This window comes from Polyangium jinanense (assembly GCF_028435365.1).
In genome coordinates, this window is record NZ_JAGTJJ010000004.1 from 1 (window position 1) to 57,671 (window position 57,671).

Genomic DNA, 57,671 nt, shown 5'->3' on the forward strand with positions numbered 1-57,671 from the left:
CGGCTCTCCCCAACCCAAGCGCTCCCCTACCCGTACCCGGGCCCTTGGGCAACCACCGCGCCGTGAACCAATCTCATGGCCCATGTCCCAAAGGGAAACACCACACCCCGGTCACCGCCGCGCCACGCATCCAGCGCCTCTCGATACCTCACTTGAAACTCCGCATATCGTGCAAGGATCGCCTTGAGCAATGTCCGATTCCTCGCTCGCACCTGGGGTATCGGCCCACGTTTCGGTTCGTAGGATTCCGCCCTTTTTTGAAACGACTGCCCGAGCACCACCTGCCGTCCGAGGAACCTTCCACCTGCCGCAATAACGGCCTCCCGCGCCCGCGCGACCGCACGCTTGATTGCCGCGCCCAACCGGCGCGAGATCGCCTCCCGCGACAACTGCCTCCCCATCATCGGAACCACCCGCAGCATTACCTTTTCGGGAAACACGCTACTGTTCGCGAAATATTTTCCAGGTCGCTGAATTTCCAATGTTTTGCCTTCACCTTCTGGCAACAACATCACGCCCGGCCATTCTTCAGGGGATTCGACCAGCCCCGCCTCCGTTGGATTCGAGGCGATGTATGCAATCTTGTCGATCACATCCTCGTCCGAGCCGAGCTCGAGGCTATGGTATTGCTCGGCAGACCAGAGGTTTTCCCACTGCCCCTGCGCGGCGTTGAGCGCCTTCGCGACTGTTCTGTGCAGCTCCCGGGCGAAGTCGGACAGGGCTCCTCGAACATCGGTGAGCACGATGTGACGATGGTTCGACATCACGCATGCCGCATGGATCAAGACGCCGGTCTTGGCCGCCGCCCAGGCGAGGCTATAAAGGAAGATTTGGTTGCTCTCTGCGGAGGGGCGAAGTCGGAACGTGCGCTGATAGCAACGCCTCGTCAGCATGCACGTCACAAGTGGGCGGATCGATCGAGGGATAGCCACGCGCATGGTCAGGAGCAGCCACCGTGCCGAGGGTGATGTAGCGAGTTTCAGGTACTTGCGCATGCCGCAGAGGTGGCGGAGTCCTGCACGCACCTGGCGGGCGCCACCTTGACCCTCTCCCAGGACTGGTCGGTTCTGGTCAACCTGGTTGCGGTTCTCGCAGGTCGGTTCTGGTCAACCTGGTTGCGGTTCTTGTGGCGATCTGGCAGACGGCACGCGGTGTGCGATGAGTATGGTGCAGGGTAAAGATGTGCTGCGGAGGTTTGTTCGGCATGAAGCCTAGACTGCGCAACGAGTGCGGTGACGCGCCGCGCTTGCCGGCTCGCGAAGAAGGCGGTATTCAATTGCATCCACTTGTATCCCGAGCGCAGGTTTTCGGCTGTGCGGCGACCATCGTGGCAGGGCTTACATGCAGCTGCGGAGCCGACGTGACGCAAGCGGGAAGGCCCCTCGCCGATGCCGCCCTCGCCGACGACAAGCGTTGTCGCGAGGGCGCCGGCCATGTGGCGCGCGTACCAGCCGAGTGCGGCCTGCGCTTTGTCGACGTATGCTCCGGGCCAAGCGACGAAGGGCATGTTTCGCTGTGTGGGGATGGGCACTGGCCTGACATCAACGATCGCTTCGTTTTGTTTGGAGCCAGGCGCCCAATCGTCGTGGAGGGCAGTCTCGTCGTGGTCGATTCTGTAACTCCCCAGGCAGGTGGAGTGGAGTTTCGCACGTCGGGAAAGTTGCTCGGAGCGCCTGAGAAAATAGATTATACGCCGATCGGTGCCATCGGCCCGTGGACCAGTGATATGCGGATCGATGGTGGGAAGTTTACCTGGGGAAGTGAGACGGAATATAGTTTTGACTCATGGCAAACGTTTTCCCTGCTTTCGCTACCTGGCATGCGGGCGCTCGAAGTTCAGCACAGACTTGCGACCTGTGAGTTGCTCATGAGGCGAACTGTGTTCGAAGATAGGGGCCTACGCTGTGTAACAGAGACCAATAAAGGTCAACCTGAAGGAGCAATCAAGTTTCCTTCCCGGTGCACCGAACCCGGTCTCGCCGAGACTGATCGCTCTACTGCTGTGAAAGCGCCGTGAAGAGCGAAGTGAAGCCGACGCCCAACGAAGCGGGCCTGTTGGAAAAGGTGGAAGCGCGCATTTCGTGGCTCGAAAAACCCCCGCCAACCCCAACCAGGTTGACCGCGCCGGGGGGGTTTCACGCCCGCCGCGTGAGTTTGTCCCCGCCAACCCCAACCAGGTTAACCGCGCCGGGGGGTTTCACGCCCGCCGCGTGAGTTTGCCTAGGGGCGCATGATGTTCCGACGGATCGCACCACCACGGCGAAAAGGAAGGGCCTGGAGCTACCACCCTCCGGGCCCTCGGTCGTTCGCGGGGCACGCGTCTCGAATGGCATCTTTGCCAGCAATGCCGTTGCTCAACGCTACGACCGCCCTCGCCGTCTGCGGAACCGCTAAGCTCTCTCGAACCCAACATCCCCCAGCGCGGCTCTCCCCAACCCAAGCGCTCCCCTACCCGTACCCGGGCCCTTGGGCAACCACCGCGCCGTGAACCAATCTCATGGCCCATGTCCCAAAGGGAAACACCACACCCCGGTCACCGCCGCGCCACGCATCCAGCGCCTCTCGATACCTCACTTGAAACTCCGCATATCGTGCAAGGATCGCCTTGAGCAATGTCCGATTCCTCGCTCGCACCTGGGGTATCGGCCCACGTTTCGGTTCGTAGGATTCCGCCCTTTTTTGAAACGACTGCCCGAGCACCACCTGCCGTCCGAGGAACCTTCCACCTGCCGCAATAACGGCCTCCCGCGCCCGCGCGACCGCACGCTTGATTGCCGCGCCCAACCGGCGCGAGATCGCCTCCCGCGACAACTGCCTCCCCATCATCGGAACCACCCGCAGCGTTACCTTTTCGGGAAACACGCTGCTGTTCGCGAAATATTTTCCAGGTCGCTGAATCTCCAATGTCTTGCCTTCACCTTCTGGCAACAACATCACGCCCGGCCATTCTTCAGGGGATTCGACCAGCCCCGCCTCCGTTGGATTCGCGGCGATGTATGCAATCTTGTCGATCGCATCCTCGTCCGAGCCGAGCTCGAGGCTATGGTATTGCTCGGAAGACCAGAGGTTTTCCCACTGCCCCTGCGCGGCGTTGAGCGCCTTCGCGACTGTTCTGTGCAGCTCCCGGGCGAAGTCGGGCAGGGCTCCTCGAACATCGGTGAGCACGATGTGATGATGGTTCGACATCACGCATGCCGCATGGATCAAGACGCCGGTCTTGGCCGCCGCCCAGGCGAGGCTATAAAGGAAGATTTGGTTGATCTCTGCGGAGGGGCGAAGTCGGAACGTGCGCTGATAGCAACGCCTCGTCAGCATGGACGTCACAAGTGGGCGGATCGATCGAGGGATAGCCACGCGCATGGTCAGGAGCAGCCACCGTGCCGAGGGTGATGTAGCGAGTTTCAGGTACTTGCGCATGCCGCAGAGGTGGCGGAGTCCCGCACGCACCTGGCGGGCGCCACCTTGACCCTCTCCCAGGACTGGTCGGTTCTGGTCAACCTGGTTGCGGTTTGCGGTTCTGGGCCGCCGATACCTTCCCGTGCTTGGGCGGCCGCCCGCCTGGTCGCGTTCTCTCACGAGCTGGTTCGAGTTTACGCCGACCGCCCACTTGAGCGTCGATTCTGAAAGCTCACGACCAAACGCGGCGCACGCGCCGTAGCCCGCGTCAGCGAGCACATCGCCGAACTCGACGTCGCTGCGCTTGACGCGCTCGACCTCGTCGAGTGCGATCTGCCATTTCGGTCGGAACACCACGTCTTCGGGTACCTTCGCGCGTCGCCGTCGTGCTGGATCGTGCGCCCACTCTTTCGGGAGGTAAAGCCAGAGCGCCACAGGAACGAGCACCTCGTCAGGCACGAGCGTAATGGATACAAGAGCCTGATAATTGGCGTTCTTGCCAAGTTGCCCGCAATACTGATGCGTGACACCAACCGAGTGCGTCCCCTTCTTCGGGATTGCCGTATCGTCGATGATGAGGTGGGCGTTCTTGCCGCCTACGAGCGCCCCCGCCTTCTCGAGGAGCACGCGCTTGTGCCCAGTCGTGTCCCAGCGAAAGGGCGAGAGGTCGAGACGAAGTAGTGAAGCTGCAGCGTCTCACCCGGGCAAACCCGCGCGGCCATCGGCTCGATGCTCTTGCGGTCGCCAGGCCCGAGGAGCCCACGCATGTAGAGCGGCGCCCACTTCCGCTGTGACGGGTAGCCGAACTCGTGCAGGAACGGCGCGAGCCAGCGCTCGAACTCGCGCTCTCCGTGCTCCTTGGCCAGTTCGTCACTCTTGAACGTGGGTTGGACGGCGGTCACGTGGACAAACCAGCGCACATGGAACCGCTGGGCAAATTCTTGGTTACGGCGGTCCGTGAAGGCCTGGAGATCAAGCTCGTCGAGCGTCAGAGCTCGAGTGCGGTCGGTGAGGATGGCAGAGTAGTGCTATGAGGGTAGGAGCAAAGCAACTGATGAGCAACATAGAATCATTTCATTGGAGAAATGTGCGCAACATGTGCCTCAATCCATCGGCGCGCGACTATGACGTGAGCGCGCTCTCTGACGCAGTGACGCAGGTCATCGATGAAGTCGGCGTTGACATGCTTCCGGACAGCATTGCGAATGCAGTTGAGAAGGGATACTTCTCCTTTGACGAAGGGGCCCTGCTTCTCGGCGTGGCATCTTACTCGACCGACGACGAGGGCGCCCGCATACAGCATGTACTGGAGCATTGGCTGGAGGTAGGTGTCGATGAGATTCGCGTGGACCTCGCTCTTTCGCACGATACATTCCCATTCCGCTCGCGTGCTCAGAGGGTGGCAGTTCTGACCGGGATCGCGAAACGCTTCCCCCAGTTTGCAGATAAATGCAGGCACTTGATCGAAACATCACGCGAGTAAGTGAGGCATGACGCCGATCCTGCATGACGACCCGCTCGGCCGCAAGTTATAGGAGGAACCATGTATGTCCACAAAACCGCTGCGGGATGGTCTCATTACGCTACTTGCGGAGCAAAATGTGACGTTCAAGATGATCGCTGCAGCCGCCGAGTTGATTGCTGCGGATGCAACGTTCAACCTGTGGTTTGCTCGCGTTGCAAAGGTTCAGAAGGGCATGTCTCAGGAGTCCGTGCTTACCTTGCTGGATGAGTACGAACGTATCTGCCAAGCCTGTGTCAAAGCGTGTGAGAGAACAACCACTCTGGGAGCGGCGGAGCGGGAGGCGCCCTTGGTACATACGTTCAGGCAAGGGCTGGAGGAACTGCGGGGTCTGATGGGGCACATCGACATCAGTGCAATTCCGTAGAACAAACAGGGCGACCCTGGGTCAGAACGACCGGACCCCTATCCCGCCTCCGCTTCCGCTCCCGCCTCCGCTTCCACCCCCACCTCCACCGGATCCTCCTCCAACTCCGGCACCAAAAACACCCCCGCCAGCGGCGGCACCGTCAACACGATCGACTGCTCGAACCCGTGCGAAGGCACCTCCTCGCAGTCCACGCTCCCCAGATTCCCCACCCCGCTCCCGCCATACACCCGCGCATCCGTGTTCAGCACCTCGATGTACCGGCACCGCCGCGGCACGCCCACGCGATACCCATATCGCGGCAGCGGCGTGAAATTGCCGACGAACACCACGAAGATCCCCTTCTGGATCCGCTTCGGGCACGGCTCCTCCGATCCGTCCGGCTGCCGCGGAAATCGCACGAACGAGGCCACGCTCTGGATCGCGTCGTTCGCGTCGATCCACGTGAACCCCGCCGGGCTCTCGTCGAGCTCCCAGAGCGCCTCGTACTTCCGGTAAATCCCGTTCAGATCCCTCAAAAGCCGCGACAACCCCGCGTGGTCCTCCTCGCCGAGCAGCTCCCAATCGAGCGCCCGATCGTGGTTCCACTCCCTCCATTGCCCGAGCTCGCCGCCCATGAACACGAGCTTCTTCCCCGGGTGCGCCCACATCATCGCGTAGAGCGCGCGCAGGTTCGCGTGTTGCTTCCAGCGATCGCCCGGCATCTTCGAGAGCAGCGCGCGCTTCAAGTGCACGACCTCGTCGTGCGAGAGCGGCAAGAGGAATCGCTCCGAGAACGCATACATCAGGCCGAACGTGATCTTCGTGTGGTGGAACGCGCGGAAGATCGGGTCGAGCGCGAAGTAATCGAGCGTGTCGTGCATCCACCCCATGTTCCACTTGAAATCGAAGCCCAGGCCGCCCACGTACGTCGGCCTCGTGACCCCCGGCCACGTCGTCGATTCCTCCGCGCAGAGCACCGCCCCCGGAAAATCGTGGTGCACCGCGTCCGAGAGCTCGCGCAAAAACCGCACCGCGTCGAGGTTCTCCCGGCCGCCGAACTCGTTCGGCTCCCATTCGTCCGGGTGTTTCGCGCCGTAATCGAGGTACAACATCGAGGCGACCGCGTCGACGCGGAGCCCGTCCACGTGGAACTCGTCGAGCCAGTAGAGCGCGCTCGCGATCAGGAAATTGCGCACCTCCTTTTTGCCGTAATCGAAGACGAACGTCCTCCACTCGCGGTGCTCGCCCCGGCGCGGGTCCGCGTGCTCGTAGAGCGGCTCGCCGTCGAAGCGGCCGAGCGCGAAGGCGTCCTTCGGGAAATGCGCGGGCGGCCAGTCGAGCAAGACACCGAGCCCGCGCGCATGGCAGCGGTCGACGAAATAACGAAGATCATCCGGATGGCCGAAACGCGAGGTCGCCGCGAAATACCCCGTCACCTGGTAGCCCCACGAGCCGTCGAACGGGTGCTCCATCACGGGCAAGAGCTCGACGTGCGTGAAGCCGAGCGAAACCACGTAATCGACGAGCTCGTCCGCAAGCTCGCGATACGAGAGCCACGCCCCCGGCCCGTCCCCCTTCCCGGGCGCGCGCTTGCGCCGCCACGAGCCGAGGTGGACCTCGTAAATGCTCATCGGCCGCACGTGCGGATCCGCAAGGCGACGCGCCGCGAGCCAGTCTTTATCGGTGAACACGAACGACCGCTCTGCGACCTTCGACGCGTGGCTCGGCCGGAGCTCCGCCGAGAACGCCACGGGATCACTCTTCATCAAAACGAGACCGCTCGCCGTCTTGATCTCGTACTTGTACGTCGCCCCCGCGCGCACGTCGGGCACGAAGATCTCCCAGACGCCGTGCTTCGTACGGCGCATGGCGTGGCGCTTTCCATCCCAGCGATTGAAATCGCCGACGACGCTCACCCGGCGCGCCGCGGGCGCCCACACGGCGAACGCGGTCCCGAGGACGCCCTGCACCTCGCCCACGTGCGCCCCGAGCCGCCGTGGCAGCTCGCGCAGAGCCCCCTCCCCCGCCGGATCGAATTCGCCTTCGACAAGCGACGGCGGAAAGGCATACGCGTCCCGCCCGATCGTCGTCCCGCGCGACGAGCGCACCTCGAGCCGGTACGGAAACGGCCCCTCGACGCCCTCGAACGCGACCTGGAAGATGCCGCCCGGATGCACCCGCGCCATCACGCGCGGCTTCAGGTTCGGATCGTCGGGACGCACGACGATCGAGAGCGCCTCCGGCCGGAACGCACGCACGATGAGCCGCCCGTCCTCCCGATGCGGACCGAGCGACCGGTGCGGATCCGTGGACTCCCCTGCCGTGATTCGATCAAAATCGGTAGCGTCCATCGATGTACCGCTCACCGCCGCCCGGACCGCTCCGAGACGAGCCGCCGGATGGCCTTGAGGTTCAGGGGCTTCACCTCGTGCGCGTCGAAGCCCGCCACCTGCGACAATCGTCGATCCTCGTCCTGCCCGTATCCCGTCATCGCCACGATGAGCGTCTCCGACAGCCCTTGTTCGCGCATCACCCGGCAAGCGTCGTACCCGTTTTGCCCCGGCAAGCCAATATCGAGCAGCACCACGGCCGGCCGCTCGCGCAGCGCGATCTCCACCGCCGCCACGCCGTCGTGGGCCGTCAGCACCTCGTGGCCGTCGAACTCGAGCAGCATCGCCATGCTCTCGGCCGCGTCGCGGTTGTCGTCCACCACGAGCACCCGCACGCCCGGCGTCTCGCTCTCGGCCACGGCCGCCCCCACCTCCGGCTGCACCTTCGGCTCGTCCGGCAGGACGGGCAAACGCACCACGAACTCGCTCCCCATCCCGCGCCCCTGGCTGTACGCCCGCACGGTGCCACCGTGCATGTGGACCAGGGTGCGAACCAGGGACAAACCAATGCCGAGCCCGCCCTCCGATCGGTCGAGGTTCCGATCCACCTGGTAAAACAGGTCGAACACGTGCCGGAGCGCCGCCGGATCGATGCCGCGGCCCGTGTCGCGGACCCGGATGATCACGAATTTCGAATCGCCCGGATCCCGCTCCACGACGAGGCGGATCGTGCCCCCCGCGTCCGTGTACTTCGCCGCGTTGTTGAGCAGGTTGCCCACCACCTGGCCGAGCCGCGTCAGGTCACCCTCCACGCGGGTCGTCACGAGGGGCAGGATCACCTTCATGTCGTGCCGCCGCGCTTCGAGGATCGGCCCACTCGTGTCGAGCGCCTGCCGCACCACGTCCGCCACGTCGATCGGCTGCTTCTGCAGCTGCACCTTGCCGAGCGTGATGCGCGAGACGTCGAGCAGATCGTCGACGAGCCGGACCATGTGCAAGACCTGCCGCTCGATCATCTCGCGCGCGGTCTGCAGCGTGGGCTCCTGCGGCCCGAGCCGCTTGAAGATCTCCACCGCGTTCGAGATGGGCGCGAGCGGGTTTCGGAGCTCGTGGGCCAGCGTGGCGAGGAACTCGTCCTTGCGCCGGTCCGCCTCGCGCAAAGCTTCCTCGGCCCGCTTGCGATCGGTGATGTCCACGCCCGAGGGGACGAGGTGCGTCACGCACCCCTCGGCGTCGCGCATCGGCGCGATCATGAAATCGATGTCGAGCCGCCCGTCCCCCGCGACGCGCACGACGGCGTCGTACCGGAGCGTTTCGCCGGCCGCGGCGCGCTTGACCGCGTCCTTGAGCCGCGCGACCTCGGCCTCGTCGTGCGTCCACCACGGGCACGCCCAGAACTTGCGTCCGATGAGCTCCTCCCGCGGAGAGCCGCCCACGTTCACCGCGGCCTGGTTCACCTCCATCAGCGTGCCGTCGAGGTCGAGCACCGCGACGAACCCGAGCATGTTGTCGATGATCCGCCGCAAGCGCTGCTCGCTCTCGCGCACCGCCGCCTCGGCCTTGTTGCGCGCCGTCACGTCCGTGAACGTCACGACCACGCCGTCGGCCCGGCCCGCCTGATTGCGGTACGGCAGGACGCGCCGGAGGAACGTCGAGCCGCTCGCCGCCTCGATCTCGTCCTCGATCGGCCTCTCCGCGCTCCGCACCTCGTCGGCCTCCGGCAAGATCGGCATCAGCTTCATGCGGTGCGTGAAGTGCGCGAGCGGCCGCCCCACGTCGGCCTGCGTCACGTTGTAGATCTCCCCGATCGCGGGGGTGATGCGCTGGACGCACCCGTCGTCGTCGAGGAAGAGCGTGGCGATCCGCGTGCTCGTGAGGAGGTTCTCGAGGTCGGTGTGGGCGCGCGTCAGGGCCTCGTTCGCGTGCTGCACCTCCTCCTTCGAGGTCTCGAGCTCCTCGTTCGCCGACTGGAGCTCCTCGTTCATCGAGAGCAGCTCCTCGTTGCTCGACTTGAGCTCCTCGTTGGCGACCTCGAGCTCCTGGACGGTCTTTTCGAGGTCCGCGCGTGTCGTGGTGAGCTCCTGTTCGAGCTGCTCGAGGAGCACGGCCGCGTCCTCGACCGCCTTCGTCCGCGCCTCCTCGCGCGTGATGGGCAGGCCGACGTCCTGGAAGACCACGAGGAACAGGCCCGATTCCTCGCCCATCTGGGGCATCGGCTGCACCGTGATCATCACGCGCTGCGTGCCGCTCGTGGTCCGCACCGAGAGCCCCTCGTGGACCACCTTGCGCCGCTCCTTGATCGCCGCCGCGAGCGAAGCCCGAAGGCCGACGGAGAGACCCTCGCGCACGAGGCGCACGAGGTTATTGTGGAACGCGCCGGCCGAGATCGTCAGGTACTTTTCGAGGTTGCCCGACGCCGAGACGATCTGCCCCTCTTCGTCGACGACGACCGATTTCGGCGCGAACTCGTCGAGGACGATCCGCTGCATGAGCAGGTAGATGTCGGTCTCGCCGGCGGACGGCACGTTCGGCGGGCGCACCGTGGCCGGCGGCCCGTCGCGCCCCGGCATGAGCCCCGGGACGTGCACGGCGGTCGGCAATCGCTGCGAGATCCGGTGCCGCGCGTCGATCGAACGGAAGAGCTCGCGGTGCGCCGAGAGGCTCTCCGAGGGCCCGAGGAAGAGATACCCGCCGGGCCGGAGCGCGTAATGGAAGAGCGGGATGAGCTTCTTCTGCAGGTGCGGGCCGAGGTAGATGAGCAGGTTGCGGCAGGAGACGAGGTCGAGCTTCGAGAATGGCGGGTCGTTGATGAGGTTGTGGACCGAAAAAAGGACGAACTCCCGGATCTCCTTGGTGATGTGGTAGTGCTGCCCTTTGCGGACGAAAAAACGCCGCAGCCGCTCGGGCGATACCTCGTCCGCGATACCGAGCGGATAAGCGCCGAGCCGCGCGGTCGCGAGGGCCTGCTCGTCGATGTCCGTGGCGAAGATCTGGATCACGGGCGCCGCGCCCACGGTATCGAGCGCCTCGCGCACGAGCATGGCGATCGAGTACGCCTCTTCGCCCGTCGCGCAGCCGGGGACCCAGATACGCAAGGTTTGATCGGGCGAACGATCGGGAACGAGCCGGGCGAGGACCTCCTTGGCGAGGACCTCGAACGCCTCCGGATCCCGAAAAAAGGCGGTCACCCCGATCAAGAGGTCCTTGAAGAGCTCGTCGACCTCGAACCGATCGGCCCGGAGCCGCTGCAAATAGCCGTGGGCCGAGTCGATCCGGAGCACCTGCAGCCTGCGCAGGGTGCGTCGGATGAGGGTGCTCGCCTTGTAGTGCTTGAAATTGTGCCCGGTGCCCTGGACGAGGATCTCGCAGATCGCGGGCAAGGCGTCTGCGATGTCCCGCCGGAGCGTGTCCTCGTCGCCCGAGGTCTCCTTGCGGTGCTCGGCGTAGGCTGCGAGCTCGGCGGCGAGCTCGTCGGGCGGGCGCACGCAATCGACGACGCCGGTCATGAGCGCGCTTTGCGGCATGCTGTCGTGGCGCGCGGAGGCCGGGTCCTGCACCATCGTAAAACCCCCGCCCTCCCCCACGGCCCGAAGCCCGAGCGCCCCGTCGCTGCCATCACCCGAGAGGATCACCGCGACCGCGGATTCGCCGTACTCGCGGGCAAGACCGTGCAGGAGATGATCGATCGGCGCGTGCCGCTCCGCGGGGTTCTGGGCGGGCACGATGTGCAGGACATCGTCGCGGACCGTGAGCAGGCAACGACTCGGCGCGGCGTAGACGTGACCCAGCTCGAGCGACATGCCGTCCTCCGCCTCGAGGACGGGCAGCGTCGTGGCCTTGGCCAAAAGCTCGGCGAGCACGCCGCTCGTGGAGGGTTTGAGGTGAAGGAGGACGATGATCGAGACCCCCGCGCCTTCCGGAATGCCACGCAGGAACTCCTGCACGGCCGAAAGCCCGCCCGCGGAGGCGCCAACGCCGACGACCAGGGGGCAGCCGGGCGAGGACGAATCACGTGGGCCAGGGGAGGAGCGCGTCATGGTGGCTGGTGTTGTTATCCCCTGGATTCGCGGCGCGGAAGCGAAAAACGAAATCCAGTGCACCACGCGCGGGTGATCGGCGCTGGGTAGCCCACGTACGGTCCGGGCCGGACGGACGAAGGGCGGTGGCTCCCTACACGGAAAGCCGGGACGGTCCGAGTTCGCCCGAGGCGGCGGTCGGCCACGATAGCCTGCTTTTTTTTTCGGGCGGTCGGGGGTAAGGAGCGGCGATGGGCGAGGGACGAGGAGGCGCAGCGGGCCGCGGGGCCGAGGAGGACGGCGCGAAGATCCACCTCCCGACGCCGAAGGTGCTGATCGTGGACGACACGCCCGCGAACCTCCTCGCCTTCGAGGCCGCGCTGGAGCCGCTCGGCTACGAGCTCGTGAAAGCGGCGTCCGGCCGCGAGGCCCTGCGATGTCTGCTCGCGATGGAGTTCTCGCTGGTCCTCATGGACGTGCAGATGCCGGTCATGAACGGCATCGAGACCGTCAAGCTCATCAAGCAGAGCCGGCGGCATCGGTATATCCCGATTCTCTTCATCACCGCCGTGCATCGCAGCATGTCCTTCATCCTCGAGGGATACGAAACCGGCGCCGTCGATTACGTCTTGAAGCCTTGCCAGCCGAGCATCCTCCGTTCGAAGGTGATGGTGCTCGTCGAGCTCTTCCGGCAAAAGGAGATCGTCAAGCGGCAGGCCGCGCTCCTGCGCGAGCGCGAGCGCGAGGCGATGGAGCGGATGCACGCCCTGCGCTACCAGGGCGTCATCGAGGCCATGCCCATCTGCGTGTGGACCGCGAACGGCAAGGGTCACTTCGATTATGCCAATGCCGCCTGGTCGCGCTACGCGGGGCTCGGCAGCCGAAAGGACGTGGGGCGAGGGCTGCTCGAAGCGCTGCACCCGGACGATCGGGCGCACGCGATTTCCCTCTGGCGCAAGGCGCTCGGGCGGAGGCTCGGCGTCGACGTGCAGGCGCGCCTCAGGCGGTCGGACGGGACGTACCGCTGGCACATCGCGCGCGCGGTGCCGCAGCGGGACGAGGGCCGGGTGACGGGGTGGATCGTCACGGCGACCGATATCGACGAGCAAAAGCGCGCCGAGGAGGCCGAGCACCGGGCGCGCAAGGAGGCGGAGGCGGCAAACTGCGAGATCATGAAAGACGAGTTCCTCGCCACGGTCTCGCACGAGCTCAACACGCCGCTCACGGCGATCGTCGGCTGGTCGAGCCTGCTCCGCGCGGGCGCGCTCGACGGGCCGAGCGCTGAGCGCGGGCTCGCCACGATTGCGCGGAGCGCCGAGGCGGAGCGGCGGGTCGTCGAGGACATCCTCGACGCCTCGCGCATCGCAACGGGCCGTATGCAGGTCCACCTCGCGCCGATCGACCCGACGGCGATCATCGACGAAGCAGTCGACGCCCTGCGCCCGCTCGCGCGCGCGAAGCGGATCACGTTCGAATGCGAGGTGGAATCCCACGGCGCGGTGATGATGGCGGATCCCGATCGCCTGTGGCAGGTGACGTGGAAGCTCGTCTTCAATGCGATCAAATTCACGCCGTCGGGCGGACGCGTCGATGTGCGGTTCGAGCACCTCGGCAAGCGGTTCTTGCTGACGGTGTCGGACACGGGCGAGGGAATCGCGCCCGGCCTGCTTCCGCAGGTGTTCGGGTATTTCAGCCAGGAGGACGGCTCGACGAGGCGCAAGCACGGCGGGCTCGGGCTGGGCCTCGCGATCGTGCGCAAGCTCGTGGAGCTGCACGGCGGGTCGGTGAGCGTGACGAGCGCCGGCAAGGGAGCGGGCGCGACGTTCACGGTCTCGATCCCGTCGCGGGAGGCGCCGGAGGGCGCGGGGCTTCCGGACGTGACGAATTACGAGCGGCGGATCCTGGAGGGGATCCGGGTGCTTTTGGTCCTGCCGGACGCGGAATCGAAGGGGCTCTTCGCGGACGTGCTGCAAAGGCGAGGCGCGGTGGTGCTCTCGGTGTCGTCGGCGGAGGAGGCGTTGGCGTTCGTGGCGGAGTCGGCGCTGGACGTGGTGGTGAGCGATATGGGGCTCTCCGGGGGCGACAGCGTGACATTCGTGGAGCGATTGCGAGCGCGGGACGGAAGGGCGCTGCCGTCGATTGCGGTGCTGGAGGCGGGGGAAGCGGATCAGACGTGGCAGGCGCTGGCCGCGGGGTTTCGCGGGTACGTGGCGAAGCCGATTCACCCGGCCCATCTCGTGGCGGCCATTGCGAGGATCGTGCGGGGGCGGGGCGAGGCGGCGGGAGCGAGAGCGGGCGCGGGAGCGGGAGCGGGAGCCGAAGCGGAATAGGGGTCCGGGTGGCGCCTACCGGCGTCCGCGCCGCGACCGTGTTGCCACAAGCAAGCCCAGCATCACCCCGAAGATCGCGCCTCCGCCCTCGCCGCTTCCCGGACGCGACACACTGCAACCGACGGAATCGCTCGATTCAGGCTGTGAACAACCGTCAGGGATCTTGCCGGCGGGCGACCAACCATAGGGCCATTCCGAGGGTACGAACGAGATGTCGAGGTCTTCCGCCAGCGTCGCTCCGGAAGCGAATACGAGGCCCTCCTTCAGCTGGACGTGAACCGGCTGCGTCACGCTGGGCTGCGAGGCGAGGGGCTTGTAGGTGATCGAGGCCCCGGTGCCGTCGTGCTCTGCGGTGATGACGCCCGCGGGGTCGAACCCATCGATCGTGACGGAGAAGAACGTCGAACCATCGCCCATATCCGCCGGGTTCATCACGGGCTCCGAGAGGTACAGGTTCAGGGCATGCAACTCGGATCCCTCGTTCGCGACCACGATATCGACGACGCTGGGGTTTGCCCCTGTCGAGAACGTCACCCGGTTCGGCGGACGAACACAATGGGGGGCCTCGTCGAAGGCAACAACCGTGTAAGTGCGGTCTGCGGCGAGGGGCGCCTCCGGGGTGAGCGTGAAATCAGACCCGAGGTGCGTGGGCGTCACGGCGAAATTGGCAGGGACCACCGCGCCGGTGTCATCGGTGAAATGGGGCTTCTTCGCCAGACAGTTCGAGAACCCGGTGATCACGACGTCCGCGGGCGTCGCCGTTTGCCCATTCCGAGGGCTCGTGATGAAGGTTTGGCATGTGAGCGGCGCGTCCGAAGCGGGAACGTCCCTGGTGGTCGAGACGACGGCAACGCTGCTCATCAGCGAGATCAGCGCGACGGTCACGGATCTCCGGCGGTGGACTCTCGAGCTCATGTTCACCTCGACAAAGCAAAAGCAAGATCACGCGGAAGCGTGACACATGGCAGTGTGCGCCATCCCTCGTCGAAGTGCTGAAGAAAGCACGAATCTCGCGATCCTGGCGTGGATGCAATCGCCCATCGTCCGAGGCTCCGCCGGGAGCCTCGGACGATGGGACGCAATCAGTTCGTCGTCTTGCAGATCGTGGTGGTGAAGCGCCCGTTGATCGTGTTTTCCTCCGCTTCGGCGAGCAGACCGATCGTGACCTTCTCGGCCGAGACGGACTCGACGTTCAAGATCCCCTCGGAGGCAATCACGTTTTGTCCGGGCCCGGTGACGAAGGTGATCGTCTGGCTACCGTTGAGGTCGGTGATGTCGAGCTTGAGAGGATACTCGCCGGCCGTCTTCGGCGCGCTGAACAGGATATGCGTGTCGGCGGCAGCGAGGCTATCGCACGCGGGGACCTCGATCGGAAACAAGGCGACCGAGAACCGGTCGCCGTCGTCCGTCACGACGGCCGACTTCATCGTCCAGCTCGCCCCGGCGACCGTTCCCTGCGGCGCCTGGTCTTCGATATCGTCAACGCTGACTCCTCCGCACGCGGCGAGGAGGGTGGTTCCCAAAGCAAGGATTCCAAGGCGGATCTTCATGTTCACGTTATGTGTCCTTTCTCAGCAGTCGAACTGCGACGGGCGCCTTAGCACCAGGCATGCCACATCGATTCCGCCGCTATTTCGAGCTCATGAGCGACAGGCCGTGAAACGCGGTGCCCCTTCATGTAACCGTTTGTTGACGGCGCATGTGGACCACATCTTGGCCCCGTCGATTTCTTGCTTTCGGTGAATACCGACGGACCGAGCTTTTGACCGTACATGCCAAACGACGCGTACGACTTCCTGTGACCCAACGTTCACGCGCTGCCCGGGATCGAGGGGAACTCCAATCGACCATCATTCCCCTCTCCTCGCTTCTTCTCGAAGCTTCAGGGCAGCGGCCCCTCGGGCCGGAGGAACCCCGTCCGAAGGGTCCCCCATTCGTCCTCCGTCATCTCCCATTCCGAATAGAGCGCGATGCCCTGGTAGCTCGCCGGTAAAACGGGATACGTCTGCAAAGCCGCGTGGGCCCCGGCGAGCGCATTCGGCACGTTCTCGACGCTCGCGTCGTGGTAGCCAACGCCCGGATCGTCATAGGCCGGCAGTCCGAGCAGAACGGGCGTGGCCCCCGCCCAATCGAGCACCTCGCGCGTCCACTGCGTCATGAGGCTCTTGTAGAGCTTCACGTTCTTGAGCGCCGTGTCGTACAGCATCACCGCGAGCTGATCCACGCGTTGCGCGACCTCGCGGAAATACGCTTCGTCCCAGTGGATTTCCTTGAATGGATGCAAAAGGGTCGGCGGCGGATACGCCGCGACCGACAGCAGCTTTCCCTTCGGCAATCCCGCGCGGAGCTCCTCGAGCAGCGTCAAAAACGGCGTATGGCCGCTCGGGCAGGGCTCAATGTTGACGTGGATCCCTGCGATGCGCGGGTGGGCGTCGAGGAGCGCGCGAATGGAGCGCGTAAATCCATCGCGCCACGCGGGTTCGTCCGGCCGGGCGGATTCGCCGAGCACACCACCCACCCAGGGCATGACGCGAAATCGCTCGAATGCGTCGAGGAATCGCTCGGTCTGGATCGGGTCGTGGGGCGCGATGGCCCCCCCGGGCTCGGCGGGGCAGAGGTGCGGGAAGACGTCGCGGATGCGGTGGCGGCGGAGCCGATCCGCGGCCTCGGCGAGCTTTCGTGGATCCCGGAAGAGCGGCTTCTTCGCCTCCTTGCCATACCGCGTGAACCAGCCGTCGGCGCCGAGCCAGCCGTGCTGCATCCAGATGCCGTTCGTGCCGAGATCGTGGCGGCCGTCGCCGACCGTCGCGCCGGGCGACCACACGACGTACGCGAGGGTCGATGCTCCCACGACGGCGGCGCCGGCGAGCAGTTGCCGGCGGGAGACCTGGCGCTGGGGTCTGGAAGGGGGCATGGGATGAATCCGCCGTACCACACGAGGCCCCGGAAGTTGCCGCGAAGATGGCCCGAAGGTATCCATCGGGCCATGAAACACATCGGCTGGTTGCTCGCGGCGCTGACCCTCCTCTGCGGCTGTGGCTCGGAGATCGGTCCGAATCAAGCGGACGGGAGCGATTGTAACGTCCTCAAGGACGAGACCGCATGCGGCCCGGCGTCGTACTGCGATCCCGGGGACCGCGTGAACGGCAGATACCCGCGAAGACACACCTACGGGCTGACCGGCGACAAGTCCCACGTGGTCGGCACCTGCAAGCCGAAGGGCGGCCCCGGCGCGGCGTGTATGAGCAGCGATGCATGCATCAGCAAAAAGTGCATGCACGCCGCGGTGGAGCCGGTGCCGGAGAGCAAGGGCGTCTGTGACTAGGTCCCGCGCTACGAAGCCCTGTCGAGCTCTTCCCCTAGCTCGATCAAGAGCCCCCGCAGCCAGCTCACCCCCGAATCTCCCTGCCGCCGCTCGTGCCACGCCGCGCGCACGAAAAATCCCGGTAGCTCCACCGGGGGCGGGAACGCGCGCACGGCGAGGCCGGCCGCGTGTGCGCGCGCGAGCCGCGTGGGCGACGTCAGCACCATGTCCGTCTCGGCGACCACGCGCGGCGCGGCCAGATAGTGCTGCACGCGCAGCGCGACCCGCCGCGAGAGCCCCATTCGCTCGAGCGCGCTGTCCACGAAGCTGCCGGGCCGCCCCCGCGGCGCCACGAGCACGTGAAGGAGCCCCGCGAACGTCTCCGGCGAGAGGGTCTCCCGCTCCGTGAGCGCCGGATGCCCTGCCCTCGCCAGGCATACGAAACTCTCGCCAAAGAGCTTTCGCGTGTACACGCCAGGGCGCTCGTAGAACATCACGCCCACCGCCAGATCCACGGCCCCCTCTTCGAGTTGACGCTCGATGTCGTCCCCGCTCGCCGTCACCTCCAGATCGACGCCCGGCGCCACCTGCGCGAGCCTTTGCGCGAGCACCGGCAAGAGCACGAGCTCCACGTAGTCGGTCATCGCCACCGTGAACGTGCGCCGCGCCCGCGCCGGGTCGAACCTCACCTGCCCCTGCACGACCTCCCGCAGCCGCGACAGCACCTCGCGCACCTCCCGGTGCAGCGCTTCGGCTCGCGGCGTCGGCGCGAGCCCCGCCTTCGTGCGCACGAACAGCGGATCCTCGAACGTCTCCCGCAGCCGCGCCAGGCTGTAGCTCACGGCGGACTGGGCGCGCCCCAGCCTGCGCGCCGCAAGCGTCACGCTCCGCTCGGTCATCAAGAGGTCGAAAATGACGAGCAGGTTCAAATCGAGGTGGGCGAGCTCCAGTCCCTCCATGCCCTCTCATCCAATCCGTCGATGGGCCTCGTCAAGAGGCTCGATTGGATCTCGGAGCCGCGCGCGCTTATTTCTTTCCCACGTCGAGCGGGCGACGCGGCGAGGGGAACGCGCGAGCTCGCCACAGTTTCCTCTTCGAGGACAGGAGCGAGGACATGATTTTCGTCAGCGGCGCGAACGGGAACATCGGTCGTCAGGTGGTGCAGAAGCTCGTGGAGAAGGGCGCGCGGGTGCGCGTCGGGGCCACGAAGTCGGAGGCGGCGACGCCTCGGGCCGACGGGGTCGAGGTCGTGGCCTTCGATTACACCCGTCCCGAGACGTTCAAGCCGGCCCTCGAAGGGGTGACGCGGCTCTTTCTGGTGTCGCCGATGAACCCGGATCTCATCCGCGGCGAGGGAGCCGTCGTGCGGGCGGCGAAGGAGGCGGGGGTCCGCCACGTCGTGCGGAGCTCGGTGTTCGGGGCGGGCGGCGGCTGCACAATCAACGAGTGGCACGGAGGCGCCGACGAGGTGGTGCGCGGCGCGGGCATCCCGTTCACGCTGCTGCGCCCGAACAGCTTCATGCAAAACATGATCAATTTCTTCGCGGCGACCATCAAGGGGCAGAATGCCTTTTACTACCCGGCGCAGGGCGCGCGCATCAGCCACATCGATACCCGTGACATCGGCCTCGCCGCGGCGACGGTGCTGACGAGCGAGGGGCACGAGGGCAAGGCGTACGATCTCACCGGCACGGAGGCGCTATCCTTTCACGACACGGCGGCGACGCTGACGCGGGTGCTCGGGCGGACGATCTCGTATGTCGATCCGGGCCCGGAGGCCTTCCGGTCGTCGCTCCTCGGGTACGGGATGCCCGCGTGGGTCGTGGACGCGCTCGTCGATTACGTGCGCTTCTGCATCGAGGGAGGCGCCGCGCCGGTGACGGACGATTTCAAGAAGCTCACCGGGAAGGCGCCCATCTCGTACGAGCAGTTCGTGCGCGACCACGCCGAGCAGTTTTGACTGGAATGCCTCAAATGGCAGTTCGCGCAAAAGAACACCACCCTCGAGGCGAACCCGTTTTTCGCCCTTCTCCGCTGCTACGGAACCGGCTTCTATCCGTTCCGCTTGAAGCCCACCTCGTTCGTGCTCTGCGCGCTCGGGGCTTGACGAGCCGCGGCCGGCTGGGATTTCCTGTCCCCACCGCTGAACCGGTATCGAGGCCCTCATGAGATCCTTCCTCCTCGGGTGCGTGTTCGCCACCTGCGTACTCGCCTGCAGCAACAACTCTTCTCAGCAGCCGGCGCCGGGCCCCGGCGCGACGACCGAGGCGCGACCGATCGCGGCCGCCAGCACGCAGGCCGACGCGCGTGCCGCGGCAACCGCGACCGATCTACCGCTGGTCCGAACCGCCGATCGCGCGGTCGTGACCTGGTCTTCCGGCGGCACAACCGAGAAGCGCGGGCAGGAGCTTTCAGCGCTCGTGGACGCCCTGCGCGTGACCGAGCAGCAGCCGAGCAGCGGCAAGCAGTTCGCGCAAATCGCATTCTATCGCGGCGAGGCGCTGCTGCGCGAGGTGTGGATCTTCGCCGATGGCGAATGGGGATTCGTGCGTCCCGGGACCGCCTGGACCGTGGGCGCGTCACCGGCCCTGGGAGATCTGGTCAAACGTTAGGCCGCGATCGGCGCCCCCGATCCGTGGTAGAAGGGCGCATGGAATTCGATACCGCCTCCGGCCGCGCCTTCCTCGAGCTTCCAGAGGGCTACGCGCTCCCAGACGTCGACCACCTGATGCACGACGCACGCGCAATCCTGCTCCACACGGTGAACCTCCGGACCGAAACACGCGCAGCCGGCATCCAGATCTCGCCCATATGGGAACCCCACGACGGACAAGCCGCGCTCCGCGCGACAGTCGTGCCGGCCGAGATCGAACAGCGGCACTTCGAAGGCAAAGGCATGAGGGCCCTCGGCAATCCAGAAGCGCTCACCATGATCGCCGACGTCGTCGAGATCCTCGCAGACGAGCCAGCCATCGCCGCGCAAGCCCTCGCGGCAACCGCGTCGCTCTGGATCAGCAAGGAGGCGCCAATCCGTCCCCTCGGCCTGCCATACAAGGGCCACTTCAAGCTCTTGACGCTGGTCATTGCAGATTTCTTGCGCAAGATCGGCGCCAACTTCGACGATCTCGAGTGGCTCACATCGCTCGGGCTCCTGAGCGCCTACCACAACCCAGACGAAGACCCTCCGATCGAGGAAGTTCGCGCCTCCACGCGCGAAAAAACGTTGCAGCTCGTCGCGGAAGAAGAGGCGTGGATGGCGGCGCTCCTGAGCAAAGTGGAGCGCTGAATGCGCGGGGCTTTGCCCCGCACCCCAGCAGGGGGCTGTCCACCCCCTGCACCCCGGACCAGCGCAAGCGCTGGACTCGAGGTGGAAGAACTGCGCGATGCGCAGTTCTTCCAACGGGCCCGTTGGAAGACCAGGGACAACGTTGCCAGTCGAACGGTCAGCGCGGCTGTCTTGGTTGGCAGGGGTCGTTCCTCGGCCTGTTCGATGAACTGCGCGGAGCGCAGTTCATCGACCCCGGGTCCAGCGCTTGCGCTGGTCCAGGTCCAGGGGCGGACAGCCCCTGGTGGGGCCTGGGGCAACGCCCCAGCGCAGCGCCACCCAGATGAGACCCATGCTCAGCAGCGCTCGGATGAGGGCGATCGTTCGACCTCCAAGGGAAAACCGCCCCCGGCCCTCCCTCAGATCTCGATGACCATTCCTTCTTTCGCGGCGATCGTGTTCGGGAAGAGCTCCCGCGCGCGGAGCTCCTTCTCGCGGACCATCGCGTCGGTCTGGAGCGGATCGTGGTGGTGCAGGATGAGCTGCTTGACGCCCGCGGCAATCGCGAGCTCGCAACCTGCGACGAACGTCGCGTGACCCCAGCCCGTCTTCGGGCCGCCGCCGACCTCGCCCGCGTACTCCTCGGGCGTGTACATCGCGTCGAAGATCAGGATGTCCGCGCCTTGGGAGAGCTTGCGGAGCTTCGGATCCACGATCGCGTAGTGCTCCGAGTCCGTGATGTACACGATCGACTTGCCCTCGTGGTCGATGCGGTACGCGTAGACGCCGTTCGGGTGGTTGCCGCGCGCGTTCGAGACGCGCACGTCTTGCTTGCGACCGATCGTCACGACCTCGCCCTCGTAGAGGTCGCGGAAGGTCATGTTCGCGCCCATCTCCGAGAGATGGACGGGGAAGCTCGGGTAGTCCATCTGGCCCGCGAGCGTCTCTTCGAGCGTGCGCGAGACGTTGAGGCCGCCGAAAAGGTGGACCGTGTTCTTGCGGACGAAGGCTGGCGTGAAGAACGGGAAGCCCTGGATGTGATCCCAGTGGACGTGGCTGAAGAACATCCACGCCTCGAACGGCATCTCCCGGAGAAGGCTCTGCCCGAGGAGGCGCAGACCCGTGCCCCCGTCCAGGATGATCAACGTCTCGCCGGCCCGCACTTCGTAGCAGCTCGTGTTGCCGCCGAACTCGACCGTGTCGGGTCCGGGCGTGGGGATGCTTCCGCGGACACCCCACATCTTGAGTCGCATCCTGATCGCCCTTCCGGCCCCCGCCCTTGGTCCGATTCCCCGTGATAAATGCCTTCCGGGCGCAACGTCAAGCGAGAGGTGGCCCTTACGTGACTTTCTGGCGAGCGGCGTCGGTTCGGCTATCGTCGGCCCGATGTTGGATCGCGCAGATGCCATCGTGGTCCTCGGATGCCGCGTGCTGCCGTCGGGTCGGCTCACGACCGCCGCGGCGCGCCGCGCAGCCAAGGCCGCGGAAGCGTATCTGGCGGGTGTCGCGCCCCACATCGTGACCAGTGGCGGGCGTCGCTGGGGCGCACAGATCGAAGCGGAAGCCTTGCGCCGAGCGCTGGTCCGTGCAGGGGTGCCGGAAGAGGCCGTGACGACCGAGCTCTGGTCGCTCACGACACACGAAAACGCGGTGTTCTCGGCGGAGATCCTGCGTCGGCGAGAAGCGCGGCGTGTGCTCGTGGTGACGTGCGCGTGGCACGTGGAGCGCGCGATCCAGAATTTTCGCCGCGTGGGCGTCGATGCGTGGCCGCTGCCGTCCGAAGGCGTGCGTGCCGGGGCCCTCCGACGCGTGTACCGACGCGGGCACGAGCTCGTCTGCACGTGGCTCGATCGACGCGCCCTCCGGCGCGCGCACGCGCTCGTTCGCGCCGTGCCAAGGCCCGGTCCCCGTGTGTCCGGCGCGATAAACGCCGAGGAGAACGCTCGATGAAGTGCGAGGGAACGAGGCGAGGCCTCGTGATCAGCATCGTCGCCGCGCTCGGCGCGTGCAGCCGAGGCGAGCCCACGACGTCGAGCACGGACGCAGGATCGGACGCGGCGAGCGACGCGGCGGTCGTGGTGGTGGATGAAGCGAAGCAGCGGCAAGAAGCGCTGCTCGCCGCGGAGCATCGGCGCGCGGCCGCGGAGATCACGAACTCGGATCAGCAGAACCGTGATGTCTCCGTGCGGCGCGCAGCGGCCCGAGCGCTCGCGCGGATCGGCGGCGCGGACGCGCAGCCGGGGCTCTTGCGCGCGCTCGCTGACGAGGATCCGGAGGTCGTCACGTGGGCGGCCTACGGGCTCGGTTCGTCGTGCACGAAGGGCGACAAGGCGACGGTCACGGCGCTCGTGGCGCGGTCGTTGTCGATCGGCGATGCGAAGGAGGACCCGCCTGCGAAAAGCGCGCCGGTCGAGGGACGAGAGAGCGCCAAGTTCGAGCCGCGCATCGCGATCGCGCGTGCCATCGGCCGCTGCGGGGCCGATCAGAGCGAGCCGACGCTGGTCGCGTGGCTCTCGGGCACGGAGGCGCAAGCGTCGGCCGCGGCGTTCGCGCTGGGAGATCTCGCCGCGGTGAAGGAGCGGCTCCGCGAGGAGACGCTCGCGGCGCTGCTCAACCTCGCGGCGGGGAGCGCGTCGTCGCCGCCCGCGCCCGAGGGGCTCTTCCCCATCGGCCGGCTCGAAAACGTGCCGAACACGGTGACGGCGCGCCTGCGTGAGGTCGCGGGCGCGCGCCTCGCGGAGCCCGGCCCGTACCGGATCTTCGCCGTCCGCGCGCTCGGTCGTGCAGGCCCGGAGGCCGCGGCGGATCTCGGACGTGTGCTCGGCGGGGCGACGCTCTTCACGGCGGCCGAACGCGCGGAGGCCGCGCGCGCGCTCCGTCGGCTCGGTACGGCTGGACAAACCATGCTCGCGTCCACGTTGCCCGCGCTCATCCCGCCGGGTGGAGCCGTCGCGCTCACCGCGCTCGGCGAGGACATCGGCGTGCTTCTCGCCACGCTCGACGCGCTCGAACCGACGACCAAGGCGAAAAAGTGGCTCAAGGATCTGGCCACGATGGAGCCCCCTCCCTCGGCGCCGGTCACGGTGCTGCGGCGCTTGTCCTGGATCCGGTGCAGCGCCGCGACGGCGCTCGCGGGCGCCGACGTGCGGGATCCGCTGCTCACGCGGTGCGACGTGACGACCGCGCTCGCGACGGGCGACGGCGCGGACGCAGGCGCGAAGGTTCCGGGACAGCCGGGATCGATCGGCGCGCGGGCGATGGTGAAGGTGCTGGATCGCGCGCCGATCGAGGGCTCGCGACGCGCGGTGTTCCTCACGCACGCGAAGGGCGGCGATCTGCGGGCGCGCGAGGCCGCGATCGAGCTTCTCCCGACGCACGAAGAGCTCGCGGAGGAGGCAGGGCCGCTGCTCGAAGCCGCGCTCGCAGCACCGGAGCCGGGCCTCGTGTCGACGGCGGCCGGCGTGATCGCGCGGAAGCCGAACCTCGCGGCCGAGCCCGAGAAACGAAAGAAGAAGGGCAAGAAGAAGAAGGGCGACGAGGAACAGGCCGCGGAGGAAACGGTCACGCGCGCGCCTTCGCCCGCGATCGTGAAGGCCATCGTGGCGGCGCTCGGTCGCGCCGACGTGGAGAACGATCCCGAGCACGTGAGCTCGATGATCGAGGCCGCAGGTGCGCTCGGCTTGAAGGAGACGCAGCCGCGGCTCGAAGAGCTCTGCCGATCGTCGTGGCCCGAGCTCCGCAAGCGCGCGGAGAAGGCGATCGAGCTCGTCTCGGGCAAACCGGTGACGTCCTGCAAGGCGCCGCCGGGCGGCGGGCCGAAGCCGCCGGAGCTCGATGCGCGCGCGATGGGCACGGTGACGCTCACCCTGGAGACGGACGTCGGCGAGGCTTCGCTCGTGCTCGACGCCAACGTGGCGCCGGTGGCCGTCACGCGCGTCGTGGATCTCGCGCGCGCCGGTTACTACGACGGGATGGTCGTGCACCGCGTGGTGCCGGGCTTCGTGACGCAGCTCGGCGCGCCCTTCGGCGACGGCTACGGCGGACCGACGGGCAAGGCACCGCTGCGCTGCGAGACCTCGCCGATCGCGTTCGATCCGCTCACCGTGGGCGTCGCGCTCGCGGGCCGCGACACCGGGTCGAGTCAGATCTTCGTGATGCACGCGAGGCACCCGCACCTCGACGGTCAGTACGCGTGGATCGGCCGCGCGACGGGGGCGTGGAGCTCGTTCGTCGACGGAGACCTCGTGCACAAGGTCTCCGTCAAACCCTGAAAAACCCTCGTAGAGCGCCGAACAGGCGCTCTGCTCGATCGCGCAGCGAGCGAGCCTCGGGGGGTGAATCGGCCGGGCTATGCCTGGCCGAGAGGGGGACGCGAGGCGTCCCCCTCGGGACTAAGACGGAGGATGGTGCTTCTTCTTCTTGCCGTTCTTGCGGCGTAGCTCGTCGCCGCCCTCGCCGTGGCCCACCTGGAAGATGTGGAACCGGCCGCCCCGCGAGAGCACGTCGGCCGGTTTCGGCCGCTCGCGCGCAAGCTCCATGAACCGCTGCTGCGAGCGCACCGGGGTCGCGCCCGCGGGCGTCGCGACACGCGTGTAGCTGCCGTCCGCGTTGAGCGTCCACGTCTTCGCCGTGTCGGCCTCGAGCGTCGCGAGCATGTCCTCGGCGCGGGTGCGCGCGGCCGGATCGAGCAGCGGCACGAGCACCTCCACGCGGCGGTGGAAGTTCCGCGGCATCCAGTCCGCGCTCGAGAAGTAAAACTCTTCGCTCCCGCCGTTCGCGAAACGGAAGACGCGCTTGTGCTCGAGGAATCGGTCGATGAGCGCGCGCACCTGGATCCGCTCCGACAGCCCCGGGATCCCGGGACGCAAGCAGCAGATGCCGCGGACGAAGAGCCGGATGTCGACGCCGTGCTGGCTCGCCGAATACAGCGCGTCGATCACGTCCACGTCCACGAGCGCGTTCATCTGCGCCACGATCTCGGCCTTGCGACCGGCGCGCGCGTGCTCGGTCTCGCGCGCGATGAGCCCGAGGATCGCCTCGTGCAGCCCGAGCGGCGCCACCACGAGCCGGTTCCACTTCGGCGGCGCGCTGTAGCCCGTGAGCAGGTTGAAGAGCGAGGTCACGTCCTCGCCGAGCTCGCGGTTCGCCGTGAAGAGCCCGAAGTCCGTGTAGAGGCGCGCCGTGTGCGGGTTGTAGTTGCCTGTCGAGAGGTGCACGTAGCGCCGGAGTTTGTCCTTCTCCCGCCGCACCACGAGCAGCGCCTTCACGTGCGTCTTCAGCCCGAGCAGGCCGTAGATCACCTGCGCACCGCTCTGCTCGAGCGTACGCGCCCACTGGATGTTCGAGGCCTCGTCGAAGCGCGCCTTGAGCTCGACGATCGCCGTCACCTGCTTGCCGTTCTCCGCGGCCCGCGCGAGCGCCTTCACGATCGGCGAGTCGCCGCCGGTGCGGTAGAGCGTCTGCTTGATCGCGAGCACGTTCGGATCGTCGGCCGCGCGTGAGATGAACTCGACCACCGGCTCGAACGAGTCGTACGGGTGGTGCAACAAGACGTCCCGCTCGCGGATCACGGCGAACGGATCCTCGACGTCGCGCAGCGCGACCGGCACCTGCGGCGTGAAGACCTCGTCTCGCAGATCCCGCCGATCCTCCTCGCCCACCACGGAGACGAGATCCGCGATGCTGAGCGGGCCCGAGATACGGTAGACGTCGAGGCTCGGATCGATGCCGAGCGCGCGGCAGAGGCGCTGCACGCTCGCGCCCACGCCGCCGCCGACGCCGATCTCCACGCGCACGGCGTTGCCGCGATCGCGGCGCCGGAGCTCGGCCTGGATCGTCTCGAGGAGGTCCTCGCCTTCTTCCTCGTCGATCTCGAGGTCCCAGTTGCGCGTGACGCGGAACGGGTACGTCCCGCGGAGGCGCGAGACCGGGAAGAACTCTTTTACGTGGCGCGCGATCACGTCCTCGAGCAGCACGAACGCCCGGCCGCAACCGTCGACGCGCACGCGCATGAGGCGGCTCAGCATCGGCGGCACCTGGATCACGCCGAAGCCGGGCTCCTCGCCCTCGTGCTCGCGGCTGAACATGATGCCGAGGTTGATGCTCTTGTTGCGCAGGTGCGGGAACGGATGGCCGGGATCGATCGCCAGCGGCGTGAGGATCGGGAAGATGTCCGTGCGGAACCGCTCGTCGAGCGCCGCGAGCTCGGCCGCGTCGAGCTCCTCGGGTCGCACGATCCGCACGCCGACGCGATGGAGCGCCGGCAGCATCTCCGTGTTCCAGAGCCGGTAGGCGCTGTCGACGAGCGCGTGCGCCCGCGCGCTGATGGCGAGGAGCTGCTCCTGCGGCTTCATGCCGTCCGGCGGGACCTCGGTGATCGTGCGGTGCGTCTGGGCCTGCAGGCCCGCCACGCGCACCATGAAGAACTCGTCGAGGTTCGAGAAGAAGATGCCGAGGAACTTGAGGCGTTCGAAGAGCGGCACCTCCATCGAGCCGGCCTCGGAGAGGACGCGGGCGTTGAACTCGAGCCACGAGAGCTCGCGATTGAGGTACTGCAGGGGATCCGAGTCGCCCGCGGCCGGGACCAGGGACGAATGGCGAGCTGCGACATCGGGCGTGGAAGGAGTCTCGAACGTCACGATGAACTCAGTCTAGCCTACCCGATCGCTTGGGTCAGTCGATCGAACCCGAGAGAAGCGAGCGCCGTGGAGGTCGGTCGGTTCCTTGTGGCGTGTCCTTTCTGCTAGCGTGGGCGCGCCATGGAGATCTGGCGCGCACCTCTCGACTTCCGGCGTGCGTGTGACGAGGCCCGGCAGCGCGGCGCGCGCGTCGGCCTCGTTCCCACGATGGGCGCCTTGCACCGCGGGCATCAGACGCTCATCGAGGAGGCCCGAAAGCACGCCGATTTCATCGTCGTCTCGATCTTCGTGAACCCCACGCAGTTCGGGCCGAACGAAGACTTCGCCCGCTACCCGCGGGACCTCGAAGGCGATGCGAAGAAGTGCGCGGAGGCAGGCGCGCACGGCATCTTCGCGCCGGCCCCCGCCGACATGTACCCGCCCGGCGACGAGACCCGCGTGCACGTCGGCGCCACGGCCGCGGGCCTCTGCGGCGTGCACCGGCCCGGCCACTTCGAAGGCGTGGCCACGGTCGTCACGAAATTGTTTGCGCTCGTAGGACCTTCCATCGCGCTCTTCGGCCGCAAGGACTACCAGCAGCTCAAGGTCATCGAGCGCTTCACGCGGGATCTCTTCCTGCCCGTCGAGGTCGTCGGCGTGCGGACCGTGCGCGAACCGGATGGGCTCGCGATGTCGTCGCGCAACGCGTACCTCTCGGCAGAAGCGCGCGCGCAGGCGCTCGCCATCCCGCGAGGTCTCTCGGCCGCGGCGCGCGCGTTCGCCGCGGGGGAGCGCCGTGCCGGCATGCTCACGGCGCTCGCGCGTGGACACGTCGCGCCCGTCGCGAGCTCGATCGACTACGTGGACGTGGCCGACGCGGACACGCTCGCCGTGCTCGGCCCCGAGGAACACACGCCGGATCGCGTGCTGCTCGCGCTCGCCATCCGCATCGGCGGCGCGCGGCTCATCGACAACCTGGTGCTCGGCGAGGACCCGATCCCCGAGTCAACGCTTGGGGGCTCCGCTCCGGCGAGCGGAGCTACGCCCCCAAACCCCCACGAAGCGATCGCTGTAAACGAAGGAGACGAGGAACGCCATGCGTGAAGGCGAGGACGGAAACGACGGCCTGTTCGTCGTCTTCGAGGGCATCGACGGCGCGGGGACCACGACGCAAGCCGCGCGGTACGGCTCGTTCTTGCGAGGACGCCGGAGGCTCGCGCACGTCACGCGCGAGCCGAGCGGCGGGCCGATGGGCTCGCTGCTCCGGCTCGTGCTCACCCAGCGCGTGAACCTGCCTTCGAGGCACCGCGACACCACGATGGCGCTGCTCTTCGCGGCGGACAGGCTCGATCACATCGAGGCCGAGGTCGCTCCGCACCTGCGCGACGGCTACGTGGTCATCTCGGATCGGTACGAGCTCTCGAGCATCATCTACCAGTCGATCGGCATCGAAGACGAGGCCGCGCGCGCCGACATGATCGCCTGGATTCGCCACTGCAACCGCCACGCGCTCAAGCCCGACGTCACGGTCGTCGTGGACGTCGATCCGGACGTCGCCGCGCAACGCAGGCGCGCTCGTGGCGGCGCGAGCGAGCTCTTCGAGGAGCCGGAGCTCCAGGCCCGCCTCGCCCGCGCTTACCTCGAAGCCGACGCGATCATCGGCGGCGACCGGCTCGTGCACGTCGACGGCAACGGCGACGTCGATTCCGTGACCGCGGCGATCGTTCGCGCGCTCGAACCCTACGTCGGCGAGGGCCCCTGATCGAATCACGAGCTTGACCGCGAGCTTCGCATGACTCTCAGCGGACACGCGCATCACTTCCTTTCGCGGCTCGACCGGCTCTCGGTGCCGCACCTCGACGTCGCCCTCTCGCTCTACCGCGACGATCCTCTCCTGCGGCACATCCTGAACACCGCGCGTGTCCCGGAGGGCATGGAGCGCGTGGCCATCTCGCTCGCGGATCCCGAGAAGGGCCCGTTCCTCATCGTCACGCGCGGCGGCAAGTTCGTCACGTGCCTCGGCGCGGGCATGGGCGTCAGGAACCTCCACGTCATCCCGCGGGAGCGGCTCGACGCGATCACGGAGAACGTCATCACGTGGCGCGAGCGCACGGACCGCTTCCTCAACTCGACGGGCAACGCGACGGAGCTCATGCGCGCGCTCTACGAGCGAGGGCAGTGGCTCACGCGCGAACAATTCGAGGGCATCGCCGTGTGGCAACCGTTCCTCGCCCTCGAGCTCTTGAAGTGGATGATCGAGGAGGCCAAGGCGGTCGACCACATGCGCGAGCTCCTGCTCCGTGAGGTGCCGAAGAACGGCAAGCTGCATCGGCGCTGGGACGAGACGCTGCACGGGCTCTGGTGCCGGATGTGGACGCTCGGGCACCTGTCGCTCCTCGCCGCGATGGACGGCAAGGCGCCCTATCAGGAGCTGCCGGAGCCCGCGCGCAAGGCCATGTCCGAGTGCGCGTACGCGCGCCCCGCCGTCTCGCAGGGATTGGTCGGCAACGCGTTCCGCGGCCTCTGGGGTGCGGCGCGCCTCGGCGAGGAGCTGTTCCCGCACTACAAGAAGGCCCATGAGGAGGCCGACAACGTCATCGAAGTCGCCGACAGCATGTTCACGTTCGCGACGATCGGCTTCCGCTACCCGGCGCTGCGTGCGGAGGTGAGAGAAGCGCTCTCACCGAGCGCGCCCTTGCCGGAGGGCAAGAGCCACCTCGCGTCCGTGCGCAGAGCGCTCACGAACATCTTCCTTTCCGACGACGCGGACCCGATGGATCTCCCCGACCGGCTCGCGAAGGTCGGAGCCGACCTCGCGGTCACCGTCGGAAAGCGCGCCCCTTCCTCGTCGCCCTACCATTTCACGGACGCCGCGGACGTGCCGCGGGATCTCGCGCGCGCCGCCCTGCTCCTCGTCGATGGGTGCTACATCTCAGAGCAAGAGCTCCTGCCCGTGATGGTCATGGCGCTCCCGTGGCTCGCGCGCGCGAAGCCCGAGGAGCTCTACCTGCCCGCCGACTACATCGCCGCCATCCGCGTCCCCTACGATCGGGACTACGCGCTCACGCTCCTGCGCCAAGACCGCCGCAGGCTGAAAGACTTCCGCACGGCGGAGGCGAAGGAGCAGCAGACGGGCCCCGCGCGAAGCGCACCGTGCCCCTGCGGGAGTGGGAAAAAGTACAAGCGCTGCTGCGGCGATCGCTGAGAGAAGGCCAACCGCTCACCGATCGCCCCACCCTCGCCGGATCTTGCCCGACACGCCCGGACGCTCCTTCGAGCGCGCCCGCCACATGGACGGAGACGCCGAAGGCGCCTTCCGCACGCCCCGCCATGTGGCGGGACCGCGCAGAACGCCGTTGAGCGCGTCCCGCCACATGGACGGAGACGCCGAAGGGTCCTTCGTGACGCGCCGCCTTCGGGCAGGGCCGCACGAAGGCGCCTCGCGCGGCGCCCGCCATGGGGATCAGCGCGAGCCTCCGTCCACATCCGCTTGCCGCCATCGGTCCGGCTTGCGTACCTCCCAGGCCCCCTCGTCGTCGAGCGACAGTGGTGCGATGCGGTACCTGCCCCGTCCGTCGTCCTCACACACGATGAGCGTATGATCGTCGAGCCACACGCTCGCCGCAGACACGGACGAGCGATGGTCGCGACCTCGGCGAACGATGCCGGTTCGCGTATCCACGACGGTCGTCCTTCCTTTCGAATACGTATAGGAGATCGCGGCGAGGCCGGTGTCGTTGACGGCCAGGCCGAGGTGGGCATCCAGCGCGATGCCGTCGACGTACCCATCCGCCAGGATCTGCGCGCTTCGCTGGTCGACCAGCGAGAACTCGAGCAAACCGCTGCTCTTGGTGAAGAGACCACAGATCCCGCGGTCACAGAGGACCGACGGGGTGTGGATCCCGTTGGAACAAGTCAGCTTGCGGCGCGCAGCGGGCGGCGCCTCCCAGAAAAAGCAAACGTCTCCTGTCCCTTCCGACAAATGGGCTGTCCGGTGATCGTCGTATTTGTAGGAGACGACCGGTAAACGCTCGACTACGCGCCGTGGATCCTGGAGGTCCCGCGGACGGGGAACGAAGTCCGGAGACCCGGGCATGCGGACCCAGCTCCAGTCCTTGTGTCCCGTCTCGATCTCCGCGCCGCCATCCTCGTCGAACCGGACATACCAGGTGGTGGCGCTCTCCCCGTCCTTTGCGCCGAACGCGAGATAGGGCAGCCACGCGCCCACGCGGTGGAACCGCTTCGCCAGCCCCTCCAGCCGGGCCAGGATCGCCCGAGATTCGGGCGTATGCAGAGCGCTCGGGTCCGCCGTCCCGCGCGGGTATCCTCGCGACGTGAGGACGAGCTGGCGTTCGGCTCGACCATCCAGGTGGGCGGCGATGTACGCGTGGTAGTACGGCTCCTGAAAGGACTCGTTTCGAAAGAAGAGGATCGTCCGCTCGTCGCGGTTGCCCGCGATCATTTCCCAGGGCTTGCAATCGAAGGCGTCGTCGCTCCACGCGTCGGGTACGTCGGTGGAGCCGGAAGCGGCGCTCCCGAGCGGCGCTGACGCGGATGCGTCGCCAGCGTCGCTCGGGTCGTTCGGCCCATCCTGCGCGGCGCCGCCAGGCCAGAACGAGATCACGCCGAGGGAAACGATGAGCACAGTCGAGACGGCGCCGGCGATGGCGAGCCACCTACGACGATGGTGCCGGGCGCTCGCATCGCTCATGCGCCCGTCCCGTCACGGCGTGTGACAGACCGCCTCGATGTTGTGCCCGTCCGGATCCAGGACGAACGCGCCGTAATAATTCGGGTGGTACTGCGGCCGAAGCCCGGGGGCACCGTTGTCCTTGCCTCCGGCGCGGATCGCGGCCTCGTAAAACGCGTCGACCGTCTTGCGATCCGCGGCGACGAACGCGACGTGCTGGCGCAAGCCCACCTCCCCCGCGCCGAGCCAGAAATCGGGTTTGCCCTTTTCCCCGAGCCCGAGCACGCCGGGGAACTCCATCATCACCGCATAACCGAGGGGCGCGAGGGCAGCCGCGTAAAACGCCTTGCTCTTCTCCAGATCACGAACGCCGATCGAGATGTGGTCAATCATGGGCGGCATCCTACCCGAGCGAAGGAACCATGTCGCCACGAATTCCTTCGCCCGAGAAGCCCCCCCGACAAACGCCCCGTCAGTGCGTGACGGAAGAGGGCCGGGGCTCCGGTGCGGGCGGGTCCGCCACCACCTCGCAAACGGCATTCGCGATCGTCACGTCGTCGAGGTTCCACCCCGACACCGTGAACACGCCGCCGTTGCCCACCTCGAAGCCGAAACGCACACGCAGCGCCGGGTTTCGGTATGCCGTGAGGTCGTATGTCATGAGCGTCCACGCCGCGTCCTTGATCGCCGGCGGCCCGCCCGAGTTCCACACGTTGACCCACGCGCTCCCGTCGAAGACGTCGACGGTGTTCGTCATGTACGGACCGTAATCGCTGTTGAGCCAGCGGTAGAAGGAGAGCCACAAAGAGCCCGTGCCGCTCGTGTCGATCGGAGGGCTCACGAGGTACTCCGGCGGGTGAACGGCCTCAGCCGCATACCCTCCGATGCTCACGCCCGCGATGCCGTTGTCGGCCGTCGAGGTGCGGTCCGTGGCCGGGTCCTCGGCGCCGTGGGAGGCGTTGCCCGGTGAAGCCTTCGCGGGGCCGATCTGCCACTCGCCTTCGAGCGTCCAGCCCGCGGAGTTGTCCGCGAACGTCTCGTGCAGGTAGACGACGTACCCCTCGGCCTTGCCGCCCGTACACGACCCCGCCGAGCACGTCTCGCCCAGCGTGCACGCGTTGCCATCCTCGCAGGCTCCGCCCTCGTTGACCGGCACGGCCGCGCAGACGCCCGACGCGTCGCAGACGCCGTCGTTGCAGTCGTTCTTGGCGGACGCGCAGGCCACGCCCGGCGTGGGCACCCTCTGACAAACACCCGACGCGTCGCACATCCCCGTATTGCACTCGTCGACGACTTCGCTGCACGAAAGGCCCGCGCCGCGTGGCGCGCCCACGCACGCCCCCGTGGCCGCGTCGCAGACGCCCGTGTTGCAGTCGTCCGCGGCGCTCGCGCAGTCCTTCGGGCCTCCTCCCTGGCAAACGCCGGCGGCGCAGGTCTTGCCCGTCAGGCACGGGTCGCCGCCTTGCTCGCAAGCGAGGCCCTCGTTGCCGGGGACGGGTTCACAGGCGCCCGTCTGCGGATTGCAGACCGCGACGTGACAATCGTCGGGCACGGGCGCGAAGTGACAGCTTTTCGGCGACCCGACGCAGGCGCCGCCCTTGCAGGTCGCGGAGACCGTGCACGCGTCGCTCGACACGCAAGGCGCTCCGTCGAGCGCGGGCCCCTCGTCGCAGGAGGCCGTGTCCTCGTGGCAGGTCACGACCGAGCAGGTCGCGGCTTCGATGCCGCAGTCGTTTTGCCCGCCCCCGACGCAAACGCCGTCCTGGCAGCTATCGCCCACGGTGCAGAAGAGCCCATCCTCGCAGGAGGTCCCGGCGGGGCGCGGGACGATGGCGCAGCGCTTCTTCTCCGCGTCGCAGACGGACGCGAGGCAGGGCGGCGCATCGATGAGCGAGCAATCCAAGGGGCAGTCCGTGGCCCCGAGGGAGGCGCCGCCTTGGCCGCCTTGGCCCCCCGCGCCGCCTTCGCCGTTTTCGCCGCGACCGCCCTCTCCAGGCGCGGCATCAGACGCCTTTTGTGCGCAGCCCGCGGCGACGACGCTCACGGACAAGGCGAGAATGCGCCCCCAATTCATCCATTCCCTCATCGTCGACCTACCTCTCTGCCGCAGCGAGGCGCGAATCCTCGCCCGTGCGGCGCGACGGCGCACCCTTGTCCGGAACGGCGTGTATAGCCGCGACGCACCAGTTTTTCCAAATTGCACGTTCGAGATCGCAATCAGACGTCCCCCGATTGCGATCCAGCCTCCGTAAGGCCATCATTTCGACGAATGCCGCTGCTTCGATGCCCTCGTCGAAACCCATCTTCCATTCGTGGGTGCTTGCCGCGCACGTCCGTGCCGTATACATCGTTCTTGCTCCGTCGTCGCCCCCCGAGCGCCTCGAATGATTCGAGTTCACGGCCTTCCGGCGACGCAAAGCTCCCCGATCGGTGATGGATACGAGGCACCGAGCGGATGGTCGTCTTTCTCCAGATTCCCAGGAGTAAACATGTTTTTCCGCGCATCCCGCATTACGAGCACAACGCAGGTCGGACCTCTGGGGCGCTTCCTCGCATTCGGCGGCCAGAGCCCCAAGACTTTCTGCGCCCTCGCGGCGCTCTGCGTCTCCTCGCTCGGCCTCGCGTGCAGCGCCTCCGGGGGCCATGAGGGCCATGCCACGAACGGCGTGGAGGAGACGACCGGCACAGGTGGCGGCGGAGGCTCGGATCAGGGCAGCGCCGCCGGCACGGGCGGCGATATGTTCGATTTCGACGGCGGCATGATGGGCGCCGGCGGAGGCGGGGAGGAGGCCTGCGCCCAGACCGGTGGAAAAGCCGAGCCCGTCGAGCTCGATCTCGTCATCCTGCTCGACCGCTCCGGCAGCATGTACGGCCAGAACTGGAACGGCGCGACGGCCGCCGTCAAGCAATTCGTGGAGGATCCGGCCTCGGCAGGGATCAACGTTGGTATCCTGTATTTCCCCGTGGATACCCCGCCCGACGGGCTCGTTTGCAACTACCACCATTACGACGACCTGTCCGTCCCGATCGGGCCCCTGCCCGGGAACACGCCGGCCCTCGTCCAGTCGATCAACGGCGAGAGCCCGAACGGCGGCTCGACGCCGATGTACGGCGCGCTCGAAGGCGCGCTCTTCAATGCGACGGCCTACAAGGACGCGCACCCGAGCCACAAGGTCATCCTGGTCTTCGCGAGCGACGGCGATCCCAATAGCTGCCCCGGCAACCAGAACGACATCCCGAGCATCTCGAGTCTGGCGAAGGCCGCCCTCGATTACAACGGCGTCGAGACGTACGTCGTCGCCATCAACGGCGCGAGCGTCTTGAACCTCGACCAGATCGCCGCCGCCGGCGGGACCACGAAATCGTACGACGTCACCGCGAACGTGTCGCAGTTCGCGCAAAAGATGACGGAGATCCGCTCGAAGGCCGTCGCCTGCGAGTACATCGTCCCCGAGCCGTCCGGGGGCACGCCGCTCGAGCTCGACAAGGCCACGGTCAAGCACACGAACGGCGGGGGCATCGAAAAAGAGATCCCCCAGGCCAAGGGCGTGGCCGACTGCGGCGTGGGCCCCGGCTGGTATTACGACGATCCGAAGAAACCGCAGAAGATCATGCTTTGCCCCGCCTCATGCCAGATCGTCCAGGCCGATCCGGACGGCAAGCTCGATATCTTCTTCGGCTGCAAGCCCGACATTCATTGAAGGCTCGCCGGGCTGCTAGAACATCGATCGGTTTACAACCGCTCGATGTTCTAGCTCTTTTGTCCCGAGGGGGACGCCTCGCGTCCCCCTCTCGTCCGGGCAAAGCCCGGACGATTCACCCCCTGAGGGAAGATCGCTTCGCGATCTTCCGAGCATCGAACCGGTCGATGCTCTAGGGCTTCTTCTTCAACGCCTCGAGCGCCTCCCGGAGCTCGTCCTCGGTGAACGGGAGCCGCTCGAGCGCCGCCTTCTCGTCCGCTAGCGTTCGCTCGAGCGCCCGCTCGGCTTCCCGCGCCCGCCCAATCCAAGCCGACGCCTCCCCCGTGCGATCCCCGAGCCGCACCGTCCCCTCCATCATCTTGAGCCCCTTCTCCAGGAGCACGCGGTAGCGCAGCCGCATCGCCCCCTCGAAGAGCTGCCGCTTGCGCACCGTGTCCGCCGCCGCGGGCGGAGGCACCCGCATCACGTCGCGGTGGAGCTCCTGGTAGAGCTGACCCACGCGGTAGCCCGCCATCGCCGACCAGTGCGCGTCGAGGCTCCGCATCGCCTCGGTGTACGCCCCCTGCGCATCGAGCAGCCCCTGGCAGCGCTTCTCGAGCGTCTCGGCGAAGTTCGGGGGCACAGGCTCGAACTTGATCGCCTCGCTCCGCTTCCGCCGCACCTCGCCCACCGCGAACCAGAGCTGCGCGAGCTCGATCGGAGGCTTGCCCGCCTCGCCCAGACGCTCGCGCTCCACGAGGTCCCGCGCGACCGAGACCTCACGCGCCGCCTCCTCCACGAGGTCCTGCTCCACGAGCCCCAGCGCCCGCGCCCCACGCGCCTCGATCACCTCCAGCACCGCGAGGTCCTGCCGCGCGAGGAGCTTCTCCGACACGGCGACGAGCTCGGCCCAGCGCTCCAGGTACGCGAGCGCTCGACCCAGACGAAAGAGCGCGCTGCGCTCGAGGGCGTGGCCCGGAAAGCGCCGCAAAAACTCCCGCAGCCGCGCGGCCGACGCCTCACGCTCCCCGAGCGCCTCGTACCCGACGGCCGCGTTGTAGAGGCTCGCCGCCCCGACCTCGCCGTCGGGCGCATACCGCGTGAGCTTGTCGAAGACCTCGGCGGCTTCGCGAAACTTCCCGCCGAGGAGCAGCGCCTTCGCCCGCTCGAACTCCTGCACGAGCTCGGCCTCGGCGTACGGCGAGACCACGACGGGCGAGACCTCGATCGTGGGTCCGCCCTCAGCCTTCGGCGCGGGCGTTCGAACCTCGGGCCGAGGTCCGGACGAACCACACCCCGCGAGCAAGCCAGCGAGAGCGAGAGCGAGGCACGTACGCGCCTCCGTGAAAAAAAACATTCCTACCCCAACCGTTCGAGCCCTGGTTTCTCGTGTCTCCATCGCGAGAGACCACCTCTCCGACGCGTCGCGTTTGGCGGCCGGAGGCGACAAGGACGAACCCGACCCGAGTGGAAAACGTCGAATGAAGAAGCACATGAGCCACGCGGAAAGGGGATCCGGGCCCGCTCGTCCTAAGGTACCTTGAAACCATCGCGCGCGGCTCCCCGTCCTCGGGGGCCGGCTCGATGATGGACCAGCGAACGGGGCTCATCGCAGCAGTGCAACGGGAGCCCTCACCAGGAGGTGGGCATGATGAAGCGGGTGACCGAGACCGATTCCGATGCCGAGCGGCTGAACCATGCGGAGATGCGCCATCGTGAGCTCGACGAGCGCCTCGCCGAGCTCGGGCGACACGCGTACCTGACGCCCTCCGAGCAGCTCGAGATGGCCGAGCTGAAGAAGCAAAAACTCAAGGCGAAGGACGAGATTCACGCCCTCCGCCAGAGAACGTCCTGACCTGAGGGCGACCGGACACGAGAGAAACGTCCGGAACGAGCCTCGGCCCCCATCACGAGAGAGGGCCCTTCGAACGAACGAGAGCGCCGATCGGCGAGGCCGATGCGGCGCTCTCTGCGTTTCGGGCCTCGGCGAGCTCTACTTCGGCGCCGGCGTCGGGGCCGGGGCCGCGGGAGCTGCGCTGGGATCTTCCTTCTTCTCGGCCGCGTCTTCGGGCTTCTTCGTGCCTTCGGCCTTGTCGTCGACGCTCTCGACGCCGCCGTACACGTCCTTGTTGAGATCGGACATCGCGTCTTCGAGCCGCTTCTTTTCGTCGCCGGTGAGTCCGCCTGGCGTGTTCTTCTCGATGGCGGCGGCGACGGCGAGCCAGTGGCGCGCGTTGTCGCGGTAGCCGCGTTTCGGATCGGCCACGCCGCCCGGCACGTTCGCGGCGAGCGAGAGCCCCGCGAGCCGGTAGTCGGTCATGCCGCGGAGGTATGCGTACTTCGCCTGCTCGGCGTCGGAGAGCGAGTCGATGTCGGGCTCGAGCACGCGGAAGAGCGCGAGCGCCTTCTCGTACTGGTTCTCCTCGTAGTGCTTCTGCGCCCGCTCCAGATCCTGACGGTACGTGGCGCAGCCGAGCAGCACGCTGCCGAGGAGAGCCAACGCGGACGCGGTCGAGACGAGCGAGGAAAACCTACGCATGGCGGGACGATATCCCCGGGCTCGGCCGGTGATCAAGTATCTCCCGCGGACGAAACGCGGCGCCTGGCCCCGAGGGCCCCGAGCGCGGCGAGGGCGACGAGCGCCGCGGCCCCGCCCGCATTCCCGGTCGTGCTCCCCGGGACGGCGCAGGCGCAAGCGGTGCTCGCTTGGGTCGTCGCGGGCGTGGCGGCGGTGGCGGGCTTCTTCTCGTCGGACTTGCAGGACCAGCTCTCCGTCCCCCGGTAGCTGCACTGCTCGATCACGCTCCCGCTCGCGCGGCGGGCGAGGACTTGGACCTCGGGGCCGTCGACCGCGAATTCGAGGAAGTGATGCACCGACTCGAAGTACTGCATCCCCGGCGCGCGACTGCGTTGCTGGTAGAGCGGCGCGCCCGCGCCGCCCGACACGATGTACTTGAGCCCCTGCCCTTCGCCGCGCTCGTAGACGTGGTCGTGCCCCGCGATCACGAGCTCGACCTTGTTGTCCCGCAGCATCGGGATGATCCCTTGCGACGCGAGGCGCGCGTTGCCGCCGTGGTAGCCGCTCGAGAACGGCCCGTGGTGCAGCACCGCGATCCGATGCACGAGCCCCGGCTCGTCGAGCGCGCTCGCGAGCTCCGCGCGCAGCCACTCCTTCTCGTCGCCGGTCCACGTATCCATCGCGTTCAGCAGGAAGAACCGCGTGTTCGACCAGCGGAACGAGCCGTAGAGGTGCGGGCGCTCCCGGCCGTCCGTCTCGGTCGCCGCGAAGTACCGGAGGAAGTTCACCTGCCCCGTGGGATCGGGCGCCGTGAGCTCGTGGTTGCCGACGGCGACGAAGATGCACCGGTTCGCGAGCAGCTTGCCCTCGATGCCGAAGAACTCCTGCCACTGCGCCTCGTTGTTGCCGTCCTGGACCATGTCGCCCGTGTGCACGAAGAAGTCGCCGGGCGCGGCTTCGATGGCCCGTGCGACGGCCGCGTGCGCTGCGGCGTCCGAACGACTGTCGCCGTAGGCGACGAACTTGAAGGGGCGGTCATCCGCGGGCGCCGTGGTGAAATCCACGGGCTTGCTCTCCACGTCGCCGATCTTCACGCGATACGCGTATGTCGTCGCGGGCGAGAGCCCCTCGACCCGGATCGCGTGGAAGCGCTTCTCCGACGCCGACGCCTTCGACGTGGTGAACCCTGCCGGCCCGGTCACGAGGACCGTCGCCGGCTCCGGCGTCGAGAGTTCCAGCTTGATCGTGACGGCCGCCTGGCCGAGCGCTTGCAGGTACGGACCCTTCCGGATCGAGGCCGCATCGGCGGAGGTCGAGGCCCCGAGCAGCACCGCCGTGATGGAAAGCGCGAGGGTGATGCGAGGCAGAGCGCGCAGGGGTGAATGCGGCGGGGTCACGATGCTGCCTAGCATGGATCTTGCGCTCATTTCTAGCCGGAGGGCGTGCCGCCGGGACGGAGGGCGCGACGGCGCGCGGGTGGAAGAATCCGTCGACACCACGAGCTACCATGTCATGATGCTGCGCCGTAACCTTACGGACAGACGGGATTACGGGATGGTGCAGCGCGCGGGCGGAGAGCCACAGGACGACGCGGGGATCAACCTGGCCTCGCTCCCTGAAGAGAACCTGCCGCGCCAGTTCGGCAAGTACACGCTTCTGCGTCGGCTGGCGGCCGGCGGGATGGCGGAGATCTTCCTCGCCTTGCACCGCTCGGTGGCGGGCTTCGAGAAGCTCATCGTCATCAAGCGGATCTTGCCCTCGATGAACAACGATCAGGCGTTCATCGAGATGCTCCTGCACGAGGCGCGCGTCGCCGCGACGATGTCGCATCCGAACATCGTGCAGACCTTCGACGTCGGGCAGGTCGACGGGACGTACTTCATCGCCATGGAGCACATCCACGGCGAGGACATCCGCTCCATCGTCCGCGCGATGCGCAAGAAGGGCCTCACCGAGTTCCCGCTCGAGCACGCCGTCGCGATCGGCCTCGGCACCTGCGCGGGCCTCGCCTACGCGCACGAGAAGCGCGACCTCGAGGGCAACCTCCTGCACATCGTGCATCGCGACATCTCGCCGCAGAACATCGTCTGCACGTTCTCGGGCGACGTGAAGATCGTCGACTTCGGCGTGGCCAAGTCGAGCTCGCAGGTCGGCGAGGACACGAAGGACGGCCAGCTCAAGGGCAAAGTCCCGTACATGTCGCCCGAGCAGGCGTCTGGCAGCGACGTCGATTGGCGCAGCGACATCTTCGCGGTCGGCGTGCTGCTCTTCGAGCTCACCACGGGCAAACGGCTCTTCAAGGGATCGAGCGAGTTCGAGACGCTGAAGCTCATCTGCGAGAAGGAGTATCCGCGCCCGAGCCAGGTCAAACCCGGCTACCCGCCCGCGCTCGAGCGCATCGTGATGAAGTCGCTCGAGAAGAAGCGCGAGGATCGCTACCAGAGCGCGCGCGAGATGCAGAGCGACCTCGAAGCGTTCGTCCGCGAGGAGCGCATCCCGGTCTCGCAGATCAGCCTCACGCAGTGGATGCAGTCCCTGTTCCAGGACAAACTGGAGCAGCAGAAGGAGGCGCTGCAGGACGTCAAGCAGCTCGCCGACATCATCGCCCTGCAGCACAGCCCCTCGATGTACGAGGGCATCGTGACGGCGGGCGGGGGCATGTCGGCGACGGGCGCGACGCCGCTGCCGAAGCGATCGAGCGTGGGTCTCTGGATCGCGCTCGCCGCCGTGGTGGCCGCCGGCGTGAGCGGCTTCTTCTACATGCGCAAGCAGGCCGCGGAACGCGAAGCGCAGATGCGCGCCGACGCCGAGAAGGCGCAGGCGGTGCGCGCAAAGGAGACGAAGGGCGCGCTCGACGTCAAGTGCGGCGCGGACGAGGGTTGCTCGATCTGGATCAACGGCGAGCTGCAGAAGCAGGTGACGCCCGCGAAGATCGAGGGGCTGCCGCTCGACAGCGAGATCAAGATCAAGCTGACGAAGGAAGGCTTCGAGGCGCACCGCGAGTCGATCACGTTGACGGAGCAGGCGCCCCTGCGCGCCATCCAGGCCGTGATGAAGACCGGATCGGTCACGGTGGTGCTGAAAATCGATCCCCCCGCGACGGTCTGGCTCGACAACAAGCAACTGAAGGGCGTGGTCGAGAAGCTCGAAGGGCTCTCCGCGGGCGAGGAGCACAAGCTCGTGCTCCAGCTCTCGGGCTACGTGCCGAAGACGATCACGTTCACCGCCGAGCAGGGCGAGACGAAGGTCATCCAGGAGCGGCTCGTGAAGGCCGATTCAAACAGCACCGCGGTCGCGAGCACGGGCAGCCCGAGCACTGCGGGCGGCGGAGGCGGCGGCGGCAGCGGCAAGGTGCGTGTCACGTCGAAAGGCGGCTTCTGCAACGTGACGATCAACGGCGTCGGCTACGGGTCCACGCCCGTCGAGGCCGTGGTCAACGCAGGCACCGCGCGCATCACGTGCAAGCCCGAAGGCGGCGGCGCCTCGCAGTCGCAGGCCGTGCCGGTGAAGGCCGGCGAGGTCGCGCGGGCGGCCTTCAAGCTGAATTAGTCAACGCGGACGACGGCGGTACCGCAAACGCGTCACGGGCAGCCCATCCGCGATGGCGTGGTGCTCGCGCGGGCTCCGCGCGTTGTACGGGTTCTCGGCCATCCGCGCCGAACCCGGCTCGTCTCCGCTCGGCTCGAACGCCTCGTGCGCGCCGATCTGCGCTTCGTACATCTCGGCCCGCTCCGCGACGTCCGTCTGCACGTAAAACTCGCCGCCGTCGCGCAAGAGCCGCGCGATCGAGTCGAGCAGACCGGGCCCCATGACGAGGCGTTTCGCGTGCTTCTTCTTCCACCAGGGATCGGGGAAATGCATGAAAAACGTGTCGATCGAGGCATCCGGGCCGAGCCGGGAGAGCGCCTCGCGCGCATCCGCGTTGAGCACACGCGCACGCGCGCCGAGGCCCTGCTTCTTGAGCCGTTCGTCCACGACCGACGACCATTTCAGCCGGATCTCGAGCCCGAGCAGCCGGCGATCCGGCGCGGCCGCCGCGCGTTCGAAGACGAAACCCCCGCGGCCCGGGCCGATCTCGATCTCGATGGGGCCTTCGCCCGGCAGGATCGAGCCGATGTCGACCGGGCCCTCGTCCGGAAAGCGAGCGGCGTGAGCGTACGGATGGTTGGGGCGCGGCCGGAATACCATGGCGGGCGCAAACAAGCACAACGTCGGCCGGATGGGTAGCGGGCCTTTGACGGGGTCGGTATGGTCGCGCCCGTGACGCCTCGGGACGTGGGCAAACGCCTGGCCCCTTACGCCTTTCCCCTCGTGGTGAGCTTCGCCCTCGGCGCCCTCGCCATCCGCGGGATCCTCAACCGCGCAGGACGCCCCGCGCTCCCGCTCGACGACGCCTTCATCCACCTGCAATACGCGCGTCGCCTCGCCGAGGGTCACTTCTTCTCGTACGTGCCCGGTGAGGGCTACACGACGGGCGCGACGAGCCTGCTCTGGCCGATCGCCCTCGCGCCGCTCTACCTCCTCGGCCTGCGCGGGCTCTCGTTCGTCTGGGCCACGTGGCTGCTCGGCACGCTCGCGCACGCCGCGCTCGCCGTCGAGACCGGCCGCCTCGCGCATCGCCTCGCCGGCCGCGCCGCGGGCGCCGGTGCGATGATCATGTGCCTCGGCTTCGGCGCGTTCGCCTGGTTCGCCTGGAGCGGCATGGAGACCATCCCCTTCGCGTGGATGCTCATGCGCACGGCGCGCGTCGCGGCCGCGTACTGCGAGCCTGATCCCGCGTCCCCCGCGCCGGGCCGTCGCCAGGCGATCGAGGTCGCCGCGCTCGGCTTGCTCACGCCCCTCGTTCGTCCCGAAGGCGCCGTCGCCTCGGCGCTCGCCGTCGCGGCGCTCGCCTTGCGCCCGAGCGGCGAGGGCAAACCACGGCGCCTCGTCGCGCTCGTCCCCGCGCTCGGCCCGCTGCTCGTTCCGCTGCTCCATCTCGTGATCGCGGGGCACGCGGCCTCGTCGACGACGATGGTCAAGTGGCTCCCGGCGAACCCCGCTTACGACCGCGCCGGCATGATCGCGTTCCTCCAATCGAACCTGCGTGTCCTCTGGCAGAGCGTGCTCGACGGCGGCGAGTGGTCCGCGGTCTTCGTCCCCGAGAACTTCCTCGTCCCGACGATCCTCGGCGTCTTCGCGCTCGTCACCCGCGCGCACCGTGCGGCGCTCCCGATCCACGGCACGTTCGTCCTCGCGATCGTCCTCGCGACGGCGCTGCCGTGCACGTACCTGAGCTTTCTCTGGAACCGCGTCCGCTACGTCTGGCCCTTCTACGCCGCGCACTTCGTCCTCCTCGCTTGCCTCGCTCGCGAGATCGGCGACGTCGCGCGTCGCTTCGTCCGCGCGCGCGCGCCCGTCACGCCGCTCGTCCTCGGCCTCTTCACCGGCGCGCTCGTCACGAAGCTCCCCTGGACGCTCTCCGACCTCGCCACGAGCGCGCGCGCGATCGATCACCAGCAGGTCACGCTCGGCTTCTGGGCGCGCGAGAAGCTGCCCGCGGACGCGCGCATCGGCGTGAACGACACGGGCGCGATCGCCTACGTCTCCGACCGGCGCACCTTCGACGTCGTCGGCCTGACGACCGAAGGCGAGTCGCGCTACTGGACGTTCGGCGCCGGCTCACGCTTCGAGCACTACGAAAAACTCCCCGCCGAGCGCCGGCCCTCGCACTTCATCGTGTACCCGCAGTGGATGGCCTGCCCGCCCGTGCTCGGCGAGGAGCTGCACCGCGAGACCGTGGTCGATCAATCGATCCTTGGAGGACCCACGATGATCGCCCACGAGGCTCGCTGGGATCTCCTCGGCACGGGGGCGCTGCCGCGCGTGGTGGCGCCGAAGGGCGCGCTCGCCGACGAGATCGACGTCTCCGACCTCGAGTCCGAGGACACGCACGGCTACGCGCGGCTCGGCGCGTCGGACCAGGACAACGTGGCGGTGATGGCCGAGTCGCCGCGGCGGGAAGATGCAGGCTCGGACGAGGACACGCCGGCCGCGGAGATTGCTGACGGCGGCCGCATGCGCCGGGCGGTCGATCGCTTCACCACGAACCTCGCCCAGGGCCGCGCTGCGTCGCTCGTCCTGCGCGCCTCGGCCGACACCGACGTCGAGCTCGTCGTACGCGCGGGCGGCATCGAGATCGGCTCGGCGCGGCTCCCCGCCGGCCCGTGGGTCGAGCGTGTCGTGGAAATCCCGCCCGATCGCGTCTGGGCCCGGACCGAGATCGAGATCACGCCGCGCGAGGCGGGCGCGTTCCATTCGTTTCACTACTGGCTTTACCAGTGACGCGCCTGCCTCCGCGTATCACGGGTGGGGGAAATCTTGCGTCGTGTTCACGCTCGCCACGCTCTCCGTCACCGTCGCGATCGCCCGCCGGATCGCGCCGTTCGCGAGCCGCTCGGGCCGCGCGGGCGCGATCGCCGCGCAGAGCGCGAGCGCCGTCACGTAGAGCGCGCCCATCACGGTGAGCAGGCGGCGCGTCTCGTTCGGGATCCGCATCCGCTCCTTGCCCGACGCCTCGATCGCCACGAGCCGCGCGCGGATCTGCACCGGCCCGAGCACGATCACCGCCCGATCGCCCTCCTCCACTTCGAGCGACACGGGCCCCATCACGAGACGGCCGAGCCCATCTTTTCCATGCGTTCGTCCCCTCGCGCGCGGAGGCACGTGGAGCATGAACTGCCCCTCCTTGACCTCGGCCACGATGGCCGGTTGGCCTCCGTATTCGACCATCGGGATCCGCGCGATCGACTCCGGGGCCTGCCCGATCCAGCACGCCCCGCCGTCGAGCACGTGGCGCACGCCGAGCACCTCGGTGCCACGCAGCGCGACGAGCTCGAGCGCTTTGTGTGCGCCCTCTGCCGCCTCCACATCCCGACCTCCGGAGGTCTTCTCGCCCTCCGTCCTCGACGCGAAAAACGGCTCCTTCGCCATGGTTCCCTCGTAAACCTCCCTGGTTCCGGGGCGGCTCGATCGGGAGCCCGGCGCAGGCGAGCCCTCGCGCCATGCACGATGGACGGACACCGCCGTACGTTGTAAATGCAGGCCCGTGCGAAAGCGGCCTCTCGGCAAAACCTCCCTCGAAGTCTCCGAGCTCGGGCTCGGCACGTGGGGGCTCTCCGGCGACGGCTACGGGCCCGTCGTCTTGCCCGAGGTCGATCGTGTCCTCGATCGTGCCGTCGCCTCCGGCGTGAACCTCTTCGACACCGCCGACGTCTACGGCCGCGGCGCCATGGAGAAGAAGCTCGGCGCGCGCTTGCCGAAGGACAAGACCTACGTCGTCACGAAGATCGGCACCGACCTCGAAGCCTCACCCGCGCAGAAGCGCTTCGACCCGAGCTACCTGCGCGTCGCCTTCGAGCGCTCGCGCGAGCGGCTCGATCGCAGCCCGCTCGACATCGTGCTCCTCCACAACCCGACCGAGCACGCGCTCGCACGCACGGAAACCGTCGCGTTCATGAAGGAGCTCGAAGAGCGTGGCCTCGTGCGCGCCTGGGGCGTGAGCGCAGGATCGATCGAGGTCGGGCGCGCCGCGATCCGCGCCGGCGCCAAGGTCCTCGAGCTCGCGTACAACGTTTTCATCGCCAAGGATCTCCACGCGCTCTCCGCGGACGTGAAGGAGCACGGCGTCGGCGTCCTCGCGCGGAGCGTCCTCGCCCACGGCCTGCTCACCGGCCACTGGAGCCCCGAGCGCGAGTTTTACTCGGGCGACCACCGCGCCGATCGTTGGAGCCAGAAGGAACTCGCCAAACGCATCCAGCAGCTCGACGCGCTCCGCCCCTTCTCCAAGGCCGAAGACGTCGGCACGCTCCGCTCCGTCGCGCTCCGGTTCGTCCTGGCGAACCAGCTCGTCTCCTCGGCGATCCTCGGCCCTCGCTCGGTCGCGCAGTTCGACCAGCTCGAGCGCGAGGCGGGCGAACCGCCGTACCTCAAGGACACGGTCATGGTCGAGCTCGCTGCGCGGCTCACGGCCGTGGGCGTCGAGATCTGACGGAGCTCGCGCGGAGGCACCATGGAAAACGCCAGCATGGACACGGAGCTTTTGACCGTCCTCGGCATCGCCCGCGAGGCGGCGGAGATCGTCCGCGCGGTCTACCGGACGACCTTCGCCGTCGAGATGAAGGGCCCGAACGATCCGGTCACACGCGCCGATCGCGAGGCGAACACGCTCATCTGCGCGCGCCTCGCCGAGACGTTCCCCGGCGTCCCGATCATCGCCGAGGAGACCCCGCCGGAGACCGCGGCCGAGGCGCGGAAGATGGTCCAGAACGACCGCGTCTTCTTCGTCGATCCCCTCGACGGCACGCGCGAGTTCGCCGATCGGAACCCCGAGTTCGCCGTGATGATCGGCCTCGCCGTGGGCGGCCGCGCGACGCTCGGGGTGGTCGTCATGCCCGAGTCGGGCGAGGCGCTCTGCGGCCGCGTCGGCGCCTCCTCCGTCGCCTTCGTCGAAGGCCCGGACGGCGTGCGCCGCCCGCTCCGCGTCTCGGATCAGCGTGATCCCTCGAAGGCCACGATGATGGTCTCGCGCTCGCACCGCCCGCGCCTGGTCGAGCCACTCGCCACGCGGCTCGGCGTTCGCCGTGTCGTCCCGTGCGGATCGGTCGGGGTGAAGGTCGCGCGTGTCAGCACTGGAGAAGCTGAGATTTACGTACACGGCGGCACGGGCGCGAAGCTCTGGGACACGTGCGGCCCCGAAGCGATCCTCGTCGCCGCGGGCGGCCGCTTCTCGGATCTCGACGGCGCGCCGATCGACTACGCCTACGGCGGGCTGAAGCTCGAAAACGGCCTCGTCGCGACGAACGCGGCGCTCTACGACACCGTGATCGAAGCCATCTCGGCTTTGAGCTAAGCTCCGCGTACCATGCGCGACCGAGCCAGCGTGGTGATCGTGGGGGGCGGGATCATGGGCCTGTCCGTCGCCTGGCACCTCGCGAAAAACCACGGCATCACGGACACGGTCGTCGTCGAGAAGGGCTACCTCTGCGGCGGCGCGAGCGGCCGCAACGGCGGCGGCGTGCGGGCCCAGTTCGGCAGCGAAGAGAACATCCGGCTCATGCAGGAGAGCATCCGCATGTGCCGCGACTTCGCGGCCGAGATGAAGATCAACGTCTGGTTCCGCCAGGGCGGCTACCTCTTCCTCGTCCGCAACGAGCGCGCGCAGAAGAACCTCGAAAAGAGCGTGCGCGTGCAGAACGAGTGTGGCCTCACGACACGCCTGCTCGAACCCAAAGAGGCCAAGCGCATCGTGCCCGAGCTCGACGTCGAGGGCGTCCTGCTCGCGAGCTACAACCCCGATGACGCCGTCGTCTTCCCGTGGCCGTTCGTCTGGGGCTACGCCGAGTGCGCGCAGAAGCTCGGCGTCGAGATCGAGACCTTCACCGAGGTCACGGGCTTCGAGACACGCGGCTCGCGCATCGAGGGCGTCGTCACGAACAAGGGCGTCATCCGGACGAACCGCGTCGTCAACGCCTGCGGCGCGTGGAGCCCGATCCTCGCGGCGATGCTCGACGTGAAGCTTCCGAACCGCCCGCACCGCCACGAGATCTGCTCGACCGAACCGCTCAAGCCCTGGCTCAAGCCGCTCGTCGCGGACCTCTCGAACGGCCTGTACTTCTCGCAGTCGATGCGCGGCGAGATCGTCGGAGGCATCTCCAACGAGGACGTCCCCGAGGGCCTCGACATGGGCTCGTCACACCGCTTCCTCGCGCTCTACGCGCGTGCCCTCACGGCGACGGTGCCTCTCCTCGGCCGGGTCAAGGTCCTGCGCCAGTGGGCAGGCTGTTACGACCTCACGCCCGACGCGAACCCCATCGTGGGCGAGGTCGATGCGATCGAAAACTTCTACCAGGCCTCGGGCTTCATGGGCCACGGCTTCATGATGGCGCCCGTGATGGGCAAGCTCCTCGCGCAGCACATCGCCGAAGGCACGAAGCTGCCGCTCTTCGACCGCTGGAACCTGCGCAGGTTCGCCGAGGGCAAGTTGCTCTCCGAATCGATGATCATCGGCTAGACTGCCGGGCCGTGAGCAAGCTTGTCCTGATCACGGGGACGTCGAGCGGCATTGGTTTGTCCGCGGCCATCGAGTGCGCGGCAGCGGGGCACAAGGTCGTGGCGACGATGCGCGATCTCGACCGGCGTGAGGCCCTCGAGAAGGCCGCCAAGGATCGCGGCGTCTCGGTCGACGTCGAGCAGCTCGACGTGATCTCGCCCGGCGCGGGCGACAAGATCCGCGAGCTCGTCCTGAAGTACGGGCCCTTCTTCGCGCTCGTCAACAACGCGGGGATCGCGATCGGCGGTCCCTTCGAGGAGCAATCCGAAGACGACGTGCGCCTCCAGCTCGAGACCAACGTGCTCGGGCTCATGGCGACCACGCGCGCGATCCTCCCCTCGATGCGCAGCGCCGGCCGCGGCCGCATCGTCAACGTGTCGAGCACCTCGGGCCGCGTGGCCATGCCGTGTCTCTCGATCTACGCGGCCACGAAGCACGCCGTGGAAGGCTTCAGCGAGGCGCTGCGCTGGGAGCTCGAGCCCTTCGGCATCGACGTGCTCGTCGTCGCGCCAGGCACCTTCCGCACGCCGATCTTCTTCGAGAACCTCAAGCGCGGCGCGCACGTCGCCGACGAGGGCCCTTACGGAGCGCTCATCCGCAGGATCGAGGATCTCGCCATCGGCGGCGCCCGGCGCGCACCGCCGCCCGACGAGGTGGGTCGCACCATCATGCGCCTCGTCGGCGAGCCCTTTCCCCCGTTCCGGACGATCGTGGGTCGTGATGGTTTCGCGATGACGACCCTACGCGGTGTGATGCCTGACCGTTTGTTCGCGCTGGGGCTGCGCCGAGCGCTCGCGCTTTCGCGGGTTCGTTGACACGTCGAGCGACCACGAATAGCGTGCGGCCCCGAGATCGCAGGCAAGCTGGGTCGCTTTCTTCAGTCATCCGGGGGACTTGGCCTTCCGGGGAACGCGGCCCGCTGGTCTTCGGCATCGCGCTGTCATTCGTTTCCGCTCGCTAGTGGCACCGTGGTCGTCGTGATGCGGGGGGCATCTGGGACCCATCCAGCGCACGCCCGCCGTGCCAAGGCCGCTTCTGAGGGAACGCCGGAGGAAGACATGTTCCGCAATGCACGCCGAATTTACCCCACCCTTCGCTCGCTCCTCTTGGGGGCCGTCGTCGCCTCGGGGGTGACCGTCGCCACGAGCGCCATCGTTGGCTGTGGGGGGGACGAGAACGACCCCCTGACGCACGTCAAGAAGCTGTCGGATCCGGCCACGCGCGTGCCTGCCGTGAGCCGCCTCGTCCAGTTCTTCGAAGATGCGATGACGAAGGACAGCAAGGACAGGAACGGTCCGAACGTCAAGCCGCTGCTCGACAAGATCGTCGAGCCGATGTCGCAGATCTGCGCGAACGGCGATCTCGACGAGAAGACGCAGTCGAAGGTCGTCAAGTTCCTCTCCGACGCGCGTGATCTCCGCGGCGCGCCGTGCCTCATCAAGACGCTCAAGGACTACAAGCCCGACAGCACGGAAGAAGACGTGCGCGCCGCGGCGCGTGGCGTCGGCCCGATGAAGGCGAAGGAGGCGGCGGGCCCGCTCTTCGAGGCGTTCTCGAAGCTGCGCCACTCGAAGCCCAAGGCCTCGCTCATCACGCGCGACGTGCACGACGCGCTGCTCGAGCTCGCCGAGCCCTCGTGGGAAGGCGACTGCGTCAAGAAGATCGAGGTCCCGATCGCCGACCGCAAGGACATCAACGTCCTCAAGGACCAGTTCTACTGGCAGATCACCTGCGCCGAAATCCTCGGCCAGCTGAAGAGCGCGAAGGCGGTGCAGCCGCTCGTCAAGATCGTCCTCTCGCCGACGAAGGCGGACGCGCAGGCCACGGCGATCTACGCGCTCATCAAGATCGGCAAGCCCTCGATCGAGCCGACGGTGAAGCTCCTCCAGGGCGGCGACGCGGACCTCGTGAAGTACGCGAAGGAAGAGTACCTCCTCGCGAACAAGGGCGAGGACGGCAAGGTGCCCGAGGCCGCGACGAAGCAGGCCGACACGGCGTACGTCGCGCCCGCCGCGCTCATCCTCGGCAGCATCGGCCGCGAGGAGGCCGTGCAGCCGATGATCGATGCGATCGCCAAGGCCGACGACACGGGCAAGGTCGTCATCGCCCGCGAGCTGCTCAAGCTGCCGACCTCGGAGCCGGCGCTCAAGGCGGTGCAGGGCGTCTACGAGAAGACCTCGATCACGATGACGATCCCGCCCGGCGTCGGCGCGCGTGATCAGCTCCTCGAGACGATGGGTTACCTCTTCGACGCGAACCTCGTGCCCTGGATGGTGAAGAACGCGCTCGACGCGAAGGGCGAGGACGCCGACCTCGAGCCGATGCGCGCCGCGACGCTGCTCACGGCGATGAAGCTCATGAAGGCCGACCAGATCCCCGAGGTCGACAAGCTCTTCAACTCGAAGATCAACGGCCCCGATGGCAAACCTTCCACGCTCGGCAAGGGCTACGAGAAGGAATACAAGATGGCCACGGAGTTGCTGAAGGAGTGCGGCGACAAGCTCGACTGCTACTACGGCAAGCTCGCGGATCCGAACTCGCACGTCGGTGACAAGCAGTTCATCGGCATGAAGAGCGCGTACATGGTCGGCGTGCTCGGCGGCGACGCCGCGCGGCCGAAGCTCGTCGAGCTCCTGCCGAAGATCACGAACGCGGCCGGGAAGTTCATCTCGGTGCAGGTGATCGATCGCCGCTCGGCGAAGGGCGACGCGGCCATCGCGGGCCAGCTCCAGAAGATGGTCGACGAGGCCGAGGCGACGAAGGACAGCAACAAGATCGCCGCGGTCAACCCCTTCAAGACGGTCATCTACCGCTTGAACGCGCGCGGTCAGTAGGCCGAGCGCCCACACCCCCGAGCCCCCCTCTCCCGCCGGGAGAGGGGGGCTTTGTTTTTCGAAGCCCGTGGGGCTTTGTTTTTCGAAGGGTTTTGTTCTTGGGCCAGGCGAATCCAGGCGTAGTATCCGGCCGCTTTATGCTCGTGCTGGAGGTAACGCAGGGGATTGCTGCGGGTCGAACGTTCGAGGTCGGCGAGGAGGTCGTTCGCATCGGGCGCGCTCCGTCGAACGACGTCGTGCTCGAAGACCAGCACGTCTCCGGGGAGCACGCGCGCATCGTCGTCGGCGCCGATCGCGCCGCCCTGCACGACCTGCGCTCGACGAACGGCACGACCCTCGTGCGTCGCGAAGAACGCAAGCGCGTGACGCCCGAGAGCGGGCCCGTCGAGCTCGAGTCCGGCGACATCGTCGAGCTCGGCTCCGGCGACAACGTGGCCGCGCTGCGCGTCACTCTCTCCGACGACGGCGACAAAGCTCGCGTCGTGCAGCTCAAGCCCATCGAGGAGATCGTCCCCGCCGCGGCGGCGATCGAGCGCGACCCGGGCCTGCTCTCGAAGCTCTACGCCGCGCAGAAGCGCATCGGCGCGGGCAGCGATCTCGATCAGGTCCTCATCGAGGTCGCCGACGCCTCGCTCTTCCTCGTCCCGAGCGCGACGCATGCCACCGTCATCCTGCGCGACGACGAGGATGGCCGTGATCCCGGCGCCGCCGCCTACGTACCCGTCATGACCCGCGTGCGCCTCGCGAACGGCGCGGCTGGCCCGCCGCGTGGCCCCGTGCCCGTCGCGCGCAGCGTCTACCGCAAGGTCGTCAAGGAGCGCGCCGCTGTCCTCGCGGCTGACGCGCCCACCGACGTCGGCCGCACCGAGTCGATCATGGGCGCCTCCATCCGCAGCACCATCGGCGTCCCCCTCTTCCGCGGCGAGGACATCATCGGCGTCCTCCAGATCGACAACCGCAGCGCGCCCGGCATGCTCCACGCGCACGACGTCGAACTCCTCGGCGTCCTCGCGTACAACGCCTCGCTCGCCGTCGCCAACGCGCGCCTCATCAAGCGCCTCGTCTCCGCCGAGGAGCGCCTGCAGAAGGAAAACACCTTCCTGAAGGGCCGCGAGGAGAAGCGCCGCGGCGGCAAGGACGTCGTCATCATCGGCCAAAGCGAGCCGATGCAGCGCGTCCTCACGCAGATTCAGAAGGTCGTGAACACGCGCGTCACCGTCTTGCTCGAAGGCGAGACCGGCACGGGCAAGGAGGTCATGGCGGCGCGCATCCATTACGGCTCGAACCGCCGCGACAAGCTCTTCGTCGCGCAGAACTGCGCCGCGCTCGCCGAGACGCTCCTCGAGAGCGAGCTCTTCGGCCACAAGAAGGGCTCGTTCACGGGCGCGACCGAGGACAAGAAGGGCCTCTTCGAGATCGCCGACGGCGGCACCCTCTTCCTCGACGAGATCACCGAGACCCCGCTCTCCTTGCAATCGAAGCTCCTGCGCGCGTTGCAGGAAGGCGAGATCCGCCCCGTCGGCGCCACGAGCCCGAAGCACGTCAACGTGCGAATCGTGACCGCGACGAACAGGAACCTCGAAGAAGAGGTCAAGAAGGGCCGGTTCCGCGAGGATCTCTACTATCGCCTGAGCCAGTTCCCGCTCCGCCTGCCGCCGCTCCGCGAGCGCCGCGAGGACATTCCGCTGCTCGCCTCGCATTTCCTCCAGCGCTACGCCGAGGAGCTCGGCAAACACGTGGGCGGCTTCAGCCAGCAGGCGATGGAGCTCATGGTGGCCTACGACTGGCCGGGCAACGTGCGCGAGCTCCAGAACGAGGTCCAGCGCATCGTGATCCAGCTCGATCCCGGCGCCTTCGCCACGCCCGACCTCCTCTCGCCGCGAATCCGCCAGGTCGAGGGCCTCGTCAACCGCGCCGGCGTCGCGCGTGGCACGCTCAAGGACATGATGGACGTCGTGGAGAAATACCTCCTCCTTGAAGCCCTCCGCGAGCACAACAACAACAAGACGAACGCCGCCAAGACCCTCGGCATCACCCGCGAGGGCCTGCACAAGAAGCTGCGTCAATACGGCATCTGATCCAGCGTATTGCCCGGACAACCTCAAATCGCCCCGCGGGGATCCGTCCTGGGCCGAGCCTCGCGTCGCCCCGTCGCGCCGTTCGTCGGGGCCCGTCACGCGGCGCACGCCGGCCTTGAGGGGAAAGCGCAACTCGGTTACGCTACGTTGGAACGATGTACAGCATCGAGAGCCACGTCGGCAGGCTGATCGAGGTCCGGTTCTGGTCGCCGGTCGGTGATGGCGAGGCCAGTGGCTGGCGGCGTGACCACGACGCGATGCTCCAGTCGGTGGTGGGCAACTACATCGTCTTCGTCGATATGAGCGACGCGAACGTCTTCCCGCCCGACATGGTCGAGGCGTACGTCGCGACGATGCGGAACGAACCACGCCTGCTCCGCGCGGCCCTCGTCCTCAGCGCAAGCCCCACGCTTTCGCTCCAGATCCAGCGAATCCTCCGCGACGCCTTCCACCCCCAGCGCCGCGCGTTCCGCGAGGTGCGCGAGGCCGAGAACTTTCTCGGTGACGTCGTGACCCTGCCCGAGCGGGCGCGCCTGCGCGAGGTCATCGAGCGTCGCGCCGAGCAGACCGCCCCGATCAGCGCGCAACCGGTGAGCGTCGGGATCCCGCAGAGCGCGGGTACGCCGCCCAGCCTGCGGGGTCCGGTCAGCGCGCGCCAGCCGACGCCGGCCACGGTGCGCATCCCGATCACCCCGCGTTCGCCCTCGGGCGGGCACAGCGAGGGTTGACTTCGCCGCGCGCTCCCTTGCGGACGCTCCTCGCAGCGCTCTCCGCGGGGGCCTTCGCGGGGCTTGGCGCCACGCTCGCCGACGCGGCCTTGCTCGTCCTCCGCTCCCGCACGCCGCCCGCGCCATGGCGCGAGGTCGCGGGCGCCATCGCTGCCGCGGGCGCCGTCTATCTCGGTGCGGGCCTCGTCGGGGGCGTCACGTTCGCCCTCGCGGCCGTCGTCCAGCAAAAACTCGCGCCCGCGGGGCTCGATTCCGATTCCCCCGAATCGCATGGCCGCCGAGTCGATCGGCTCACGGAGCTCCTCCTCGTCGGCGGTTTGTCCCTCACGGTCATAACCCTGACGAACCACGCCACCACGCTGCCGGCCACGCTCAAGCGGCACGCATTCGTCGCGGCGGGGGTCCTTGCCGCCGCCGTGGCCTTTCTCCTCGCGTTTGGCCTCGCGCGGCGCGGCGTGGCCTTCGCCCTCGCCTTCCTCGCGCCCCGGCGCTGGGCCCTCCCCGCGCTCTGCGCCGTGGGTGAGCTCGCCGCGATCCTCGCCTTTTTGCGTTCACCCCACGCTCCGCAAACGTACGTCGCGCTCGTCGTTGCCTCGTTCGCGTCCGCCGGCCTCGCCTGCCTCTCGCTCCTCCGCCGCATTCCGCGCCGCGTGCAGGCGACCTTTTCCATGGCCGCAATCGCCTGGGTCGCCACGATTTCCATCACCGGCACCTCGGCGCGCGCCTACCACCTGCTCCGCATGGGCCGCACCTTGCCCTCGGCCCTCCTGCGCGAGCTCCCGAGCCTACGCCCCGAGCCTTTCGCCGACGATATCGCGCACGCGGTCACGCTCGCCATGACCCCGCCGCCCACGACCGCGGCGTCCATGACAACCCCGACGCCTCCGTCGAGCCCGTCCGCGCCCCTCCGCGACGATATCGTCCTCGTCACCATCGACACCCTCCGCGCCGATCGCCTGGTTGGCCCGGCCGGGGTCATCGATACCCACATGCCCGCCTTGGCCGCGCTCGCGGCCGAAAGCGTCGTCTTCCGCCACGCCTACGCCTCTGCTCCGGCCACGATTGGCGCCGTCGCGCAGATCATGACGGGCAAACCCGAGCGCGACCTCGTCCACCTCGCCGTCCGCAGCAGCGTCGCCGCGCCGCTCTCCCCCGATACGAACACGATCGCGCGCCGCCTCGGCGCCCTCGGGTACGAGACCGTCGCTGTCGTCGGCGGCCGCCTCATCTCGTATTACCCCTCCCTCGCCCTCGGTTTTTCCCACGTCTACGAGGAGAACGCCCGCGCCCCGCTCCGTGCCCCGGACCTCGTCGACACGTTCACCCGCATTGCCTCACGCCCCAACCGCCGCGCGCCTCTCTTTGCTTGGATCCATTTCATGGAGCCGCACGATCACGCGCTGCTCCCGCGACCGATCCCCGCTGGATACGCCGAAACCGTCCGCCTCGTCGACACCGAGCTCGGCCGCCTCATCTCCGTTCTGCGCGCCTCACCGCGCTGGAATTCGACCACGGTCCTCGTGCTCGCGGATCACGGCGAAGGGCTCGGCGAGCGTGGCCTCGTCCACCACGGCCTCGCGCATCCCCTTCACATCCGCATTCCTTTCGTCGCGCGTCTCCCCGGAATCGAGCCAAAGGTCGAGGCGTCCGCCGTCGGTCACCTCGACGTGGCGCCCACGATCCTCGCCGCCGCGGGCGTCCTCGATACCGATCTCCCGGGTCGTGCCTTGCAGACCTCTCCCATCGGCTCCGAGGCCGTATCTCGCCCGATACTTTTCGAGAACGTGGGATATGCCGAGACGGCGGTTCCCATGGAAGTCGGCCTCGTCAGCTACCCGTGGTTTTATTCGTTCGACGTTCGCGCGCGGCGGAGCGTGCTCGTGGATCTCGAAGCCGATCCCGAGGGTTTCTTCAATCTCGCGGACGAGCGCGGCCCGGAGGCGGCGCGCCTCGCCGAGAGCCTCGCCGGATGGCTCCGCCCGCGCGAATGACGCCGCCTGCCTTCACGTCCCCGTCTTGCGCAGCGGCACCTCGGTCGCCTCCAGATCCCCTTCCGACACGACCTCGGCCACCTCGCGCCGCACCGTCGTGCTCACCGGCGCCTCCGTCTGCTCGGTCGCCCGCGTGACGACGATTTCCTCCGTCACCACGGGCCTCTTCTGGATATCGACCACCTCCTCGCGGATCGGTATGACGATGGATTCTTCCTGAAATGCCTTCCCCTGCGCGACGTCCCTGCGCGCGCCTTGCGCGGCGACGGGCACGCGCTCGACCGTCACCACCTCGCGCTTCACGGGCACCGTGATCTGCTGCTCCTCCGTCACCACGTCCTTGCGAATGCGCACCTCGCCCACCTGTTCGATGTGCGTCGTCGCCTGCACCTGTTCCTCGTGCAAGGACAAACGGGCCGCCTCCTCCGCCCGCTCAGCTTCTTCCAGCCGCAGCGCGGCCTGCAGCGGCGGCTCGTGATGCGTCAAGCCAAGCGATTCCAGGACGCCGCCGCCCTCGATGCCGAGCTCCTCCCGGCGCGTCGAGAGCACGATCGAGCCTTCGCGGACGTCCTCGATGGCTTCGCAGGAAATCGTGTAATCTTTCGGGAAGAAGAATCCTTTCTCCACCACGAAGCTGTCCACCTGGACCGCCACCACCTTGCCGAGCTTGTGCCCGTCCACGGTGCGGACCTCCATGCCTTCCCGGACCAGATCGCCGAACGGGTTCGCCATGATGCGCGCCTCCTGCCGCAAAAGGTTGCGACCGCTCGATCGCGCGCGAAGACCGTGGTCCGCGGCGACCGTTCCCGTTGGAAATTGCAATGCACGTGCCGCATTCGACGCGGATGAGCACGTGTGGCGGCGGGGGTGCTCACGTCGGCGAGGCGAGTGAGCGCGCGGGCACGAGCGGCGCGCTCGGGACCCTTGGCGCCGCGGCCCTCCGGTGATAGAGGCCCGCCCTGCTTCGGAGGCACCCGGCCGCGGGCCGCCCCGACGCGCCGGAGGTGGTCTCACACATGATCGTTGGCGTGATCGGCTCGGGATCGATCGGCCCGGATCTGGCATACGGCTTCGTATCCGCCATCGCCAGAGAAGGTGGCCGCGTCTATTTGCACGACATCAAGCAAGAGGCGCTCGACGCGGGCATGGCTCGCATCGAGACCTACGTGACGAAGGCCCTCGCCCGCGGAAAGCTCTCCGAGAGCGCCGCGCGCGCCGTGAAAGAGGCCCTCGTCCCCACCCTCTCCCTCTCGGACCTCGCCGCGTGTGATTACGTGCTCGAAGCCGCGACCGAAGATCTGCCCATCAAGCGCAAGATCATCGCGGCGCTCGAAGCCACGGTCCGGCCCGACTGCCTGATCGGCTTCGCCACGAGCGGCATCCCGCGCGCCGAGATCGCGAAGGACGCGAAGCACCCCGCGCGCTGCTTCGTGAACCACCCCTTCTATCCCGCGTGGCGTAGCCTCCCGGTCGAGGTCGTCCTCTCGGGCGACGATGCGCTCGGCGAGCGCATGATCCGCACACTGGAGAAGCTCGGCAAGGTCCCCATCACCACGGCCGACGTCGCGTGTTTCGCGGCCGACGACATTTTCTGCAATTACGTCTCCGAGGCCGCGCGTATCGTGGCCGAGGGCGTGGCCACGCCGGCGCAGGTCGACGCGATCGTGAACGACGCGATCGGCGGCGGCGGCCCGCTCAACGTGATGGACTTGACCCGGGGCAACCTGCTCACGGTCCATTGCCAGGAGCTCATGCGTGATGCGCCCACGGGCAGCCCCTGGTTCGAGCCGCCGGCCATTCTGCGCGAAGTGGGCAATCGCCCCTGGCACGACCCGAAGAACCGCGGCGACGGCCGGTACGACGAGGCGCTCGGCAAGAAGGTGCTCGATCGGATCCTCGCCGTGCTCTTCGCGCGCACCTATTTCGTGGCCGA

48 protein-coding genes (1 of these 48 running past the window's edge) are annotated in these 57,671 nt (G+C 67.8%); 28 read left to right on the top strand and 20 right to left on the bottom strand.

Annotated features, from left to right (window positions below; all coding sequences use genetic code 11):
• Positions 1-26: 26 nt before the first annotated feature.
• The gene (locus KEG57_RS11280; protein ID WP_272420121.1) at positions 27-995 is read right to left on the bottom strand and encodes a transposase; all 969 of its coding nucleotides are present in this window, start codon (positions 993-995) and stop codon (positions 27-29) included.
• A 209-nt stretch (positions 996-1,204) separates the two neighbouring features.
• Here KEG57_RS11280 and KEG57_RS11285 point away from each other — a divergent pair, with 209 nt between their 5' ends.
• Positions 1,205-2,017 (top strand): hypothetical protein, encoded by an 813-nt coding sequence (locus tag KEG57_RS11285; protein ID WP_272420120.1) that lies wholly within the window; start codon positions 1,205-1,207, stop codon positions 2,015-2,017.
• A gap of 431 nt (positions 2,018-2,448) precedes the next feature.
• Here the strand turns inward: KEG57_RS11285 and KEG57_RS11290 are convergent, their stop codons facing one another.
• Together KEG57_RS11290 and KEG57_RS11295 are read right to left on the bottom strand one after the other, a co-directional pair.
• On the bottom strand, positions 2,449-4,023 hold the full coding sequence (locus KEG57_RS11290; protein WP_272420119.1) for an IS701 family transposase: 1,575 nt from the start codon (positions 4,021-4,023) through the stop codon (positions 2,449-2,451).
• Complete coding sequence (locus tag KEG57_RS11295) at positions 3,993-4,298, bottom strand: transposase (RefSeq protein WP_272420118.1); 306 nt, start codon at positions 4,296-4,298, stop codon at positions 3,993-3,995. Before KEG57_RS11295 ends, KEG57_RS11290 begins: the two co-directional genes overlap by 31 nt.
• 152 nt (positions 4,299-4,450) lie before the next feature.
• On the opposite strand from KEG57_RS11295, the gene KEG57_RS11300 reads away from it, so the two are divergent.
• Complete coding sequence (locus KEG57_RS11300) at positions 4,451-4,879, top strand: hypothetical protein (protein ID WP_272420117.1); 429 nt, start codon at positions 4,451-4,453, stop codon at positions 4,877-4,879.
• 64 nt (positions 4,880-4,943) lie between these two features.
• Complete coding sequence (locus tag KEG57_RS11305) at positions 4,944-5,285, top strand: hypothetical protein (protein WP_272420116.1); 342 nt, start codon at positions 4,944-4,946, stop codon at positions 5,283-5,285.
• Positions 5,286-5,323: 38 nt separating this feature from the next.
• Here KEG57_RS11305 and glgB read toward each other — a convergent pair whose 3' ends face one another.
• Positions 5,324-7,618, bottom strand: a complete 2,295-nt coding sequence (gene glgB / locus KEG57_RS11310) for a 1,4-alpha-glucan branching protein GlgB (RefSeq protein ID WP_272420115.1) — start codon at positions 7,616-7,618, stop codon at positions 5,324-5,326.
• 11 nt (positions 7,619-7,629) lie between these two features.
• Entirely contained in the window at positions 7,630-11,634 is a 4,005-nt protein-coding gene (locus KEG57_RS11315; RefSeq protein ID WP_272458448.1) for a CheR family methyltransferase, read from the bottom strand.
• 230 nt (positions 11,635-11,864) lie between these two features.
• Here KEG57_RS11315 and KEG57_RS11320 point away from each other — a divergent pair, with 230 nt between their 5' ends.
• Complete coding sequence (locus KEG57_RS11320; RefSeq protein ID WP_272420113.1) at positions 11,865-13,943, top strand: response regulator; 2,079 nt, start codon at positions 11,865-11,867, stop codon at positions 13,941-13,943.
• A 15-nt stretch (positions 13,944-13,958) separates the two neighbouring features.
• Here KEG57_RS11320 and KEG57_RS11325 read toward each other — a convergent pair whose 3' ends face one another.
• Positions 13,959-14,684: a hypothetical protein gene (locus tag KEG57_RS11325; protein ID WP_272458449.1), complete on the bottom strand. Its 726-nt coding sequence runs from the start codon at positions 14,682-14,684 to the stop codon at positions 13,959-13,961.
• A 43-nt stretch (positions 14,685-14,727) separates the two neighbouring features.
• On the opposite strand from KEG57_RS11325, the gene KEG57_RS11330 reads away from it, so the two are divergent.
• On the top strand, positions 14,728-14,901 hold the full coding sequence (locus KEG57_RS11330) for a hypothetical protein (protein WP_272458450.1): 174 nt from the start codon (positions 14,728-14,730) through the stop codon (positions 14,899-14,901).
• 124 nt (positions 14,902-15,025) lie between these two features.
• Here the strand turns inward: KEG57_RS11330 and KEG57_RS11335 are convergent, their stop codons facing one another.
• Together KEG57_RS11335 and KEG57_RS11340 are read right to left on the bottom strand one after the other, a co-directional pair.
• A complete protein-coding gene (locus KEG57_RS11335) occupies positions 15,026-15,499 on the bottom strand; it encodes a hypothetical protein (protein WP_272458451.1) in 474 nt (157 codons plus the stop codon).
• Between the two features lie 326 nt (positions 15,500-15,825).
• A complete protein-coding gene (locus tag KEG57_RS11340; protein WP_272420110.1) occupies positions 15,826-16,857 on the bottom strand; it encodes a glycoside hydrolase family 18 protein in 1,032 nt (343 codons plus the stop codon).
• Between the two features lie 72 nt (positions 16,858-16,929).
• Here KEG57_RS11340 and KEG57_RS11345 point away from each other — a divergent pair, with 72 nt between their 5' ends.
• On the top strand, positions 16,930-17,268 hold the full coding sequence (locus tag KEG57_RS11345; protein ID WP_272420109.1) for a hypothetical protein: 339 nt from the start codon (positions 16,930-16,932) through the stop codon (positions 17,266-17,268).
• Between the two features lie 8 nt (positions 17,269-17,276).
• Here the strand turns inward: KEG57_RS11345 and KEG57_RS11350 are convergent, their stop codons facing one another.
• Complete coding sequence (locus KEG57_RS11350) at positions 17,277-18,206, bottom strand: LysR family transcriptional regulator (protein ID WP_272420108.1); 930 nt, start codon at positions 18,204-18,206, stop codon at positions 17,277-17,279.
• Positions 18,207-18,361: 155 nt separating this feature from the next.
• On the opposite strand from KEG57_RS11350, the gene KEG57_RS11355 reads away from it, so the two are divergent.
• From KEG57_RS11355 to KEG57_RS11365, 3 genes are all read left to right on the top strand, one after another.
• Positions 18,362-19,207 (top strand): SDR family oxidoreductase, encoded by an 846-nt coding sequence (locus KEG57_RS11355; protein ID WP_272458452.1) that lies wholly within the window; start codon positions 18,362-18,364, stop codon positions 19,205-19,207.
• A 205-nt stretch (positions 19,208-19,412) separates the two neighbouring features.
• A complete protein-coding gene (locus KEG57_RS11360) occupies positions 19,413-19,859 on the top strand; it encodes a hypothetical protein (RefSeq protein WP_272458453.1) in 447 nt (148 codons plus the stop codon).
• A gap of 38 nt (positions 19,860-19,897) precedes the next feature.
• Positions 19,898-20,533 (top strand): hypothetical protein, encoded by a 636-nt coding sequence (locus KEG57_RS11365; protein ID WP_272420103.1) that lies wholly within the window; start codon positions 19,898-19,900, stop codon positions 20,531-20,533.
• Positions 20,534-20,931: 398 nt separating this feature from the next.
• Here KEG57_RS11365 and KEG57_RS11370 read toward each other — a convergent pair whose 3' ends face one another.
• Complete coding sequence (locus tag KEG57_RS11370; protein WP_272420102.1) at positions 20,932-21,765, bottom strand: MBL fold metallo-hydrolase; 834 nt, start codon at positions 21,763-21,765, stop codon at positions 20,932-20,934.
• 133 nt (positions 21,766-21,898) lie between these two features.
• On the opposite strand from KEG57_RS11370, the gene KEG57_RS11375 reads away from it, so the two are divergent.
• Both KEG57_RS11375 and KEG57_RS11380 read left to right on the top strand, forming a co-directional pair.
• The gene (locus KEG57_RS11375; protein ID WP_272458454.1) at positions 21,899-22,462 is read left to right on the top strand and encodes a YdcF family protein; all 564 of its coding nucleotides are present in this window, start codon (positions 21,899-21,901) and stop codon (positions 22,460-22,462) included.
• Positions 22,459-24,783: a peptidylprolyl isomerase gene (locus KEG57_RS11380; RefSeq protein ID WP_272458455.1), complete on the top strand. Its 2,325-nt coding sequence runs from the start codon at positions 22,459-22,461 to the stop codon at positions 24,781-24,783. Before KEG57_RS11375 ends, KEG57_RS11380 begins: the two co-directional genes overlap by 4 nt.
• A 120-nt stretch (positions 24,784-24,903) precedes the next feature.
• Here KEG57_RS11380 and ppk1 read toward each other — a convergent pair whose 3' ends face one another.
• Positions 24,904-27,150, bottom strand: a complete 2,247-nt coding sequence (ppk1, locus tag KEG57_RS11385) for a polyphosphate kinase 1 (protein ID WP_272458456.1) — start codon at positions 27,148-27,150, stop codon at positions 24,904-24,906.
• A gap of 120 nt (positions 27,151-27,270) precedes the next feature.
• Between ppk1 and panC the strand changes: the two genes are divergently transcribed.
• Genes panC through KEG57_RS11400 form a run of 3 tightly spaced genes read left to right on the top strand, consistent with a single transcriptional unit; the run spans position 27,271 to position 30,334 of the window.
• Positions 27,271-28,233, top strand: coding sequence for a pantoate--beta-alanine ligase (gene panC, locus KEG57_RS11390; RefSeq protein ID WP_276605128.1), 963 nt, complete (start codon positions 27,271-27,273; stop codon positions 28,231-28,233).
• Complete coding sequence (tmk, locus tag KEG57_RS11395) at positions 28,226-28,891, top strand: dTMP kinase (protein WP_272458457.1); 666 nt, start codon at positions 28,226-28,228, stop codon at positions 28,889-28,891. The genes panC and tmk overlap by 8 nt, the downstream gene beginning before the upstream one ends.
• Positions 28,892-28,921: 30 nt before the next feature.
• On the top strand, positions 28,922-30,334 hold the full coding sequence (locus KEG57_RS11400) for a YecA family protein (RefSeq protein WP_272458458.1): 1,413 nt from the start codon (positions 28,922-28,924) through the stop codon (positions 30,332-30,334).
• Between the two features lie 258 nt (positions 30,335-30,592).
• Here the strand turns inward: KEG57_RS11400 and KEG57_RS11405 are convergent, their stop codons facing one another.
• The 3 genes from KEG57_RS11405 to KEG57_RS11415 all read right to left on the bottom strand — a co-directional run bounded on the left by KEG57_RS11405 (position 30,593) and on the right by KEG57_RS11415 (position 33,893).
• Positions 30,593-31,840, bottom strand: a complete 1,248-nt coding sequence (locus KEG57_RS11405) for a hypothetical protein (protein ID WP_272458459.1) — start codon at positions 31,838-31,840, stop codon at positions 30,593-30,595.
• 12 nt (positions 31,841-31,852) lie between these two features.
• A complete protein-coding gene (locus tag KEG57_RS11410; protein WP_272420094.1) occupies positions 31,853-32,212 on the bottom strand; it encodes a VOC family protein in 360 nt (119 codons plus the stop codon).
• 79 nt (positions 32,213-32,291) lie between these two features.
• Positions 32,292-33,893, bottom strand: a complete 1,602-nt coding sequence (locus KEG57_RS11415) for a hypothetical protein (RefSeq protein WP_272458460.1) — start codon at positions 33,891-33,893, stop codon at positions 32,292-32,294.
• Between the two features lie 415 nt (positions 33,894-34,308).
• On the opposite strand from KEG57_RS11415, the gene KEG57_RS11420 reads away from it, so the two are divergent.
• Entirely contained in the window at positions 34,309-35,520 is a 1,212-nt protein-coding gene (locus KEG57_RS11420; protein WP_272420092.1) for a vWA domain-containing protein, read from the top strand.
• 172 nt (positions 35,521-35,692) lie between these two features.
• Here the strand turns inward: KEG57_RS11420 and KEG57_RS11425 are convergent, their stop codons facing one another.
• On the bottom strand, positions 35,693-36,856 hold the full coding sequence (locus KEG57_RS11425; RefSeq protein ID WP_272420091.1) for an outer membrane protein assembly factor BamD: 1,164 nt from the start codon (positions 36,854-36,856) through the stop codon (positions 35,693-35,695).
• Between the two features lie 291 nt (positions 36,857-37,147).
• Between KEG57_RS11425 and KEG57_RS11430 the strand changes: the two genes are divergently transcribed.
• On the top strand, positions 37,148-37,354 hold the full coding sequence (locus KEG57_RS11430) for an HP1242/YdcH family protein (RefSeq protein WP_272420090.1): 207 nt from the start codon (positions 37,148-37,150) through the stop codon (positions 37,352-37,354).
• Between the two features lie 138 nt (positions 37,355-37,492).
• On the opposite strand, the gene KEG57_RS11435 is transcribed toward KEG57_RS11430, so the two are convergent.
• Positions 37,493-38,038, bottom strand: a complete 546-nt coding sequence (locus tag KEG57_RS11435; RefSeq protein ID WP_272420089.1) for an outer membrane protein assembly factor BamD — start codon at positions 38,036-38,038, stop codon at positions 37,493-37,495.
• Positions 38,039-38,070: 32 nt separating this feature from the next.
• Positions 38,071-39,429 carry a metallophosphoesterase gene (locus KEG57_RS11440; protein ID WP_272458461.1) on the bottom strand — a complete coding sequence of 453 codons (1,359 nt, stop codon included), beginning with the start codon at positions 39,427-39,429 and terminating at the stop codon, positions 38,071-38,073.
• A 100-nt stretch (positions 39,430-39,529) separates the two neighbouring features.
• Here KEG57_RS11440 and KEG57_RS11445 point away from each other — a divergent pair, with 100 nt between their 5' ends.
• Positions 39,530-41,566, top strand: a complete 2,037-nt coding sequence (locus KEG57_RS11445) for a serine/threonine-protein kinase (RefSeq protein WP_272420087.1) — start codon at positions 39,530-39,532, stop codon at positions 41,564-41,566.
• Here KEG57_RS11445 and trmB read toward each other — a convergent pair whose 3' ends face one another.
• Entirely contained in the window at positions 41,567-42,205 is a 639-nt protein-coding gene (gene trmB, locus KEG57_RS11450) for a tRNA (guanine(46)-N(7))-methyltransferase TrmB (protein WP_272420086.1), read from the bottom strand.
• A 72-nt stretch (positions 42,206-42,277) separates the two neighbouring features.
• Here trmB and KEG57_RS11455 point away from each other — a divergent pair, with 72 nt between their 5' ends.
• Positions 42,278-44,341 (top strand): DUF8728 domain-containing protein, encoded by a 2,064-nt coding sequence (locus KEG57_RS11455; RefSeq protein WP_272420085.1) that lies wholly within the window; start codon positions 42,278-42,280, stop codon positions 44,339-44,341.
• Positions 44,342-44,359: 18 nt separating this feature from the next.
• Here KEG57_RS11455 and KEG57_RS11460 read toward each other — a convergent pair whose 3' ends face one another.
• Positions 44,360-44,989, bottom strand: coding sequence for a hypothetical protein (locus tag KEG57_RS11460; protein WP_272420084.1), 630 nt, complete (start codon positions 44,987-44,989; stop codon positions 44,360-44,362).
• A gap of 115 nt (positions 44,990-45,104) precedes the next feature.
• On the opposite strand from KEG57_RS11460, the gene KEG57_RS11465 reads away from it, so the two are divergent.
• The 8 genes from KEG57_RS11465 to KEG57_RS11500 all read left to right on the top strand — a co-directional run bounded on the left by KEG57_RS11465 (position 45,105) and on the right by KEG57_RS11500 (position 55,738).
• Complete coding sequence (locus KEG57_RS11465; protein ID WP_272420083.1) at positions 45,105-46,046, top strand: aldo/keto reductase; 942 nt, start codon at positions 45,105-45,107, stop codon at positions 46,044-46,046.
• A gap of 21 nt (positions 46,047-46,067) precedes the next feature.
• Positions 46,068-46,907 carry a 3'(2'),5'-bisphosphate nucleotidase CysQ family protein gene (locus tag KEG57_RS11470; RefSeq protein WP_272420082.1) on the top strand — a complete coding sequence of 280 codons (840 nt, stop codon included), beginning with the start codon at positions 46,068-46,070 and terminating at the stop codon, positions 46,905-46,907.
• Positions 46,908-46,919: 12 nt separating this feature from the next.
• Complete coding sequence (locus tag KEG57_RS11475; RefSeq protein WP_272420081.1) at positions 46,920-48,068, top strand: NAD(P)/FAD-dependent oxidoreductase; 1,149 nt, start codon at positions 46,920-46,922, stop codon at positions 48,066-48,068.
• Positions 48,069-48,079: 11 nt separating this feature from the next.
• The gene (locus KEG57_RS11480; protein ID WP_272420080.1) at positions 48,080-48,922 is read left to right on the top strand and encodes an SDR family NAD(P)-dependent oxidoreductase; all 843 of its coding nucleotides are present in this window, start codon (positions 48,080-48,082) and stop codon (positions 48,920-48,922) included.
• A 243-nt stretch (positions 48,923-49,165) separates the two neighbouring features.
• Positions 49,166-50,941, top strand: a complete 1,776-nt coding sequence (locus KEG57_RS11485) for a HEAT repeat domain-containing protein (protein ID WP_272420079.1) — start codon at positions 49,166-49,168, stop codon at positions 50,939-50,941.
• 137 nt (positions 50,942-51,078) lie between these two features.
• Positions 51,079-53,019, top strand: coding sequence for a sigma 54-interacting transcriptional regulator (locus KEG57_RS11490; protein ID WP_272420078.1), 1,941 nt, complete (start codon positions 51,079-51,081; stop codon positions 53,017-53,019).
• 155 nt (positions 53,020-53,174) lie between these two features.
• Positions 53,175-53,747, top strand: coding sequence for a hypothetical protein (locus KEG57_RS11495; RefSeq protein WP_272458462.1), 573 nt, complete (start codon positions 53,175-53,177; stop codon positions 53,745-53,747).
• A gap of 17 nt (positions 53,748-53,764) precedes the next feature.
• The gene (locus KEG57_RS11500) at positions 53,765-55,738 is read left to right on the top strand and encodes a sulfatase (RefSeq protein ID WP_272458463.1); all 1,974 of its coding nucleotides are present in this window, start codon (positions 53,765-53,767) and stop codon (positions 55,736-55,738) included.
• Positions 55,739-55,750: 12 nt separating this feature from the next.
• Here the strand turns inward: KEG57_RS11500 and KEG57_RS11505 are convergent, their stop codons facing one another.
• Positions 55,751-56,470, bottom strand: coding sequence for a YsnF/AvaK domain-containing protein (locus tag KEG57_RS11505; RefSeq protein ID WP_272458464.1), 720 nt, complete (start codon positions 56,468-56,470; stop codon positions 55,751-55,753).
• Between the two features lie 89 nt (positions 56,471-56,559).
• Between KEG57_RS11505 and KEG57_RS11510 the strand changes: the two genes are divergently transcribed.
• Both KEG57_RS11510 and KEG57_RS11515 read left to right on the top strand, forming a co-directional pair.
• Complete coding sequence (locus KEG57_RS11510) at positions 56,560-56,685, top strand: hypothetical protein (protein ID WP_272458465.1); 126 nt, start codon at positions 56,560-56,562, stop codon at positions 56,683-56,685.
• 69 nt (positions 56,686-56,754) lie between these two features.
• A protein-coding gene (locus tag KEG57_RS11515; RefSeq protein ID WP_272458466.1) for a 3-hydroxyacyl-CoA dehydrogenase/enoyl-CoA hydratase family protein crosses the window boundary here: on the top strand, positions 56,755-57,671 show its 5' portion. It continues 1,048 nt past the right edge of the window; only the first 917 of its 1,965 coding nucleotides appear in the window; the start codon lies at positions 56,755-56,757; its stop codon lies off the right edge, out of view.

Bases quoted from the DNA above. Each gene is read 5' to 3' on its own strand.
- KEG57_RS11280 (WP_272420121.1), bottom strand. From the start codon at position 995: ATGCGCAAGTACCTGAAACTCGCTACATCACCCTCGGCACGGTGGCTG.
- KEG57_RS11285 (WP_272420120.1), top strand. From the start codon at position 1,205: ATGAAGCCTAGACTGCGCAACGAGTGCGGTGACGCGCCGCGCTTGCCG.
- KEG57_RS11300 (WP_272420117.1), top strand. From the start codon at position 4,451: ATGAGCAACATAGAATCATTTCATTGGAGAAATGTGCGCAACATGTGC.
- KEG57_RS11305 (WP_272420116.1), top strand. From the start codon at position 4,944: ATGTCCACAAAACCGCTGCGGGATGGTCTCATTACGCTACTTGCGGAG.
- glgB (WP_272420115.1), bottom strand. From the start codon at position 7,618: ATGGACGCTACCGATTTTGATCGAATCACGGCAGGGGAGTCCACGGAT.
- KEG57_RS11315 (WP_272458448.1), bottom strand. From the start codon at position 11,634: ATGACGCGCTCCTCCCCTGGCCCACGTGATTCGTCCTCGCCCGGCTGC.
- KEG57_RS11320 (WP_272420113.1), top strand. From the start codon at position 11,865: ATGGGCGAGGGACGAGGAGGCGCAGCGGGCCGCGGGGCCGAGGAGGAC.
- KEG57_RS11330 (WP_272458450.1), top strand. From the start codon at position 14,728: ATGAAGGTTTGGCATGTGAGCGGCGCGTCCGAAGCGGGAACGTCCCTG.
- KEG57_RS11340 (WP_272420110.1), bottom strand. From the start codon at position 16,857: ATGCCCCCTTCCAGACCCCAGCGCCAGGTCTCCCGCCGGCAACTGCTC.
- KEG57_RS11345 (WP_272420109.1), top strand. From the start codon at position 16,930: ATGAAACACATCGGCTGGTTGCTCGCGGCGCTGACCCTCCTCTGCGGC.
- KEG57_RS11350 (WP_272420108.1), bottom strand. From the start codon at position 18,206: ATGGAGGGACTGGAGCTCGCCCACCTCGATTTGAACCTGCTCGTCATT.
- KEG57_RS11355 (WP_272458452.1), top strand. From the start codon at position 18,362: ATGATTTTCGTCAGCGGCGCGAACGGGAACATCGGTCGTCAGGTGGTG.
- KEG57_RS11360 (WP_272458453.1), top strand. From the start codon at position 19,413: ATGAGATCCTTCCTCCTCGGGTGCGTGTTCGCCACCTGCGTACTCGCC.
- KEG57_RS11365 (WP_272420103.1), top strand. From the start codon at position 19,898: ATGGAATTCGATACCGCCTCCGGCCGCGCCTTCCTCGAGCTTCCAGAG.
- KEG57_RS11370 (WP_272420102.1), bottom strand. From the start codon at position 21,765: ATGCGACTCAAGATGTGGGGTGTCCGCGGAAGCATCCCCACGCCCGGA.
- KEG57_RS11375 (WP_272458454.1), top strand. From the start codon at position 21,899: ATGTTGGATCGCGCAGATGCCATCGTGGTCCTCGGATGCCGCGTGCTG.
- KEG57_RS11380 (WP_272458455.1), top strand. From the start codon at position 22,459: ATGAAGTGCGAGGGAACGAGGCGAGGCCTCGTGATCAGCATCGTCGCC.
- panC (WP_276605128.1), top strand. From the start codon at position 27,271: ATGGAGATCTGGCGCGCACCTCTCGACTTCCGGCGTGCGTGTGACGAG.
- tmk (WP_272458457.1), top strand. From the start codon at position 28,226: ATGCGTGAAGGCGAGGACGGAAACGACGGCCTGTTCGTCGTCTTCGAG.
- KEG57_RS11400 (WP_272458458.1), top strand. From the start codon at position 28,922: ATGACTCTCAGCGGACACGCGCATCACTTCCTTTCGCGGCTCGACCGG.
- KEG57_RS11405 (WP_272458459.1), bottom strand. From the start codon at position 31,840: ATGAGCGATGCGAGCGCCCGGCACCATCGTCGTAGGTGGCTCGCCATC.
- KEG57_RS11410 (WP_272420094.1), bottom strand. From the start codon at position 32,212: ATGATTGACCACATCTCGATCGGCGTTCGTGATCTGGAGAAGAGCAAG.
- KEG57_RS11415 (WP_272458460.1), bottom strand. From the start codon at position 33,893: ATGAATTGGGGGCGCATTCTCGCCTTGTCCGTGAGCGTCGTCGCCGCG.
- KEG57_RS11420 (WP_272420092.1), top strand. From the start codon at position 34,309: ATGTTTTTCCGCGCATCCCGCATTACGAGCACAACGCAGGTCGGACCT.
- KEG57_RS11425 (WP_272420091.1), bottom strand. From the start codon at position 36,856: ATGTTTTTTTTCACGGAGGCGCGTACGTGCCTCGCTCTCGCTCTCGCT.
- KEG57_RS11430 (WP_272420090.1), top strand. From the start codon at position 37,148: ATGATGAAGCGGGTGACCGAGACCGATTCCGATGCCGAGCGGCTGAAC.
- KEG57_RS11435 (WP_272420089.1), bottom strand. From the start codon at position 38,038: ATGCGTAGGTTTTCCTCGCTCGTCTCGACCGCGTCCGCGTTGGCTCTC.
- KEG57_RS11440 (WP_272458461.1), bottom strand. From the start codon at position 39,429: ATGCTAGGCAGCATCGTGACCCCGCCGCATTCACCCCTGCGCGCTCTG.
- KEG57_RS11445 (WP_272420087.1), top strand. From the start codon at position 39,530: ATGATGCTGCGCCGTAACCTTACGGACAGACGGGATTACGGGATGGTG.
- trmB (WP_272420086.1), bottom strand. From the start codon at position 42,205: ATGGTATTCCGGCCGCGCCCCAACCATCCGTACGCTCACGCCGCTCGC.
- KEG57_RS11460 (WP_272420084.1), bottom strand. From the start codon at position 44,989: ATGGCGAAGGAGCCGTTTTTCGCGTCGAGGACGGAGGGCGAGAAGACC.
- KEG57_RS11470 (WP_272420082.1), top strand. From the start codon at position 46,068: ATGGAAAACGCCAGCATGGACACGGAGCTTTTGACCGTCCTCGGCATC.
- KEG57_RS11475 (WP_272420081.1), top strand. From the start codon at position 46,920: ATGCGCGACCGAGCCAGCGTGGTGATCGTGGGGGGCGGGATCATGGGC.
- KEG57_RS11485 (WP_272420079.1), top strand. From the start codon at position 49,166: ATGTTCCGCAATGCACGCCGAATTTACCCCACCCTTCGCTCGCTCCTC.
- KEG57_RS11490 (WP_272420078.1), top strand. From the start codon at position 51,079: ATGCTCGTGCTGGAGGTAACGCAGGGGATTGCTGCGGGTCGAACGTTC.
- KEG57_RS11495 (WP_272458462.1), top strand. From the start codon at position 53,175: ATGTACAGCATCGAGAGCCACGTCGGCAGGCTGATCGAGGTCCGGTTC.
- KEG57_RS11505 (WP_272458464.1), bottom strand. From the start codon at position 56,470: ATGGCGAACCCGTTCGGCGATCTGGTCCGGGAAGGCATGGAGGTCCGC.
- KEG57_RS11510 (WP_272458465.1), top strand. From the start codon at position 56,560: ATGCACGTGCCGCATTCGACGCGGATGAGCACGTGTGGCGGCGGGGGT.